42 protein-coding genes (1 of these 42 cut by a window edge) are annotated in these 49,129 nt (G+C 53.9%); 22 read left to right on the forward strand and 20 right to left on the reverse strand.

What is annotated here, in order from left to right; all coding sequences use genetic code 11:
* The 3 genes from gspE to nadC form a co-directional block, all read right to left on the reverse strand.
* On the reverse strand, positions 1-620 hold the beginning of the coding sequence (gene gspE / locus JSN25_RS09095) for a type II secretion system protein GspE (protein WP_204525642.1). 763 nt of this gene lie to the left of the window's left edge; only the first 620 of its 1,383 coding nucleotides appear in the window; its start codon is at positions 618-620; the stop codon falls past the left edge of the window.
* A gap of 9 nt (positions 621-629) precedes the next feature.
* Positions 630-1,067, reverse strand: coding sequence for a prepilin peptidase-dependent pilin (gene ppdD, locus JSN25_RS09100; RefSeq protein WP_038637249.1), 438 nt, complete (start codon positions 1,065-1,067; stop codon positions 630-632).
* Between the two features lie 231 nt (positions 1,068-1,298).
* Entirely contained in the window at positions 1,299-2,192 is an 894-nt protein-coding gene (nadC, locus tag JSN25_RS09105; protein WP_085048304.1) for a carboxylating nicotinate-nucleotide diphosphorylase, read from the reverse strand.
* A gap of 87 nt (positions 2,193-2,279) precedes the next feature.
* On the opposite strand from nadC, the gene ampD reads away from it, so the two are divergent.
* Positions 2,280-2,843 (forward strand): 1,6-anhydro-N-acetylmuramyl-L-alanine amidase AmpD, encoded by a 564-nt coding sequence (gene ampD, locus JSN25_RS09110; RefSeq protein WP_204525643.1) that lies wholly within the window; start codon positions 2,280-2,282, stop codon positions 2,841-2,843.
* Positions 2,840-3,694, forward strand: a complete 855-nt coding sequence (ampE, locus tag JSN25_RS09115) for a beta-lactamase regulator AmpE (RefSeq protein ID WP_087857666.1) — start codon at positions 2,840-2,842, stop codon at positions 3,692-3,694. Before ampD ends, ampE begins: the two co-directional genes overlap by 4 nt.
* 91 nt (positions 3,695-3,785) lie before the next feature.
* Here ampE and JSN25_RS09120 read toward each other — a convergent pair whose 3' ends face one another.
* The 3 genes from JSN25_RS09120 to aroP all read right to left on the reverse strand — a co-directional run bounded on the left by JSN25_RS09120 (position 3,786) and on the right by aroP (position 7,673).
* Positions 3,786-4,736 carry a glycoside hydrolase family 43 protein gene (locus JSN25_RS09120; RefSeq protein ID WP_204525644.1) on the reverse strand — a complete coding sequence of 317 codons (951 nt, stop codon included), beginning with the start codon at positions 4,734-4,736 and terminating at the stop codon, positions 3,786-3,788.
* Positions 4,736-6,142, reverse strand: a complete 1,407-nt coding sequence (locus JSN25_RS09125) for a glycoside-pentoside-hexuronide (GPH):cation symporter (RefSeq protein WP_038637261.1) — start codon at positions 6,140-6,142, stop codon at positions 4,736-4,738. The genes JSN25_RS09120 and JSN25_RS09125 overlap by 1 nt, the downstream gene beginning before the upstream one ends.
* A gap of 157 nt (positions 6,143-6,299) precedes the next feature.
* A complete protein-coding gene (gene aroP, locus JSN25_RS09130) occupies positions 6,300-7,673 on the reverse strand; it encodes an aromatic amino acid transporter AroP (RefSeq protein WP_087857667.1) in 1,374 nt (457 codons plus the stop codon).
* Positions 7,674-8,238: 565 nt separating this feature from the next.
* Between aroP and pdhR the strand changes: the two genes are divergently transcribed.
* The 6 genes from pdhR to traT all read left to right on the forward strand — a co-directional run bounded on the left by pdhR (position 8,239) and on the right by traT (position 16,830).
* Complete coding sequence (gene pdhR, locus JSN25_RS09135) at positions 8,239-9,003, forward strand: pyruvate dehydrogenase complex transcriptional repressor PdhR (protein WP_003018699.1); 765 nt, start codon at positions 8,239-8,241, stop codon at positions 9,001-9,003.
* Between the two features lie 162 nt (positions 9,004-9,165).
* The gene (aceE, locus tag JSN25_RS09140) at positions 9,166-11,829 is read left to right on the forward strand and encodes a pyruvate dehydrogenase (acetyl-transferring), homodimeric type (protein WP_038637266.1); all 2,664 of its coding nucleotides are present in this window, start codon (positions 9,166-9,168) and stop codon (positions 11,827-11,829) included.
* Positions 11,830-11,843: 14 nt separating this feature from the next.
* Positions 11,844-13,736, forward strand: a complete 1,893-nt coding sequence (aceF, locus tag JSN25_RS09145) for a pyruvate dehydrogenase complex dihydrolipoyllysine-residue acetyltransferase (protein ID WP_087857668.1) — start codon at positions 11,844-11,846, stop codon at positions 13,734-13,736.
* Positions 13,737-13,911: 175 nt separating this feature from the next.
* Positions 13,912-15,336 (forward strand): dihydrolipoyl dehydrogenase, encoded by a 1,425-nt coding sequence (lpdA, locus tag JSN25_RS09150; protein WP_003018686.1) that lies wholly within the window; start codon positions 13,912-13,914, stop codon positions 15,334-15,336.
* 269 nt (positions 15,337-15,605) lie between these two features.
* Positions 15,606-15,890, forward strand: a complete 285-nt coding sequence (locus tag JSN25_RS09155) for a hypothetical protein (RefSeq protein WP_087857670.1) — start codon at positions 15,606-15,608, stop codon at positions 15,888-15,890.
* A 208-nt stretch (positions 15,891-16,098) separates the two neighbouring features.
* The gene (gene traT, locus JSN25_RS09160; RefSeq protein ID WP_038637274.1) at positions 16,099-16,830 is read left to right on the forward strand and encodes a conjugal transfer complement resistance protein TraT; all 732 of its coding nucleotides are present in this window, start codon (positions 16,099-16,101) and stop codon (positions 16,828-16,830) included.
* 60 nt (positions 16,831-16,890) lie between these two features.
* On the opposite strand, the gene JSN25_RS09165 is transcribed toward traT, so the two are convergent.
* Together JSN25_RS09165 and JSN25_RS09170 are read right to left on the reverse strand one after the other, a co-directional pair.
* Positions 16,891-17,685, reverse strand: coding sequence for a DUF2950 family protein (locus JSN25_RS09165; RefSeq protein ID WP_085048301.1), 795 nt, complete (start codon positions 17,683-17,685; stop codon positions 16,891-16,893).
* A 10-nt stretch (positions 17,686-17,695) separates the two neighbouring features.
* Positions 17,696-19,297: a DUF3300 domain-containing protein gene (locus tag JSN25_RS09170; RefSeq protein ID WP_160955685.1), complete on the reverse strand. Its 1,602-nt coding sequence runs from the start codon at positions 19,295-19,297 to the stop codon at positions 17,696-17,698.
* Between the two features lie 448 nt (positions 19,298-19,745).
* Here JSN25_RS09170 and acnB point away from each other — a divergent pair, with 448 nt between their 5' ends.
* The 6 genes from acnB (at position 19,746) to JSN25_RS09200 (ending at position 27,033) form a co-directional block, all read left to right on the forward strand.
* Positions 19,746-22,343: a bifunctional aconitate hydratase 2/2-methylisocitrate dehydratase gene (acnB, locus tag JSN25_RS09175; protein WP_069324043.1), complete on the forward strand. Its 2,598-nt coding sequence runs from the start codon at positions 19,746-19,748 to the stop codon at positions 22,341-22,343.
* A gap of 174 nt (positions 22,344-22,517) precedes the next feature.
* Positions 22,518-22,880 carry a protein YacL gene (yacL, locus tag JSN25_RS09180; RefSeq protein WP_204525645.1) on the forward strand — a complete coding sequence of 121 codons (363 nt, stop codon included), beginning with the start codon at positions 22,518-22,520 and terminating at the stop codon, positions 22,878-22,880.
* Between the two features lie 181 nt (positions 22,881-23,061).
* Entirely contained in the window at positions 23,062-24,015 is a 954-nt protein-coding gene (locus JSN25_RS09185; RefSeq protein ID WP_038637287.1) for a 2-keto-3-deoxygluconate permease 1, read from the forward strand.
* Positions 24,012-25,283 (forward strand): D-threonate kinase, encoded by a 1,272-nt coding sequence (gene dtnK, locus JSN25_RS09190; RefSeq protein WP_085048297.1) that lies wholly within the window; start codon positions 24,012-24,014, stop codon positions 25,281-25,283. Before JSN25_RS09185 ends, dtnK begins: the two co-directional genes overlap by 4 nt.
* Positions 25,273-26,256 carry a D-threonate 4-phosphate dehydrogenase gene (locus JSN25_RS09195; RefSeq protein WP_204525646.1) on the forward strand — a complete coding sequence of 328 codons (984 nt, stop codon included), beginning with the start codon at positions 25,273-25,275 and terminating at the stop codon, positions 26,254-26,256. The genes dtnK and JSN25_RS09195 overlap by 11 nt, the downstream gene beginning before the upstream one ends.
* A gap of 9 nt (positions 26,257-26,265) precedes the next feature.
* A complete protein-coding gene (locus JSN25_RS09200) occupies positions 26,266-27,033 on the forward strand; it encodes a DeoR/GlpR family DNA-binding transcription regulator (protein ID WP_038637298.1) in 768 nt (255 codons plus the stop codon).
* A gap of 10 nt (positions 27,034-27,043) precedes the next feature.
* Here the strand turns inward: JSN25_RS09200 and JSN25_RS09205 are convergent, their stop codons facing one another.
* Entirely contained in the window at positions 27,044-27,391 is a 348-nt protein-coding gene (locus tag JSN25_RS09205) for a YacC family pilotin-like protein (RefSeq protein WP_003018667.1), read from the reverse strand.
* A 153-nt stretch (positions 27,392-27,544) separates the two neighbouring features.
* On the opposite strand from JSN25_RS09205, the gene cueO reads away from it, so the two are divergent.
* On the forward strand, positions 27,545-29,155 hold the full coding sequence (cueO, locus tag JSN25_RS09210) for a multicopper oxidase CueO (protein ID WP_087857673.1): 1,611 nt from the start codon (positions 27,545-27,547) through the stop codon (positions 29,153-29,155).
* 85 nt (positions 29,156-29,240) lie between these two features.
* On the opposite strand, the gene JSN25_RS09215 is transcribed toward cueO, so the two are convergent.
* On the reverse strand, positions 29,241-31,631 hold the full coding sequence (locus JSN25_RS09215; RefSeq protein ID WP_204525647.1) for a glucose/quinate/shikimate family membrane-bound PQQ-dependent dehydrogenase: 2,391 nt from the start codon (positions 31,629-31,631) through the stop codon (positions 29,241-29,243).
* A 203-nt stretch (positions 31,632-31,834) separates the two neighbouring features.
* Here JSN25_RS09215 and hpt point away from each other — a divergent pair, with 203 nt between their 5' ends.
* Positions 31,835-32,371 (forward strand): hypoxanthine phosphoribosyltransferase, encoded by a 537-nt coding sequence (gene hpt / locus JSN25_RS09220; RefSeq protein WP_042312274.1) that lies wholly within the window; start codon positions 31,835-31,837, stop codon positions 32,369-32,371.
* Positions 32,372-32,464: 93 nt separating this feature from the next.
* On the opposite strand, the gene can is transcribed toward hpt, so the two are convergent.
* The gene (gene can, locus JSN25_RS09225) at positions 32,465-33,127 is read right to left on the reverse strand and encodes a carbonate dehydratase (RefSeq protein WP_038637306.1); all 663 of its coding nucleotides are present in this window, start codon (positions 33,125-33,127) and stop codon (positions 32,465-32,467) included.
* Positions 33,128-33,235: 108 nt separating this feature from the next.
* Here can and JSN25_RS09230 point away from each other — a divergent pair, with 108 nt between their 5' ends.
* The 4 genes from JSN25_RS09230 (at position 33,236) to JSN25_RS09245 (ending at position 36,769) form a co-directional block, all read left to right on the forward strand.
* Positions 33,236-34,162, forward strand: coding sequence for an ABC transporter ATP-binding protein (locus JSN25_RS09230; RefSeq protein ID WP_038637310.1), 927 nt, complete (start codon positions 33,236-33,238; stop codon positions 34,160-34,162).
* Positions 34,159-34,929 (forward strand): ABC transporter permease, encoded by a 771-nt coding sequence (locus tag JSN25_RS09235; protein WP_038637314.1) that lies wholly within the window; start codon positions 34,159-34,161, stop codon positions 34,927-34,929. Before JSN25_RS09230 ends, JSN25_RS09235 begins: the two co-directional genes overlap by 4 nt.
* 103 nt (positions 34,930-35,032) lie before the next feature.
* On the forward strand, positions 35,033-35,473 hold the full coding sequence (locus JSN25_RS09240; protein WP_038637318.1) for a PTS sugar transporter subunit IIA: 441 nt from the start codon (positions 35,033-35,035) through the stop codon (positions 35,471-35,473).
* A 66-nt stretch (positions 35,474-35,539) separates the two neighbouring features.
* On the forward strand, positions 35,540-36,769 hold the full coding sequence (locus JSN25_RS09245; RefSeq protein ID WP_085048293.1) for a polysaccharide deacetylase family protein: 1,230 nt from the start codon (positions 35,540-35,542) through the stop codon (positions 36,767-36,769).
* A 6-nt stretch (positions 36,770-36,775) separates the two neighbouring features.
* Here JSN25_RS09245 and panD read toward each other — a convergent pair whose 3' ends face one another.
* The 9 genes from panD to thpR all read right to left on the reverse strand — a co-directional run bounded on the left by panD (position 36,776) and on the right by thpR (position 43,947).
* Entirely contained in the window at positions 36,776-37,156 is a 381-nt protein-coding gene (gene panD / locus JSN25_RS09250) for an aspartate 1-decarboxylase (RefSeq protein ID WP_023178331.1), read from the reverse strand.
* 94 nt (positions 37,157-37,250) lie between these two features.
* Positions 37,251-38,105 carry a pantoate--beta-alanine ligase gene (gene panC / locus JSN25_RS09255; RefSeq protein WP_085048292.1) on the reverse strand — a complete coding sequence of 285 codons (855 nt, stop codon included), beginning with the start codon at positions 38,103-38,105 and terminating at the stop codon, positions 37,251-37,253.
* 11 nt (positions 38,106-38,116) lie between these two features.
* The gene (panB, locus tag JSN25_RS09260) at positions 38,117-38,908 is read right to left on the reverse strand and encodes a 3-methyl-2-oxobutanoate hydroxymethyltransferase (RefSeq protein ID WP_204525648.1); all 792 of its coding nucleotides are present in this window, start codon (positions 38,906-38,908) and stop codon (positions 38,117-38,119) included.
* A 120-nt stretch (positions 38,909-39,028) separates the two neighbouring features.
* Complete coding sequence (gene folK, locus JSN25_RS09265; protein ID WP_199979810.1) at positions 39,029-39,520, reverse strand: 2-amino-4-hydroxy-6-hydroxymethyldihydropteridine diphosphokinase; 492 nt, start codon at positions 39,518-39,520, stop codon at positions 39,029-39,031.
* 110 nt (positions 39,521-39,630) lie between these two features.
* Positions 39,631-41,025 (reverse strand): polynucleotide adenylyltransferase PcnB, encoded by a 1,395-nt coding sequence (pcnB, locus tag JSN25_RS09270; protein ID WP_204525718.1) that lies wholly within the window; start codon positions 41,023-41,025, stop codon positions 39,631-39,633.
* Positions 41,026-41,096: 71 nt separating this feature from the next.
* Complete coding sequence (gluQRS, locus tag JSN25_RS09275) at positions 41,097-41,993, reverse strand: tRNA glutamyl-Q(34) synthetase GluQRS (RefSeq protein WP_069324033.1); 897 nt, start codon at positions 41,991-41,993, stop codon at positions 41,097-41,099.
* Positions 41,994-42,063: 70 nt separating this feature from the next.
* Positions 42,064-42,519, reverse strand: a complete 456-nt coding sequence (dksA, locus tag JSN25_RS09280) for an RNA polymerase-binding protein DksA (RefSeq protein WP_003018625.1) — start codon at positions 42,517-42,519, stop codon at positions 42,064-42,066.
* Between the two features lie 177 nt (positions 42,520-42,696).
* Positions 42,697-43,401: a DNA/RNA nuclease SfsA gene (gene sfsA, locus JSN25_RS09285; protein ID WP_038637342.1), complete on the reverse strand. Its 705-nt coding sequence runs from the start codon at positions 43,399-43,401 to the stop codon at positions 42,697-42,699.
* A 15-nt stretch (positions 43,402-43,416) separates the two neighbouring features.
* Entirely contained in the window at positions 43,417-43,947 is a 531-nt protein-coding gene (gene thpR, locus JSN25_RS09290; RefSeq protein WP_038637344.1) for an RNA 2',3'-cyclic phosphodiesterase, read from the reverse strand.
* 73 nt (positions 43,948-44,020) lie between these two features.
* On the opposite strand from thpR, the gene hrpB reads away from it, so the two are divergent.
* Entirely contained in the window at positions 44,021-46,450 is a 2,430-nt protein-coding gene (gene hrpB, locus JSN25_RS09295) for an ATP-dependent helicase HrpB (RefSeq protein ID WP_204525649.1), read from the forward strand.
* 135 nt (positions 46,451-46,585) lie between these two features.
* A complete protein-coding gene (gene mrcB / locus JSN25_RS09300; protein ID WP_085048287.1) occupies positions 46,586-49,126 on the forward strand; it encodes a bifunctional glycosyl transferase/transpeptidase in 2,541 nt (846 codons plus the stop codon).
* The last annotated feature ends 3 nt before the right edge of the window (positions 49,127-49,129 follow it).

The following is a 49,129-nucleotide window of genomic DNA, read 5'->3' on the forward strand; positions in this document are numbered from 1 at the left end:
AATGCTGCCAGCTGCGCGTCCTGCATGCCCAGCGCGGTGATATCCAGTGTCTGATCGACCTGATGAAGTAGCCGTAGTACAACCTTTTCACCCCAGCGACAGGGCAGGGTGGAGATACGAAACGAGATGGGTTGTCCTGAAATCTCAATGGTAAATTGTCCGTCTTGTGGCAGCCGGTGCTCGGCAATATCCAGGCTGCCTAATACTTTTAATCTTGCGGTGATAGCGATGCCCATCTCAGTTGTGACTTCCGGCAAAGCGTGTAATACGCCATCCACGCGTAATCTGATCTGATAGCGATGTTCCGCTGGTTCAAAGTGAATATCAGAAGCCCGTTGCGCCAGGGCGGATTGAAACGTCTGATTCAGCAACCCAGCTGCGGTGGCGCTGCTTTCAGACACTACGACCGGTAACATTTTCTGTGGCGTATGCGTGTGGCCTTCCATTTGCTGGCGAGTCCAGCAAACAATGTCGATGCGTCGGGTGGTGGCAAAATGCAGGGCGTCCAGCAGCTCATGGGACGGTGCATCCACCACGGCGATGTGCACTACTTCATTGTCTGCATCGAGTAATATTCCCTGATAACGTTGGCATAGCGCCGTGAGTTGCGTGGTATTCATCTCTTTTCCTTAGTACGTGTCGAAGCGGAAAACGTCTTCGCAAGCCTGTTGTAGTGCGCTGTCATTTGGAATGGCGCAGTTACGGTTCCAGCCGGTAATACCGTTGGCATTGTCCCAACCCGGCGTCATCGTGATGCTTAGCCCATTCAGGCTTTCCTGGCCTGTGAGGCTGACAACGCCTTTTTCAACCCTCATGCCTGAGACATAACGGGTGGTTGTGGGGGAGGGAATGCCATTGGTCCCGGCATCGCAAGTCTCTGTTCCACCATGCTCCAGCGCACAGAGTTCGACCGCGGTGCGATAGGGGACAAAGGTTTGCAGCATGTCTGTCAGGGCGGCTTTGCGCAGATAGTTTTGATAAGCCGGAATGCCGATGGCGCTAAGAATGGCAATGATGCCAATGACCACCATCAGTTCGATAAGCGTGAAGCCTCGTTGTTTATCCATTGTTGATTCGCTCCTGAGTTAGCTGGCGCTACTTTGGCAAATCGAACGGATCTTAGGCGAGAGACAAAAAACAGAACGGGAAAGCGGGTTCAGAGGATTTTTACGAAATTACAGGATCAGACAATGTATTTGCGAAGGGACTCGAAGAAACTGCCGGATGACGGCGTAAATGCCTTATCCGGCTGGGGGAGGCCCGATAAGCGAAGCGCCATCGGGCCTTGCAATGAGCAATTAACGAAAACGCATGGAGAGATCGAGCGCGCGGACGTGCTTGGTCAGTGCGCCAACGGAGATAAAGTCCACACCGGTTTCGGCAAATTCGCGCAGCGTTTCATGGGTGACGTTACCCGAGACTTCCAGACGCGCCTGGCCGTTGGTGCGTTTTACCGCTTCGCGCATTTGCTCAGTTTCGAAGTTATCGAGCATGATGATGTCCGCCCCGGCTTTCAGTGCGTCGTCCAGTTCTTCCAGGCTTTCAACTTCAACTTCAACGGGCACATCCGGATGCAACCAGAAGGCTTTTTCAACGGCCTTACGTACCGAACCAGAAGCAATAATGTGGTTTTCTTTAATCAGGAAGGCGTCAGAAAGCCCCAGGCGATGATTCGCACCGCCGCCGCATAACACGGCATATTTCAGGGCGGTACGCAGTCCTGGCAGCGTTTTACGTGTATCCAGTAGTTGGGTTTTTGTCCCCGCCAGCAGATCGACGTATTTACGCACCTCGCTCGCCACGCCCGAAAGCGTCTGTACAAAATTAAGCGCGGTACGTTCGCCGGTCAGCAGTACACGGGAGGGGCCGTCCAGCTCAAACAGCGGTTGATTAGCCTTAATGCTGTCGCCATCTTCGACATGCCAGGTGATGTTGACATCATCGCCAGCCAATTGAATAAAGACCTCTTCCACCCAACGTTTCCCGCAAAAAACGCCATTTTCTCGGGTAATCACGGTGGCGTGGGAACGCATATCTTCGGGTAAAAGCTGTGCGGTGATATCGTTATTGGCATCAACTTCTCCGCCTAAATCTTCGCGCAGTGCCTGAGCTACAGCGGCAGGGATATCCAGATTTATGCGTTCCAACAGCGCGTCACGTCGGTAGTCAGGGTTATAGCGGCGAGGCGGCATGATAAAACTCCAAATTGCTAACGAATCATAAGGTAGAAACATGCTACCCTGAACCTGGTATGAGCACCACCAATAAGGAGATTCTGCATGTTGTTAGACGAGGGCTGGCTGGCAGAGGCGCGACGCGTTCCCTCTCCTCATTACGATTGCCGCCCGGATGACGAAACCCCTTCTCTGCTGGTGGTGCATAATATCAGTCTGCCGCCCGGCGAGTTTGGCGGCCCGTGGATAGACGCGTTATTTACCGGCACGATTGATCCCAAGGCCCATCCTTTTTTTGCTGAGATCGCCCATTTGCGCGTCTCAGCCCATTGTTTGATCCGCCGTGATGGTGAGATTGTGCAGTACGTCCCTTTTGATAAACGCGCCTGGCATGCTGGCGTGTCAAATTATCAGGGGCGTGAGCGCTGTAATGATTTTTCAATTGGTATTGAGCTGGAAGGAACGGATACGCTGGCCTATACCGATGCACAGTATAAGCAACTGGCCGCCGTGACGAATGCACTGATTACGCGTTATCCGGCCATTGCCAACAATATGACTGGACACTGTAATATTGCCCCCGAACGTAAGACCGATCCCGGGCCGTCTTTTGACTGGGCAAAATTTCGCGTCCTGGTCACCCCCTCGTCGCACAAGGAGATGACATGACGTTGTTTACAACATTACTGGTGTTGATTGTTGAACGCCTGTTTAAGCTGGGTGAGCACTGGCAGCTTGATCATCGGGTGGAAGCTTTTTTCCGCAGAATTAAGCACTTCTCGATGATGCGTACGGTGGGCATGACCCTGATTGCAATGGGGCTGACATTCCTGCTGCTGCGCGCGGTTCATGGGCTGCTGTTTAACGTTCCGTTGCTGGTGGCGTGGATCTTAATTGGCTTGCTGTGCATCGGCGCAGGCAAGGCGCGTCTCCACTATCATGCCTATTTGCAGGCGGCCGCTCGCGATGACACACATGCTCGTGAGGCGATGGCCAGCGAGCTGACGCTTATACATGGGGTTCCGCCGGATTGCGATGAGCGCGAGTTCTTGCGCGAGCTGCAGAACGCGTTGTTATGGAACAACTTCCGCTTTTATCTGGCGCCGTTATTCTGGTTGATTGTCGGTGGTCCTTGGGGACCGGTGACGCTGGTTGGTTATGCCTTTTTACGCGCCTGGCAGTCCTGGCTGGCGCGCTATCAAACGCCGCATCAGCGTCTGCAATCGGGTATTGATGCGATCCTGCATGTGCTGGACTGGATCCCGGTTCGTTTGGCTGGCGTAGTCTATGCGTTGCTGGGACACGGCGAGAAAGCGTTGCCGGCCTGGTTTGCCTCACTGGCGGATCTGCATACTTCGCAATATCAGGTGTTAACGCGTCTGGCGCAGTTCTCTCTGGCGCGTGAACCGCATACTGATAAAGTCGAAACGCCAAAAGCGGCTGTTTCAATGGCGAAGAAGACCTCTTTTGTGGTGGTGGTGATTATCGCGTTGCTCACCATTTATGGCACATTAGTGTAGCGTTGTGCCGGATGGCGCTAACGCTTATCCGGCCTGGAATGGAAAACGTGTAGGCCCGGTAAGCATTAGCGCCACCGGGCAGTGCAACGGCTTAGATCGTATCAGCAGGCGGGATGCCAAAATCAGGCATCCCGTTTTCGTCCCAGCGCACCAGTTTCAGACGTGTATGGCGGTTTGGATCGTACAACGGATCGCCTTCAATCTCGGTGTAATTTCTCGCGTGGTACACCAGTACATCTTCACCATCCGGCGTTTGCGTAAAACTGTTGTGTCCCGGTCCATACTGGCGATTTTCATAGCTGGTGGTAAAGACCGGGCGCGGTGATTTATGCCAGTTCTGCGGGGTGAGCGGATCATCGTTGAGGCCAATCCACAGTAACCCCATACAGTAATTCTCATCGGTGGCGCTGGCCGAATAGCTGATAAACAGCTTGTCGCCATGCACCATGACTGCCGGACCCTCGTTGACCCAGAAACCCCGGCATTCCCAGTCATACTCAGGATGGCTGAGCATGACCGGCTCGCCTTTAATCGTCCATGGGTTTTCCAGCTCTGCGAGATAAATATTGGAATTTCCGGCGATATCTGGCGATTTCTGTGCCCACAAATACCACTGTTTCCCCTGATGATTAAAGGTGGTGGCGTCCAGGGCGAAGGTATCAAACTGCGTTTTAATCTGGCCTTTCTCTGTCCACTTGCCGGTCAACGGATCGGCGTCTGCGCACTCAAAGGCAAACATGCGGTGCTGGAACATCCCCAGCTTATCAAGCGCCTGAGTATGGGTAGCGGCAAAATAGATGTACCACTTGCCTGCCAGATGATGAAGTTCCGGCGCCCAGATGAGTTGGCTCATAGGACCACTTTCCGGCTTACGCCAGACGACAACGGGAGTGGCGGAGCGCAATCCCTCCAGAGAGTCGGCCCGACGAATCTCCAGTCGGTCATATTCTGGCACTGACGCAATGAAATAGTAGTGGCTACCGTCGCGTAAGATAAACGGATCGGCGCGTTGTTCGATAAAGGGATTTTGCCACTGTTTCATTAGGCTTTCCTTACAGGTTCAGTCGTTTTTATATCGTGGTATTCATTGAGTTCACGGTAGTTGGTACGGCGTTTTTCCAGATCGGTCTGGATTTGCTGCATAAACTCGCGGTCAACTTTTAGCAGGCGAACCACGCCTGCGGTAATCAGATAACCTACGCCAGGTATGATGGTGAACAGCAGCATAATACCGTTAATGGCGGAGTCGCTTTGCGCTTTCGCCCCTGCGTCGTAGCCGTACCAGGAGAGCAGGAAGCCTACCATCGCCCCGGCAATTGCCAGGCCCAGCTTGAGGAAAAACAGGTTACCGGAGAAACTGATCCCGGTGATGCGCTTACCGGTTTTCCACTCACCGTAGTCATCGACATCCGCCATCAACGACCAGTGCAGCGGGGAAGGGATCTGATGCAGGACGTTGAGCAGGAAGTAGAGCACCATAATCATCATGGTGGCTTTGGGGTCGAAGAAATAAAATGCAGCGGAGAAAATCGCCAGGATGATGTTGGTCCAGAAGAACACCTTCAGTTTGCACCAGCGATCGGTTAATACCTTCGCCAGCATGCTGCCGATCATCATGCCGACGACGCCGAGGCTGATAAACAACGTGGCGAACTGCGTGCTTTGTTGCATAACCCACGTAACGTAGTACATGGTGGCGGCCATGCGAATAAAGCCCGGGCAGACGTTGCACAGGGTTAACAGCAGGATTTTTACCCACTGGTCGTTCTTCCACACGTCTTTCAGGTCGGCTTTTAAATCGTCGTTAGTCTGCACGGCGGGGCGAACGCGTTCACGGACTGATGCAAAGCAAAACAGGAACATACACATGCCGATGAAGGCGAGTACCGCCATCGCCATCTGATACCCTTTAGCTTTGTCTTCCCCGCCAAACCAGTCGGCCATCGGCAGCAGGGTAAGGGAGAGCAGCAGGGTTGCGATTCCTACTAATACAAAGCGATATGACTGGCAGGCGACGCGTTCCTTGGGATCGTTGGTGATAACGCTGCCGAGCGAGCAGTAGGGAATGTTGATCGCCGTATAGGTAATAGAGAGCAGGAAGTAGGTGACGAAGGCATAGATAACCTTGCTGTTATACGTCCACTCAGGGGTGGTAAACATAAGCACGCTGAATAATGCGTAAGGGAAAGCCATCCACAAAAGCCATGGACGAAATCGACCATATTTACTGCGTGTGCGGTCGGCCATCGCGCCCATTATAGGGTCGGTAACGGCATCGATAACGCGTACTGAGAGCAGTAATACGCCGACCAGGGCAGGCGCAAGACCAAAAATATCGGTGTAAAAATAGTTAACAAACAACATGATGGCGCCAAAGATGATGTTGCATCCGGCGTCGCCCATTCCATAGCCGATCTTTTCTTTCACCGTGAGCTTACTGGTTTCCATCAACTGCACTCCATTAATGAGATATGGAGAGAATTATTGTCTGGTACCGGTGTTTTTACGTTGCAGGATAACGCCGCTGATATGGACGAAACAGTCGTGAATGGGAAAGTGTGAGGCAGGTAACAACCCCCACCTGGTCCAGGTGGGGGAGGGAGGTTTAATGCGCTTTAACCGCGCGGGCCGTTTTCTGCTTGCACAGATAGCCGATGCCAAGAATACCAATCCATACCGGGATTAAGTACACCGAGATCGCCATGCCCGGCGTCATCAGCATAATCACCAGCACTGCGGCCATGAACAGCAGGCATACCCAGTTACCCAGCGGGTAGAACAGCGCCGGGAAGCGAGTGGTTACGCCCTGCTGCTGTTTGGCTTTGCGGAACTTCATGTGCGCCAGGCTGATCATCGCCCAGTTGATCACCAGGGCGGAAACCACCAATGCCATCAGCAGGCCAAAGGCGGATTCCGGCGCCAGATAGTTGATCAGCACGCACAGAGCCGTTACCAGCGCGGAGACAAGAATAGTGTTCACCGGTACGCCGCGCTTGTCGACGTTCATCAGCGCTTTCGGCGCATTACCCTGCTGCGCCAGACCGAACAGCATACGACTGTTGCAGTATACGCAGCTGTTATAGACAGAAAGGGCGGCGGTCAACACCACGATGTTCAGCGCATTGGCAACAAAGGTGTCGCCCAGCTCGTGGAAAATAAGGACAAACGGGCTGGTATCAGCGGTGACGCGCGTCCACGGCATCAGGGAAAGCAGAACCGCCAGCGAACCGACATAGAAAATCAGGATACGGTAGATAACCTGGTTAGTCGCTTTGGGAATGCTTTGCTCCGGGTTATCGGCTTCAGCCGCGGTGATGCCGACCAGTTCCAGCCCACCAAAGGAGAACATGATAATCGCCATCATCATCACCAGACCGGTGAAGCCGTGCGGCAGGAATCCCCCCTGGCTCCACAAGTTGCTGACGGTGGCCTGTGGGCCGCCGTTGCCGCTAAACAGCAGCCAGCCGCCGAACAGGATCATGGCGACTACGGCGATGACTTTAATAATGGCAAACCAGAACTCCATCTCGCCAAACACCTTCACGTTGGTCAGGTTGATGGCGTTGATCAGCACGAAGAAGGCCGCCGCAGAAACCCAGGTTGGGATCTCCGGATACCAGAACTGAATGTATTTACCTACGGCAGTTAGCTCTGCCATGGCAACCAAAACGTACAGTACCCAATAGTTCCAGCCGGAAGAGAAACCCGCGAAACCGCCCCAGTATTTATAGGCAAAGTGGCTAAAGGAGCCTGCAACCGGCTCTTCAACCACCATTTCACCGAGCTGGCGCATGATCAAAAAGGCGATAAAGCCGGCAATAGCGTAACCCAGGATAATCCCCGGTCCTGCAGACTGGATAACGGATGCGCTACCGAGGAATAACCCGGTACCAATCGCGCCACCCAGCGCGATTAGCTGTATATGGCGGTTTTTAAGGCCGCGCTTGAGCTGATCGCCATGCGGTTGACTTTCCATCATTAAACCTCGTGTGTGGTTTTACTCTTCATAATTTCGAGTACTTATTTTTTGAACTACGCAGCAATGCGTGTGTAAGTTTGCAATTCCGTTTGTTGTATTAATTTGTTTACAGATGCTAATAAGGAAATGTTGCCCAAATACTTTTGTCTTGAACAGAATAATGTTATGCGGGCGCGAATGCACCTGCTTTATGCGAGGGTGTTGACGAGTTGAATAAAAAGAAACCATTTGTAAATGCGAGTTTAACTACCACAAAATTTCCATTATGAATTTTTATTCATAAATTTTGCTTATTAACTCGATAATTAAGTGGGTGAATCGGTTCAGATAATATATTTTTTCGTTTAAATTAGGTTAAATCTACCCCGTGGTGGGTAAATTTAACATTTGTGCATAGTTACATGTTTGAAACGTTATTTCTGTAATGTTGTTAAAATATGCCTCCTTTACTGATTTCAATCAAAACCTGTATGGACAGAAGGTGAATACTTTGTTACTTTAGCGTCAAGAACATGAAATTGGTAAGACCAATTGACTCCGGGCAAATGGCTTAAGACAGGAAATCATGGCCTACAGCAAAATCCGCCAACCAAAACTCTCCGATGTGATTGAGCAGCAGCTGGAGTTTTTAATTCTTGAGGGGACACTTCGCCCCGGAGAAAAACTCCCACCGGAACGCGAGCTGGCAAAACAGTTCGACGTCTCCCGCCCCTCCTTACGCGAGGCGATCCAACGCCTTGAAGCGAAGGGGTTACTGCTTCGTCGTCAGGGCGGCGGCACTTTTGTACAGAGCAGCCTGTGGCAAAGCTTTAGCGACCCACTGGTAGAGCTGCTCTCTGACCATCCTGAATCCCAGTTTGACCTGCTTGAGACGCGCCATGCGTTGGAAGGTATTGCAGCCTATTACGCTGCATTACGTAGCACGGATGAAGACAAAACGCGTATCCGTGAACTCCACCATGCGATCGAGCTTGCGCAACAGTCCGGCGATCTGGACGGCGAATCCGATGCGGTACTCCAGTATCAAATTGCTGTCACCGAAGCCGCACACAATGTGGTGCTGCTCCATCTGCTAAGGTGTATGGAGCCGATGCTGGCCCAGAATGTTCGGCAAAACTTCGAATTGCTGTATGCGCGTCGCGAGATGCTGCCGCTGGTAAGCAGTCATCGTACCCGTATCTTTGAAGCAATCATCGCCGGGAAGCCTGAAGAGGCGCGTGAAGCGTCTCACCGTCACCTGGCGTTTATCGAAGAGATTTTACTGGACAGAAGCCGTGAGGAAAGCCGTCGAGAACGCGCCTTACGCCGTCTGGAGCAACGAAAGAATTAGTGATTTTTCTGGCAGAACGTTAACCAGAAGATGTTGTAAATCAAGCGCGAACTAAAAGCGCGGCAACTAAACGCAGAACCTGTCTTATTACGCTCTCTGGCGAGAACGTAATGGGACAGGTTCCAGATAACTCAACGTATTAGATAGATAAGGAATACCCCCATGTCAGAACGTTTCCCAAATGACGTGGATCCGATCGAAACTCGCGACTGGCTACAGGCGATCGAATCGGTCATCCGTGAAGAAGGTGTTGAGCGTGCTCAGTATCTGATCGACCAACTGCTTTCAGAAGCGCGCAAAGGCGGCGTGAAAGTAGCGGCAGGTGCAGGGGCCAGCAATTATGTCAACACTATTGCCGTTGAAGATGAGCCGGAATACCCGGGTAATCTGGATCTGGAACGTCGTATCCGTTCTGCTATCCGCTGGAACGCCATCATGACCGTACTGCGCGCGTCTAAAAAGGACCTTGAGCTGGGTGGCCACATGGCATCCTTCCAGTCCTCCGCAACGGTATATGATGTTTGCTTCAACCACTTCTTCCGTGCACGCAACGAGCAGGATGGCGGCGACCTGGTATACTTCCAGGGTCACATCTCTCCGGGTATCTACGCACGCGCATTCCTGGAAGGTCGTCTGACCGAAGAGCAGATGAACAACTTCCGCCAGGAAGTTCACGGCAAAGGCCTGTCTTCCTACCCGCACCCGAAACTGATGCCGGAATTCTGGCAGTTCCCGACCGTTTCTATGGGTCTGGGCCCAATCGGTGCTATCTACCAGGCTAAATTCCTGAAATATCTGGAACACCGTGGCCTGAAAGATACCTCTAAACAAACCGTTTACGCCTTCCTCGGCGACGGCGAGATGGATGAGCCAGAATCTAAAGGTGCGATCACTATCGCGACCCGTGAAAAACTGGACAACCTGGTCTTTGTTATCAACTGTAACCTGCAGCGTCTTGACGGCCCGGTCACCGGTAACGGCAAGATTGTTAACGAACTGGAAGGCATCTTTGCAGGTGCTGGCTGGAACGTTATCAAAGTCATGTGGGGCGGTCGTTGGGATGAGCTGCTGCGTAAAGACACCAGCGGTAAACTGATCCAACTGATGAACGAAACCGTTGACGGCGACTACCAGACCTTCAAATCCAAAGATGGCGCATACGTACGTGAGCACTTCTTCGGTAAATACCCGGAAACCGCAGCCCTGGTTGCTGACTGGACCGATGAGCAGATTTGGGCTCTGAACCGTGGTGGTCACGATCCGAAGAAAGTCTACGCTGCACTGAAAAAAGCGCAGGAAACCAAAGGCAAAGCAACTGTAATCCTCGCCCATACCATTAAAGGTTACGGCATGGGTGACACCGCCGAAGGTAAAAACATCGCTCACCAGGTTAAGAAAATGAACATGGACGGCGTGCGTTATATCCGCGACCGTTTCAACGTTCCAGTGACCGATGAGCAGGTTGAAAACCTGTCTTACATCACCTTCCCGGAAGGTTCTGAAGAGCACACTTATCTGCACGCCCAGCGTCAGAAACTGCACGGCTACCTGCCTGCTCGTCAGCCGAACTTCACCGAGAAGCTGGAACTGCCGGCTCTGGAAGACTTCGGTGCGCTGCTGGAAGAGCAGAACAAAGAAATCTCCACCACTATCGCGTTCGTTCGTGCCCTGAACGTGATGCTGAAGAACAAGTCGATCAAAGATCGTCTGGTTCCGATCATCGCTGACGAAGCGCGTACTTTCGGTATGGAAGGTCTGTTCCGTCAGATCGGTATCTACAGCCCGAACGGCCAGCAGTACACCCCGCAGGACCGTGAGCAGGTTGCTTACTATAAAGAAGACGAGAAAGGTCAGATCCTGCAGGAAGGTATCAACGAACTGGGTGCCGGCGCATCCTGGCTGGCTGCTGCGACTTCTTACAGCACCAACGATCTGCCGATGATTCCGTTCTACATCTACTACTCCATGTTCGGGTTCCAGCGTATCGGCGACCTGTGCTGGCAGGCAGGCGACCAGCAGGCTCGCGGCTTCCTGATTGGTGGTACTTCCGGTCGTACTACGCTGAACGGCGAAGGTCTGCAGCACGAAGATGGTCACAGCCATATTCAGTCTCTGACTATCCCGAACTGTATCTCTTACGATCCGTCTTACGCGTACGAAGTTGCGGTCATCATGCACGATGGTCTGGAGCGTATGTACGGTGAGAAACAAGAGAACGTTTACTACTACATCACCACCCTGAACGAAAACTACCACATGCCGGCAATGCCAGCAGGCGCCGAGGAAGGTATCCGTAAAGGTATCTACAAACTCGAAACCCTCGAAGGTAAGAAAGGTAAAGTTCAGCTGCTGGGCTCCGGTTCTATCCTGCGTCACGTGCGTGAAGCTGCCCAGATCCTGGCGAACGATTACGGTGTGGGTTCTGACGTGTACAGCGTAACCTCCTTCACTGAACTGGCGCGTGATGGCCAGGATTGTGAGCGCTGGAACATGCTGCACCCGATGGAAACGCCGCGCGTTCCGTACATCGCTCAGGTAATGAACGACGCACCGGCAGTAGCATCTACTGACTATATGAAACTGTTTGCCGAACAGGTTCGTACTTATGTACCGGCTGATGATTACCGCGTACTGGGTACTGACGGCTTCGGTCGCTCTGACAGCCGTGAAAACCTGCGTCACCACTTCGAAGTTGATGCTTCCTACGTGGTTGTAGCGGCCCTGGGCGAACTGGCTAAACGTGGCGAAATCGATAAGAAAGTGGTTGCTGACGCAATCACCAAATTCAACATCGATGCAGATAAAGTTAACCCGCGTCTGGCGTAAGAGGTAAAAGAATAATGGCTATCGAAATCAATGTACCGGACATCGGGGCTGATGAAGTTGAAATCACCGAGATCCTGGTCAAAGTGGGCGACAAAGTTGAAGCTGAACAGTCGCTGATCACCGTAGAAGGCGACAAAGCCTCTATGGAAGTTCCGTCTCCTCAGGCTGGTATCGTTAAAGAGATCAAAGTCTCTGTTGGCGATAAAACTGAGACCGGCAAACTGATCATGATTTTCGATTCCGCCGACGGTGCAGCAGCTGCTGCACCTGCTCCGGCAGAAGAGAAGAAAGAAGCGGCTCCGGCAGCAGCACCTGCTGCGGCAGCGGCGAAAGAAGTACACGTACCGGACATCGGCGGCGACGAAGTCGAAGTGACCGAAGTGATGGTTAAAGTGGGCGACACCGTTGCGGCTGAGCAGTCTCTGATCACCGTTGAAGGCGACAAAGCCTCTATGGAAGTTCCGGCGCCGTTCGCAGGCACCGTGAAAGAAATCAAAATCAGCACCGGCGACAAAGTGTCTACCGGCTCCCTGATTATGATCTTTGAAGTAGCAGGCGAAGCTGGCGCGGCTGCCCCAGCGAAAGCTGAAGCGGCTCCAGCAGCAGCTCCGGCTCCGGCAGCCACTGGCTCGAAAGAAGTTAACGTGCCGGACATCGGTGGTGATGAAGTTGAAGTCACTGAAGTGATGGTTAAAGTGGGCGATAAAATTGCCGCAGAACAATCACTGATCACCGTTGAAGGCGACAAAGCGTCAATGGAAGTTCCGGCGCCGTTCGCGGGCACCGTGAAAGAAATCAAAATCAGCACCGGCGACAAAGTGAAAACCGGTTCTCTGATTATGGTCTTCGAAGTTGAAGGCGCAGCGCCTGCGGCCGCTCCGGCTAAACAAGAAGCGGCGGCTCCGGCTCCGGCGGCGAAAGCTGAGAAGCCAGCAGCTCCAGCTGCAAAAGCGGAAGGTAAATCTGACTTCGCTGAAAACGACGCTTACGTCCACGCGACTCCGCTGATTCGCCGCCTGGCGCGCGAGTTTGGTGTGAACCTGGCGAAAGTGAAAGGTACCGGTCGTAAAGGTCGTATCCTGCGTGAAGACGTTCAGGCTTACGTGAAAGACGCGGTTAAACGCGCCGAGTCTGCACCGGCAGCATCTGCTGGCGGCGGTATCCCGGGCATGCTGCCCTGGCCGAAAGTGGACTTCAGCAAGTTTGGTGAAATCGAAGAAGTGGAACTGGGCCGTATCCAGAAAATTTCTGGGGCGAACCTGAGCCGTAACTGGGTGATGATCCCGCACGTTACGCACTTTGATAAGACCGATATCACCGATCTGGAAGCGTTCCGTAAACAGCAGAACGCCGAAGCTGAAAAACGTAAACTGGACGTGAAATTCACCCCAGTGGTCTTCATCATGAAAGCCGTTGCCGCCGCTCTGGAACAGATGCCGCGCTTCAACAGCTCTCTGTCCGAAGATGGTCAGCGTCTGACCCTGAAGAAATACATCAACATCGGTGTTGCGGTTGATACGCCGAATGGTCTGGTTGTTCCGGTCTTCAAAGACGTGAACAAGAAGAGCATTACCGAGCTGTCTCGTGAGCTGACCACCATCTCCAAAAAAGCGCGTGATGGCAAGCTGACTGCTGGCGAAATGCAGGGCGGTTGCTTCACCATCTCCAGCATCGGTGGCCTGGGTACTACCCACTTCGCGCCGATTGTTAACGCGCCGGAAGTGGCGATCCTCGGTGTCTCCAAGTCCGCAATGGAGCCAGTGTGGAACGGTAAAGAGTTTATGCCGCGTCTGATGATGCCGATTTCGCTCTCCTTTGACCACCGCGTAATCGACGGTGCGGATGGTGCGCGCTTTATCACCATCATCAACAACATGCTGTCTGACATTCGCCGCCTGGTGATGTAAGCGAAAAAGCCGGCCCGACGGCCGGCTTTTTTCTGGTAATCTCATGAAGTCAGTGAGGTTATTGTGCGAAAGACAAATCGGTTGCCGTTTGTTGTTTCAAAATTGTTAACAATTTTGTAAAATACGGGCGGATAGAACGACCCGGTGGACGACGGGTATAAATTAAGAGGTCATGATGAGCACTGAAATCAAAACTCAGGTCGTGGTACTTGGGGCAGGCCCTGCAGGTTACTCTGCTGCCTTCCGTTGCGCAGATTTAGGTCTGGAGACCGTCATCGTAGAACGTTACAGCACCCTCGGCGGTGTTTGTCTGAACGTCGGCTGTATCCCTTCTAAAGCGCTGCTGCACGTAGCTAAAGTTATCGAAGAAGCCAAAGCGTTGGCTGAACACGGTATCGTTTTTGGCGAGCCGAAAACCGATATCGACAAGATTCGTACCTGGAAAGAAAAAGTTATCACTCAACTGACCGGCGGTCTGGCTGGTATGGCTAAAGGCCGTAAAGTGAAAGTGGTTAACGGTCTGGGTAAATTTACCGGGGCGAACACCCTGGAAGTTGAAGGCGAAAACGGCAAAACCGTGATCAACTTTGACAACGCGATCATCGCGGCGGGTTCCCGTCCGATCGAACTGCCGTTCATTCCGCATGAAGATCCGCGCGTGTGGGACTCCACTGACGCGCTGGAACTGAAAACGGTTCCTAAGCGCCTGCTGGTTATGGGCGGCGGTATCATCGGTCTGGAAATGGGTACCGTGTACCATGCGCTGGGTTCAGAGATCGACGTAGTTGAAATGTTCGATCAGGTTATCCCGGCTGCCGATAAAGACGTGGTTAAAGTCTTCACCAAGCGCATCAGCAAGAAATTCAACCTGATGCTGGAAACCAAAGTGACCGCCGTTGAAGCGAAAGAAGACGGTATCTACGTTTCCATGGAAGGCAAAAAAGCGCCTGCTGAAGCACAGCGTTACGATGCCGTGCTGGTGGCTATCGGTCGTGTACCGAACGGCAAAAACCTCGATGCGGGCAAAGCTGGCGTGGAAGTTGACGACCGTGGCTTCATCCGCGTTGACAAACAGCTGCGCACCAACGTGCCGCACATCTTTGCTATCGGCGATATCGTCGGTCAGCCGATGCTGGCGCATAAAGGTGTTCACGAAGGTCACGTTGCCGCTGAAGTTATCGCCGGTAAGAAACACTACTTCGATCCGAAAGTTATCCCATCCATCGCGTACACTGAACCAGAAGTTGCATGGGTTGGCCTGACTGAGAAAGAAGCGAAAGAAAAAGGCATTAGCTACGAAACCGCCACCTTCCCGTGGGCTGCCTCGGGCCGTGCTATCGCTTCTGACTGCGCAGACGGTATGACCAAACTGATTTTCGACAAAGAATCTCACCGTGTGATCGGTGGGGCGATTGTCGGTACCAACGGCGGCGAGCTGCTGGGTGAAATCGGTCTGGCGATCGAAATGGGTTGTGACGCTGAAGACATCGCGCTGACCATCCACGCGCACCCGACGCTGCACGAGTCCGTCGGTCTGGCTGCCGAAGTGTTCGAAGGTAGCATCACCGACTTGCCGAACCCGAAAGCGAAGAAAAAGTAATTTTTCCGAAATGATAAAAAGCGGCTGAATAGCCGCTTTTTTTATGTGTTTGTTACAAAATAGTGTCAAAATTTGGCAAAAATTAAGGTGAATAGCCGAATTGCCAGAAAATGTTTTTTCCCGTACTGCACGATGCGCCCGAACCGCATGAAATCGGCATTCCAAATCAACTTCCTGTTTCACAAGAAATAAATCACCTTATCTTGTCATTAGATGAAACTAATAACCCTCTAAACTAATAGCGTGATAACAAATTGAGAGGGGAAATGATGAAACGTTTTTTCAAAGCAGCAGTAATGACTACCGTGTTTATTTCCGGCATGGCGCTGGCGCAGGATGCCGTCATCCCATGGGCTACCAACAGCGGTGGTACCGAAAGCACGCATATTGCGGCAATGGGACAAAATTTGAATGCGCTACATCAGCAGATTAGCCAGACACAGGAAGGTGTATGGGCAACAAACTCTGGCAGCATTCGGGCTGATGAAGTAGCACTTACCAGCACTAAGCCAGCGTTTAAAGGTTATCCTGAATTAATGCCGCATCAGAATTAACGCTCCCGCTCACGTCAGACACATCTTCGCTGACGTGAGCGTCTGGGCAGTGACGCCAATCCCAAACTACCAGTTCTGGTAGTCATCTTATTGATATTTCCGCTAAAAAAAATTGCGCAACTGCCGATACTTTTTTCGCCATTGTGTGGCTACTGGCCGCGCGCTTAAGAGGCTCTGGACTCTTTATTACACGAAAAAAGGAAAAAACATGTCTTTAAAAAAAATCGCGGTTGTTGGCATGGTTGTCGCGACAATGACCCTGACCGGGTGTGGCGCCATGACCACCGCCGTTAAAAAACGTAATCTTGAAGTGAAAACGCAGATGAGTGAGACCATCTGGCTGGAGCCTTCCAGCGAGAAGACCGTCTACATTCAGGTGAAAAACACTTCCGATAAAGACATGAGCAATCTGCAAACCCTGCTGGCAAATGACCTGTCGGCTAAGGGCTATAAAGTGACCAGTTCGCCGGATAACGCTTACTACTGGGTGCAGGCGAACGTACTGAAAGCGGACAAAATGGATCTGCGCGAAGCTCAGGGCTTCCTGAAGACCGGTTATGAAGGGGCGGCGATGGGGGCAGCTTTAGGCGCGGGGATTACCGCCTATAACAGTAACTCCTCCGGCGCGGCGTTGGGCGTTGGCCTGGCAGCGGGACTGATCGGTATGGCTGCTGATGCGATGGTGGAAGACGTAAACTACACCATGGTCACTGACCTGCAAATCTCCGAGCGCAGCAAAGCGAAAGTGACAACAGATAACGTTGCCGCGCTGCGTCAGGGGACGTCTGGCATCAAGCTGCAAACCAGCACTGCGCAAGGCGATCGCGCAAAATACCAGACTCGTGTTGTTTCAAATGCGAATAAGGTAAACCTGAAGTTCGAAGAAGCGAAGCCGGTTCTGGAAGCGCAACTGGCGAAATCTGTCGCTAACATCCTGTAATTTGTTGCGAGTTGCCGGGGGCTACGCTTACCCGGCAACTCATCCTTCGACTCTGGGGATTCAGGGCGCGACAGGCTGCCAGGTTTTATCCAGGTGGTAGGCGGTTAACGCCTGTGCTTTTTGCTGCGACTCCTCGCCAAGATCCGCCTGATAGACCTTGTCATCACCGTTAACCATAAAGCTCATCACGCCAGTATGATCGTAGCTAACGGGCCAGGCAACCATCGCAAAGCCGCTGGTTTTGTCGGGAAGAATACGGAAATGATAACCGTGATAGCCTGTACCGGGTTCCTGCGGACTGAAGGCTGGTCCAAGCGGGCTAGGCGCTTCACCGGGTGAAACGGGCCAGTACAGACCATCTTTTTTCCCTTCAGAGCTGACAATCTTTTGTGCGTACGTCTGGTTCATCGCAAAGTAGCTTTGCTGAGCATCGACGTAGGCATGTAACGCCTCGATGGCAGCGAGTTCGTTGCGCCCAATCTCTCGGGTCAGGATCTCTTCGGCCGCTTCCTTAATATCAAATTGCCAGCCAGAGGTGGTTTTAACCACCGGGATCGGCAGTTGCCAGTCGCTGTCCCCGACCACCAGGTGCGCGGTATTACCGTCGACAACGGTGTTATGGCGAACCTTCCAGTCGCGCAGGAAGCGGTCTACCGCATCAGGATCGACGCCTTCCGGCGGCAGAAACTCGCGCCAGTTTTCCCCGAGCAGGTTGTTCATCGCACTTTCATTTTGCTCACTAATAGCGTTTGCCAGCGCATCGGTAGCCTGGTCTGGCGTGCTGAAGGATTGCTGCGCCATCGCGGTGGCCGAAACCATGAACAACACCATTCCACTGAGTAGTTTATTTTTCATGTCGGTTCCCTTAACGATGACGGAATTCACGGTGTTCAGCACGACCGCCGGATAGCTGGCGAGATGGCTGGTTGCGGGCGAACTGCCTGCTTTGGGCCCCTCGCTGCTGCTGCGCCTGCCAGCTGGCGGAGCGACTGTCATTGCCGCTCAGCGCATTGGCGCGCGGCTGGCTGGTCCGTTGTTGAAAATTATGTTGCTGTATATTGCGTTGCTGCGCCGGTTGCGTGATCCGTTTCTCCTGGCGCTGGGCGGCAGCCTGGCGATTTTCACGCTGCTGAGTGTTTGCCCGTTGCGCCGTTTGCGGTTTGGTATCGTAACCGCGGTAGTTATTACGCTGAGAAATTTGCTTCAGTTGTTGACTGGATGCCTGACGCTGGGCGTCTCTCGTGCCCGTACGCGCCGTTTGCGGGAATGTTTTCCCCGTTGATTTTTCCATCTGGCTCAGGGCTGCCTGACGCTGGCTATCACGGTTGACCGGTCGTTGCTGGGTTGAGCTTAAGCCCGTTGCCGTATTAGTGGAGTGAAAGCGGTTATTGAGCTGGCTATTAGGGTACGGCACACCCTCGCGGTAGGCCGGGTTGTGCTGCCAGTTACGGTTGGCGTCGGTTAGCCGTTGTCCGCTGATTTTATTGAAGTTATCAACGTTGATATTGATGTTGTTATCGCCGTTGCGGTTATACCCGCCATGGTTATCCCAGTCATCGTGATGATGGTGGTCCCAGTCATCGTCATCATCCCAGTCGATGTTGCTGAAGATGGCATAGGTTGTGGCAACACCGAGGCTGAAGCCTAAACCGTTCACGAAGCTGTTGCCAAACTGCTCGCCGGGCGTTGGCGGCAGATAGGTTGGCGGATAGGCGGTATTGGGCCAGGTGCCGTAAACCGTGTTCGGGTTATAGGTGGGGACGTACACCACCTGTGGATCGGCGGATTCAATTTTGATAATCGTTGGGCTTGTCGTGGCGGTCGTGGTAGTAGAACTGGTTGTTGACTCGCTGGTGACGGTTTTAGCCGGTGCCGCTTTTGTCACAGTAGTGACGGTCTGTTGCGGTGTCGATTGCAACGCCCCGGTTTGTTGCGCCAGTGCGCGCAGGCGTTGTACGGAGTCCATGACGTCTTTCGGTTGCGCGAGGAAAGCGTCACCCAGGCTTTGTACCCACGGCGGATTTTCACCCATCAGTGACATCAACTGTGGAAAGGCAACCAGCGATTTCACGCTGGGATCCCAGGGTTGACCAGCAACGGCCTGAATGGCGGCATCGCCCTGCATTTTGGGATTATCTTTTGACCACTGCGCAGCCTGGATGACGTTAGCCGGATAGGTTGAGGCCATCAAAATTTGTGACAGCAGTGAATCCGGATAGAGTGCGATAGGCGCCACCCACTGATCGATTTGCGCAGCCGAGTATGTCGGCGCGGCAGCAGGCGCAGGTTGCTCAACGGGAGCAGGGGCCGCTACGGGAGCTGGAGCTGGCGTTGAAGGTTGTTGTGTGACGGGGGCCGGCGCAGCGGGTTCCGTTACGCGACTTTTAACGAACATCACGCCAGAGGCGGCAAACAACCCGGCACTGCACAGAAGAACAAGCAGATGTGGCTTTAATGGCAACTTCATAAAATGACTCCAACGAGACAAGCGCTGTGCCGTGAGGCGTTCCTGTTGCCGCGAGTATCATGCACCCGTGTTTGACAGTTTTGACTTTTATTGGGGATTCAGCCGGCAGGTCCGGAAAAAGAGTGTGAGTATTTATTACACAATTATATCTGATGGCTAAAAAAACGCTGGAAAATTCAGCATGTCACGCTTGAAAATCAACCGCTTTAAGGCGCCCTTTATCCCTCTGAAATGCGTCCCGCCTCGCCGCTACACCATTCTTAACGATTCAGCCAATTTTTTATGTTGCTTTTTTGTAAACAGATTAACACTTAAAGAAAATCCTGTTATTGTGCCTTATGCGGTACCGGGCATTTACCCTACTAACTACTGTCTCACAGGAGCGTGAAGAGAATCGCCCATCAACAAAAGCGCCGCATTATGACAATGAGAGCGAGGAGATATCGTCGTGCTAGAAGAATACCGTAAGCACGTAGCTGAGCGTGCTGCCCAGGGGATTGTGCCCAAACCTTTAGACGCAACCCAAATGGCCGCACTTGTCGAGCTGCTGAAGACCCCGCCTGTGGGCGAAGAAGAATTCCTGTTAGACCTGTTGATCAACCGCGTTCCTCCTGGCGTAGATGAAGCCGCATATGTTAAAGCCGGTTTTCTCGCTGCTGTCGCGAAAGGCGACACCACCTCCCCACTGGTCACGCCAGAAAAAGCCATTGAACTGCTGGGCACCATGCAGGGTGGTTACAACATTCATCCGCTGATCGATGCGCTGGACGACGCAAAACTGGCGCCGATTGCTGCCAAAGCGCTCTCTTCAACGCTGCTGATGTTCGATAACTTCTACGATGTAGAAGAAAAAGCCAAAGCGGGCAACGAATATGCGAAGCAGGTAATGCAGTCCTGGGCTGATGCCGAATGGTTCCTGAACCGTCCTCAGCTTGCTGAAAAAATCACCGTTACCGTCTTTAAAGTGACGGGTGAAACCAACACCGATGACCTCTCTCCGGCCCCGGATGCCTGGTCCCGCCCGGATATCCCTCTGCACGCCCTGGCGATGCTGAAAAACGCCCGTGAAGGCATTGACCCGGATCAGCCGGGCGTCGTTGGCCCGATCAAACAAATCGAAGCATTACAGAAAAAAGGCTACCCGCTGGCCTACGTCGGTGATGTTGTCGGCACCGGTTCCTCCCGTAAATCGGCGACCAACTCCGTACTGTGGTTCATGGGCGATGATATCCCGCATGTGCCGAACAAGCGCGGCGGCGGTCTGTGCCTCGGCGGCAAAATTGCGCCTATCTTCTTCAACACCATGGAAGATGCGGGCGCGCTGCCGATTGAAGTCGACGTGTCGAACATGAACATGGGCGACGTGATTGACGTTTACCCTTACAGCGGTGAAGTGCGCAACCACGAAACCGGTGAGCTGCTGGCGACATTTGAACTGAAAACCGACGTGCTGATCGACGAAGTCCGCGCCGGCGGCCGTATCCCGCTGATTATCGGTCGTGGCCTGACCACCAAAGCGCGTGAAGCGCTGGGTCTGCCGCACTCAGACGTTTTCCGTCAGGCGAAAGACGTGGCGGAAAGCAGCCGCGGCTTCTCTCTGGCGCAGAAAATGGTTGGCCGCGCCTGCGGCGTGAAAGGTATCCGTCCGGGCGCGTACTGCGAACCGAAGATGACTTCCGTGGGTTCCCAGGATACCACTGGCCCGATGACCCGTGATGAACTAAAAGACCTGGCGTGTCTGGGCTTCTCTTCTGACCTGGTGATGCAGTCCTTCTGTCACACTGCGGCGTATCCGAAGCCGGTGGACGTGAACACGCACCACACGCTGCCAGACTTCATCATGAACCGCGGCGGTGTGTCGCTGCGTCCGGGCGACGGCGTTATCCACTCCTGGCTGAACCGCATGCTGCTGCCGGATACCGTCGGTACTGGCGGTGACTCCCATACCCGTTTCCCGATTGGTATTTCCTTCCCGGCGGGCTCTGGTCTGGTGGCGTTTGCTGCCGCGACCGGCGTGATGCCGCTGGATATGCCGGAATCCGTTCTGGTGCGCTTCAAAGGCAAAATGCAACCAGGCATCACTCTGCGCGATCTGGTACACGCCATCCCGCTGTATGCAATTAAACAGGGCCTGCTGACCGTGGAGAAGAAAGGGAAGAAAAACATCTTCTCTGGCCGCATCCTGGAAATTGAAGGTCTGCCGGATCTGAAAGTCGAGCAGGCGTTTGAACTGACCGACGCGTCCGCCGAGCGTTCCGCTGCCGGTTGTACCATCAAGCTGAACAAAGAACCGATTATCGAGTACCTGACCTCCAACATCGTGCTGCTGAAGTGGATGATTGCAGAAGGCTACGGCGATCGTCGTACGCTGGAACGTCGCGTGCAGGGCATGGAAAAATGGTTGGCGGATCCGCAGTTGCTGGAAGCCGATGCTGACGCGGAATACGCGGCGGTGATCGACATTGATCTGGCGGATATCAAAGAGCCGATCCTGTGTGCGCCGAACGATCCGGACGATGCGCGTTTGCTGTCCGACGTGCAGGGCGAGAAGATCGACGAAGTGTTCATCGGTTCCTGCATGACCAACATCGGCCACTTCCGCGCCGCTGGTAAGCTGCTGGATGCGCACAAAGGCCAACTGCCGACGCGCCTGTGGGTGGCTCCGCCGACCCGTATGGACGCGGCGCAACTGACCGAAGAAGGCTACTACAGCGTGTTTGGTAAGAGCGGCGCGCGTATTGAGATCCCTGGCTGTTCCCTGTGTATGGGTAACCAGGCGCGTGTGGCTGACGGCGCAACGGTGGTATCGACCTCTACCCGTAACTTCCCGAACCGTTTAGGTACCGGGGCAAACGTCTATCTGGCTTCTGCTGAGCTGGCGGCGGTTGCGGCGCTGATTGGCAAACTGCCTACCGCGGAAGAGTATCAGACCTATGTGGCGCAGGTGGATAAGACGGCGGTGGATACCTACCGTTATCTGAACTTCGACCAGCTTTCTCAGTACACCGAGAAAGCGGACGGCGTTATTTTCCAGACCGCAGTCTAATGCGCTAACGCGTTTTGTGTAAAAACGCATCAATGCCCGGAGGCGTCTGCTTCTCCGGGCATTTTTATTTCTATTCCTTATACCCGCTACGCTTTTTTTCTGCCGCGCTGCTGCGATAATTACAGCAAGGCGCAATGCGGTATTGGCGCATTGCCGGGAGCAGAGGAAGACATTATGGATTACGAATTTCTGCGCGATATTACCGGAGTGGTAAAAGTGCGTATGTCCATGGGCCACGAGGTGGTGGGGCACTGGTTTAATGAAGAAGTGAAAGAGAACCTGGCCTTACTTGATGAAGTGGAACAGGCGGCGCGTGCGGTTAAGGGCAGTGAGCGCTCCTGGCTGCGAGCAGGGCATGAATACACGCTCTGGCTGGATGGCGAAGAGGTGATGATTCGCGCCAATCAGCTTGAGTTCTCAGGCGATGAAATGGAAGAGGGGATGAGCTACTACGACGAAGAGAGCTTTTCGCTCTGCGGCGTAGAGGATTTTCTGCAAGTGGTCGCGGCGTACCGTGAATTTGTCCATCAATCCTGAGAAATTTCAGATATCAATCAAGCCGGGTGAGACGAACCCGGCTTTTTTTTTCACAAAAATGATTATTTGATTTTTATTGATCATTATTAAACTGTGATCTGCCGCGTTTGCGCTTTTATTTTGATTGAATATAATCGTTATGATTTTATTTAATCACAACATAACAACAGGCGGGAAGACCATGAACATCAAGAAGGCAATAGAACGTGTACCCGGCGGCATGATGGTTGTGCCGTTGGTTATCGGTGCCATTATCAACACTTTTGCCCCGCAGGCGTTGCAGATTGGTGGATTCACCACTGCTTTATTTAAAAATGGTGCAGCTCCCCTAATCGGCGCGTTCCTGCTCTGCATGGGCGCAGGGATTAGCGTAAAGGCGGCGCCACAAGCTTTGTTACAAGGTGGTACGATTACGCTGACAAAATTACTTGTCGCCATCGCGATTGGTCTCGGGGTTGAACATCTGTTTGGCGCGGAAGGTATCTTTGGCTTAAGCGGTGTCGCCATTATTGCGGCAATGAGTAACTCCAATGGCGGGCTTTATGCGGCGCTGGTGGGGGAGTTTGGCAACGAACGTGATGTCGGTGCGATCTCTATCTTGTCGCTGAATGATGGGCCTTTCTTTACCATGATCGCATTGGGCGCGGCGGGTATGGCAAATATTCCTATCATGGCGCTGGTGGCGGTTTTGGTACCGCTGGTGGTAGGTATGATCCTCGGTAACCTCGATGCCAATATGCGTGACTTCCTGACCAAAGGCGGTCCGTTGCTCATTCCTTTCTTTGCCTTTGCGCTTGGGGCCGGTATTAACCTGGAAATGCTGCTGCAGGGCGGTCTGGCGGGCATTCTGTTGGGGGTGCTGACCACCTTTGTTGGCGGCTTCTTTAACATTCGCGCCGACCGTCTCGTCGGAGGGAGTGGTATTGCTGGCGCTGCTGCATCCAGTACTGCAGGGAACGCGGTAGCGACGCCGTTGGCGATAGCACAAGCCGATCCATCGCTGGCAGAGGTTGCTGCTGCGGCTGCGCCGTTGATCGCAGCGTCAGTCATCACGACCGCTATTCTGACGCCAATTCTTACCTCGTGGGTGGCGAAAAAGCAGGCGCGCCAGGCAGTTCAGGAGAACAAAGCATGAAAATGATCGTTATCGCCGATGATTTTACGGGGTCTAACGATACCGGCGTACAGTTGGCGAAAAAAGGCGCACGTACGGAGGTCATGCTCACACCTGCGCAGAAACCCTCTCGTCGCGCCGATGTTCTGGTCATCAACACCGAAAGTCGGGCGATGCCTGCAATGCAGGCCGCTGCAGCTGTACAACAGGCGTTAGCGCCATGGTGTGAAGAAGCAGTAACACCGCTGGTATACAAAAAAATCGACTCTACTTTCCGGGGCAATGTCGGGGCCGAAGTCACCTCAGCGATGCGTGCTGCTGGTCGGACGCTGGCCGTGATTGCGGCAGCGATCCCTGCAGCCGGGCGTACCACGCAGGATGGATTATGTCTGGTACATGGCGTGCCGCTGTTGGAGACGGAATTTGCCAGCGATCCAAAAACGCCCATTCACTCTTCTCGTATTGCTGAGCTGATCGCGTTGCAAAGCGATATCCCGGTACATGAGGTGTCGCTATCGGATGTGCGTCGGGGAAGCTTAAGTGCGCTGCTTCGCGCTTTTGCGACAGAAGGCGAATGCATGGTGGTTGTGGATGCAGTGGAAGAGCGAGATCTGTCGCTAATCGCGCACGCAGTCTGCGAACAAAAACAGATGCCGTTATTGGTTGGGGCGGCAGGGCTTGCCAATGCCTTACCTGCCGGAACGTTTATGCAAGAAAAGCAGGCATTACCGGTGCTGGTCGTGGCGGGCTCAATGAGCGAAGCAACGCGACGTCAGGTGGAAAAAGCGTTGTGCCAGGGCCGGGCAACGGTGGTTGAAATCGATGCCGCGCGATTGTCTGCATCGTCATTTGAGCAGGAAATGGCCTCTGTTGTTGAACAGGCTTGCGCGCAGTTGAGCCAGCAACAGCACACGATCTTGCGGACCAGTCGGCGTGCAGAAGACCGGAATATGATCGACTCGCTGTGCGCCAACCTGGGGATGAGCCGGCAACAGTTGGGAGAGCTGCTGAGTCGGCGTCTTGGAGAGATAACATTGCGGATTATTGAGCGGGCGCGTATCGGCGGTTTGTTCCTGACCGGAGGCGATATTGCTACGGCGGTCGCCAGTGCGCTGGGGGCAGAAGGGTATCGCATTCAAAGTGAGGTTGCCCCCTGTATTCCGTGTGGAACATTTGTGAACAGCGAGATTGATGACTTGCCAGTAATCACCAAAGCGGGTGGATTCGGTTCCGACACGACCCTTTGTGATGCGCTTTATTTTATTGAGGAGATGTACCGTGGTAACTAAAACTATTGCGATTACGATGGGAGATCCGGCGGGGATTGGTCCGGAAATTATTGTTAAAGCACTGCGTGAAGATGACCTTAATGGCGCCCCGCTGGTGGTGGTTGGGTGCCTGCAAACTCTGCAGCGATTACAGGCCCAGGGGCTGGCTGAAGGGGTGACATTCCGTGCAATCGAAAAGGTTGCTGATGCCCGATTCGAAACGGGTACGATTCATGTGATTGATGAACCGTTGGCGCAACCCGACGAACTGGTCCCGGGAACAGTGCAGGCGCAGGCAGGCGATCTGGCCTATCGCTGTGTAAAACGGGCGACGGAACTGGCGATGAAGGGCGATGTGCACGCCATTGCGACCGCGCCGTTGAATAAAGAAGCATTACATCTTGGCGGACACAATTATCCCGGACATACGGAACTACTGGCAACGTTGACGGAAAGTCGTGATTACGCCATGGTGCTCTACACCGACAAGCTGAAAGTCATCCATGTTTCCACGCATATTGCTTTGCGCAAATTTCTCGATACGCTCAATGGGCAACGTGTTGAAACGGTGATTGGCATTGCCGATACCTTCCTGAAGCGCGTCGGTTTTGCGCATCCGCGTATTGCCGTCGCGGGGGTGAATCCACATGCCGGTGAGAATGGCCTGTTTGGTGATGAGGAAATCCGCATTGTCGGGCCTGCGATTGAGAATATGAAAGCGAAGGGGATGAATGTATACGGACCGTGCCCGCCGGATACTGTGTTTTTGCAGGCTTATGAAGGCCAGTACGACATGGTGGTGGCGATGTATCACGATCAGGGTCATATCCCGCTTAAGTTGCTTGGTTTTTATGATGGGGTAAATATCACAGCAGGTTTGCCGTTTATTCGTACCTCAGCCGATCACGGTACGGCATTTGATATCGCCTGGACGGGAAAAGCAAAATCTGAGAGCATGGCCGTATCGATCAAACTGGCAATGCAACTGGCGTAATTTACTGTTATGAAAGGCCAACACCGTCTGGATAAGATTGTGGCGTATTTGAAAAATCATACGCTGGTTACCGTGGAGCAACTGGTTGAGGCGGTTGACGCCTCTCCAGCAACAATCAGACGCGACCTCATCAAGCTGGATGAACAGGGCGTGATCAGCCGTAGCCACGGCGGTGTTGCCCTGCGACGTTTTGAAGCGGCGCAGCCGACCACCAATGAAAAGCAACTGCGATCGCCCGCTGAGAAACGGGCGATTGCGCGTTTTGCCGCCTCAATGGTGCATGCTGGCGATGCCGTGGTGCTTGATGCCGGTACCACAATGCTGGAGCTGGCAAAATGTCTGACCCATTTGCCGCTGCGCGTCATTACTGTTGATCTGCATATTGCCCTGTTTTTGTCAGAATTCCGCCAGATAGAAGTGACGATTGTTGGTGGGCGCATTGATGACAGCAGTCAGTCCTGCATTGGTGAGTTTGGACGGAAAATGTTGCGTAGCGTCTATCCCGATATCGCCTTTATGAGCTGTAACACCTGGAGCATGGACAAGGGGGTGACCACGCCAACGGAAGACAAAGCGGGACTGAAGCAAGAAATTATTGCCAATGCGCAACGGAAGGTATTACTGGCGGATAGCAGTAAGTATGGCGCGCATTCGTTATTTAACGTCGCGCCGCTTAGCCGCTTTACTGATATTGTTACCGATGTGAATTTACCGCAAGGCGCAAAGGCTGAATTAAAAGCGCAATCCGTGGCCCTGACGCTGGTACAGCCAGAGTAACGGCGGTGGATTATTTAACGTAAGCCAACAGGCTCAGGGAATCACGCGCCAGCGCTTTGCATTTTTTTGCCGTTGGGATGCCGATACCGCTGAGATCGCGATAGCTGTCCTCACCCAGCGCCTTCATGTTGAAGGTGTCGTAATTACTCAGATCCCACTGGTTTTGCTGGGCAAAAAAGACCAGTGCGCGACGGATCTGCCCATTTGGCAAATTCTGGTATCCACAGTCATTTTTCAGAAAAACAAAAACTGCCGTTAAATCGGCCATATCTTCGGCTTCGGACTCGCTCAGCGCGTAGCTATTTGCGCATACGGCCATCAGGCTGCCGAACAAAACTGTTCTGAAAAACGTCTTCATTGCTTCTACCACTGCATCACGGAATTTAAACGTTAGCACACTGCGAGCGAAGCGACGACCTTTATTATTAGCCGTTTACTTGACCTTCCCGTAAGGGGAAGGCTTATGCTTAAAAGATAGCCTGCTTAAGCTGCTGAATATAAGGAAGTGATTATGCAACGTCGTGACTTTTTAAAGTACTCCGTGGCGCTGGGCGTCGCGTCAGCATTACCTCTATGGAGCCGTAGCGTATTTGCCGCCGACCGTCCGGCATTGCCCATTCCAGACCTGTTAACCGCCGATGCTTCTAATCGCATTCAGTTGATTGCACAAGTCGGGCAGTCGAGCTTTGCAGGTAAAACCGCCACGACGTGGGGATATAACGGCAATTTGCTCGGACCGGCGCTAAAGCTGAACAAAGGGCAATCGGTGACGGTGGATATCCACAACCAGCTTGCCGAAGAGACGACGTTGCACTGGCACGGACTGGAAATTCCTGGTGAAGTTGACGGTGGGCCGCAAGGTATTATCCCGGCAGGCGGGAAACGCTCTGTCACTTTCACCCCGGATCAACGGGCAGCAACCTGTTGGTTCCACCCGCATCAGCATGGCAAAACCGGTCGTCAGGTGGCGATGGGGCTGGCCGGACTGGTGCTGATTGAAGATGAAGAGATTCACAAACTACTACTGCCGAAGCAGTGGGGCATAGATGATGTGCCGGTGATTATTCAGGATAAGCAGTTTTCCGCCGATGGACAGATCAACTATCAACTGGACATGATGACCGCTGCCGTCGGCTGGTTTGGCGATACGCTGCTGACCAACGGCGCGATTTATCCTCAGCATGCCGCGCCGCGCGGTTGGCTGCGTTTGCGCCTGCTGAACGGGTGTAACGCTCGCTCGCTGAATATTGCCGCCAGCGACAATCGTCCTCTGTACGTTATTGCCAGCGATGGTGGACTGTTGGCTGAACCGGTCAAAGTAACTGAACTTCCCATGCTGATGGGCGAGCGCTTTGAAGTGCTGGTGGATGTGAGCGACGGTAAGGCGTTTGATCTGGTCACTCTTCCTGTCAGCCAGATGGGGATGGCGGTTGCGCCATTTGATAAGCCGCACCCGGTGATGCGCGTTCAGCCGCTGCTGATTACCGCTTCCGCAACGCTGCCTGATTCGCTGACATCCATGCCGTCATTGCCGTCACTGGATGGCCTGACGGTGCGCAAACTACAGCTGTCTATGGATCCGATGCTCGACATGATGGGCATGCAAATGCTGATGAAGAAATACGGCGGTCAGGCGATGGCGGGTATGGATCATGGGAAGATGATGGACCATATGAATAATGACAATATGGGCCACGGGAAGATGAATCATGGCAATATGAACCATGGCAACATGGGGAATATGCAGCATGGCAACATGAAGCAGACGGGATCATTTGATTTCCATAATGCCAACCGGATTAACGGTCTGGCGTTTGATATGAATAAACCCATGTTCGCCGCGGCGAAAGGTCAGCATGAGCGCTGGGTGATTTCTGGTCAGGGCGACATGATGCTGCATCCGTTCCATATTCACGGCACCCAGTTCCGCATTTTGTCTGAGAATGGCAAAGCGCCTGCCGCGCACCGCGCGGGATGGAAGGACACGGTACGGGTAGAAGGCGGCGTCAGCGAGGTGCTGGTGAAGTTTGACCACAATGCGCCGAAAGAGCATGCCTATATGGCGCATTGCCATTTGTTAGAGCATGAAGATACCGGCATGATGCTCGGATTCACGGTATAAAAAAAGCCGGGTGGCGGCTTCGCCTTACCCGGCCTGTATGTCGCATCCGTAGGCCCGGTAAGCATAGCGCCGCCGGGCTTTTCAGTTATTTAGCCTCGTCCGGCAACGCGTACGCCACGATATAATCGCCCATCTTCGTGCCAAACGACCCGTGGCCTCCGGCGGAGATCACCACATACTGTTTGCCATTCACTTCATAGGTCATCGGTGTCGCCTGTCCACCTGCCGGTAGACGACCTTGCCACAATTTCTCACCGTTACTCATGTTGTAGGCGCGCAGATAGTTGTCGGCGGTCGCGGCAATGAACAGCACGTTACCGGCGGTGGAAATAGGCCCCCCCAGCATTGGCATTCCCATATTGAACGGCAGCTGAACCGGCATTGGGAACGGCATGCTGTCCTGCGGTGTGCCAATACGTTTTTTCCACACCACTTCATTGGTCTTCAGATCCACGGCGGAGATGTAGCCCCAGGCTGGCTGCTTACACGGCAGGCCAAATGGCGACAGGAACGGATTCAGCGTGACGCCGAACGGCACGCCGTACTGTGGCTGAATCCCTGATTCTGTGCCGGTGCCTTTGGCATCTTTCGGCGGCTCCATCGGATTGCCTGGGCCGCGTGGGATCAGCTTCGATACAAACGGCAAGGCCATCGGGTTGGCAATCGCCACCTGACGGTTAGGATCAACGGAGATGCCGCCCCATTCAAACATCCCCAGGTTGCCAGGGAACACCAGCGTACCCTGCTCTGAAGGCGGGGTGAAGATGCCCTCATAACGCAGTTGGTGGAACATCACGCGACACACCAACTGGTCGAACATGGTGGCGCCCCACATATCCGCACCGCTCAAATCTTTCTGCGGACGGAAGGTGAGATCGGAGAACGGCTGGGTTTTGCTGACGTAATCACCTTTGGCTGCGCCCTGAGGCACCGGTTTTTCCGGGGCAGGTACCACCAGTTCACCATTACGGCGGTCGAGCACGAAGATGTTACCGGTTTTCGCCGGGGCGTAAATGACCGGGACTTTCTGCCCTTTAACGGTGATATCCGCCAGCGTCGGCTGCGCCGGTAAGTCCATATCCCATAGATCGTGATGAACGGTTTGATAGCTCCAGGCCAATTTCCCGGTCGTGGCATTTAACGCCAGGATGGCGCTGGCATAACGTTCCTGTTCCGGCGTGCGGTTACCGCCCCAGATGTCCGGAGTGGTGACGCCCATGGGCAGATACACCAGATCCAGCTTCGCGTCATAGGCCGCAGGGGCCCAGGAGTTGGGTGAGTTAAAGGTGAACGTATGTTCATCTGACGGGATGAAATTGGGATCTTTGGCGCCTGGATCGAACGCCCACAGCAGCTTACCGGTATTCACATCGAAACCACGGATAACGCCGGAGGTTTCGCGGGTGGAGAAGTTATCGGTCACCGACCCGGCAATCACGATGGTTTTATCAGTAATGATGGGCGGCGACGTCGGCTCATACAGACCCGGCGTGGTATCCGGCATGTTGGTCTGTAAGTTAAGGATGCCTTTATTGGCGAAGGTTGCGCACAGCTTGCCGGTTTCCGCGTTCAGGGCAAACAGACGGCCATCGTTCACCGGCAGGATGATGCGGCGCGGACAGTCAGCAACCACTTCCGGGCTGGCGTTATCGGCCCGTGCTTCATGATAAGAAACGCCGCGACAGGTCACGTGCTGGAAAGAGGTGTTGGTATTGAGTTGCGGATCGAAATGCCACTTCTCTTTACCACTCGCCGCATCAAGTGCAAACAGACGCTGGTGGGCGGTACACAGATAGAGCGTATCACCAACTTTGATCGGCGTGACTTCATTGGTGATTTCACCCGGATCGTTCGGCTGTTTTAAATCACCGGTACGAAATACCCAGGCTTCTTTCAATTGATGTACGTTGTCGGCGTTAATTTGTTTTAACGGTGAGTAGCGTTGACCTTCCTGATTGCGTCCGTAAGCGGGCCAGTCCTCGTCGGCCACGGGTGAAATTGCTTCGGCCGGGGTGGTATCCGCGCTCAGCGTGCCGTGTATTTCCTGCGGATCGTTGAAACCCGCCCAGGTCAGGATCCCGCCGCTAATCAGTAGTGCGACGACCAGCGCTGTTACCGCCCCGCTGGAAGGTACGATCAGATGGCGCCAGACGAACGGCAGAATCAGCCAGATACCGAAGAAGACCAGGATATCGCTACGCGGTGTTAATGCCCAGAAATCAAACCCGACTTCCCATACGCCCCAAATCATAGTGGCGAGAAGCAGGACGGCATACAGCCAAAGCGCGGAGCGTTGACTACGCCATAGCAGGAAGGCCACGCCGAGCATGGCCAGACCCGCAATAGGGTAATACCAGGAGCCACCGATGGCGACCAGCCAGCCTCCGCCAATCAGGAGATAGAGTCCACAAAGTGCGGCGAACAGAGCACTCAGTGTCACGATAAGTCGTTGGGATCGTACGTTGTTATTTGCCATAAAAAATACCATCACAGGTGTTATTTCTTTAATAGCAGTTAATTATAGGAGTTAAAACGCGTGATGATTGTCACACAATGAACTTTATCAACAGATGCCGCGGATGAATGCTTTTGCTGGTATACTGCGTGCCTTGCGCTTAGATGCTCGCTTATTAAAAGTAAGCATTGAGTGATTTGTTTTTAAATCATATGGTTAGAGATATGAAACATACTGTTGAAGTCATGATCCCGGAAGCGGAGATCAAAGCGCGTATTGCTGAACTGGGACGTCAGATTAACGAACGTTATAAGGACAGCGGCAGCGATATGGTGCTGGTTGGTCTGTTACGCGGCTCATTTATGTTTATGGCGGACCTGTGCCGTGAAGTGCATGTCTCCCACGAAGTCGATTTCATGACTGCATCCAGTTATGGCAGCGGAATGTCTACCACGCGTGATGTTAAAATCCTGAAAGACCTGGATGAAGACATTCGTGGCAAAGACGTGCTGATTGTTGAAGACATCATCGACTCCGGCAACACGCTGTCTAAAGTGCGTGAGATTCTGAGCCTGCGCGAGCCGAAATCCCTGGCTATCTGTACGCTGCTGGATAAACCTTCCCGTCGTGAAGTGGATGTCCCGGTTGAGTTTATCGGATTCTCTATTCCAGATGAGTTTGTGGTCGGCTACGGCATTGACTATGCCCAGCGTTATCGCCATCTGCCGTACGTTGGCAAAGTAGTGCTGCTGGACGAGTAATTGGCTGGAGTGCCTGATGGCGCTTCGCTTGTCAGGCCTACGGCGCAGGTTTGTAGGCCGGGTAAGGCATAGCCGCCTCCCGGCAATGTCACATTATTTATGGTTGCAGTGTTTCTGGCTGAGGTTAGATAAGCCCTGGCGATAGCGCTGCTCCAGCGTTTCGCGGCTGGTGGCGGTGACGTCGAGATCGCGCAGCAGGCCATCATGAATACCGTAGGCCCAGCCGTGAATCGTGACTTTCTGACCGCGCTTCCAGGCGGATCGCATAATCGTTGAATGACCCAGGTTATAGACCTGCTCCATGACATTCAGTTCGCACAGCGTGTCCATGCGGCGTTCCTGCGGCATTTCGCCCAGCAGTGAGCTGTGTTTAAACCAGATATCGCGAATATGCAGTAACCAGTTATCAATCAGCCCCTGTTCTTTATTTTCAATAGCCGCCTGGACGCCGCCGCATCCGTAGTGGCCGCAAATAATAATATGTTCCACTTCCAGCACATCCACCGCATACTGAACCACTGAGAGGCAGTTCAGGTCGGTGTGAATAACCAGATTGGCAACATTACGGTGGACGAATAATTCGCCCGGTTCCAGACCGGTCAATCGTTCAGCGGGAACGCGGCTATCGGAACATCCAATCCATAGAAAACGTGGATTCTGCGCATGTGTCAGCGTTTCAAAAAATCCGGGATCCTCTTCTACCAGCATCTTTGACCATAGTGCATTGTTGCTGATGAGTGTATCTATGTCTTTCATGGAGTTGTACGACCCGAAACCAGATAAATTCGATGGGCTAATATAGGGTAACTCCAGCATTAATTAAACTATATATGAAATGTCAGAACGTAAGGTAAGTAAAAAACCATGACCATTGCTCTGGAACTTCAAGAACTTAAGAAAACCTATCCCGGTGGCGTGCAGGCGCTACGCGGCATAGATTTGCAAGTCGAAGCGGGTGATTTTTATGCGCTTTTGGGACCGAATGGCGCAGGTAAATCCACCACCATCGGCATTATCAGTTCGCTGGTGAATAAAACTTCCGGACGGGTAAGCGTCTTCGGATACGATCTCGATAAAGATACGGTTAACGCTAAACGTCAGCTTGGTCTGGTGCCGCAGGAGTTTAACTTTAACCCGTTTGAAACCGTGCAGCAGATCGTGGTCAACCAGGCAGGTTACTACGGCGTTGAGCATAAAGAAGCCGTTAAGCGTAGCGAAATATATCTAAAACAGCTCGACTTGTGGGAAAAGCGTAACGAACGTGCGCGTATGCTTTCCGGCGGGATGAAACGTCGTCTGATGATCGCTCGTGCGCTGATGCATGAGCCAAAGCTGTTGATTCTCGACGAACCGACGGCGGGCGTCGACATTGAGCTACGTCGTTCAATGTGGGGCTTTTTAAAAGATTTAAATGACAAAGGCACCACAATTATTCTGACCACCCACTATCTCGAAGAAGCGGAAATGCTGTGTCGCAATATCGGTATTATTCAGCACGGCGAGCTGGTGGAAAATACCTCCATGAAGAGCCTGCTCTCTAAACTGAAATCAGAAACCTTTATTCTCGATCTGGCGCCGAAAAGCCCGCTGCCAAAACTGGAAGGGTATCAGTATCGTCTGGTTGATACCTCGACGCTGGAAGTGGAAGTTCTGCGTGAGCAAGGGGTTAACAGCGTGTTCTCACAACTGAGCGCCCAGGGTATTCAGGTATTAAGTATGCGTAACAAAGCGAACCGACTGGAAGAACTGTTTGTTTCTCTGGTGCATGAAAAACAAGGAGATCGCGCATGATGCAGCTGTATTGGGTTGCGCTGAAAAGCATCTGGGCGAAAGAGATCCACCGCTTTATGCGTATCTGGGTCCAGACTCTGGTTCCTCCCGTCATCACCATGACGCTCTATTTTATTATTTTTGGTAATTTGATTGGCTCGCGTATCGGCGAAATGCATGGTTTTAGCTACATGCAGTTTATTGTGCCGGGGCTGATTATGATGGCTGTAATCACCAACTCGTACGCTAACGTGGCATCGTCATTCTTTAGCGCCAAGTTTCAACGCAATATTGAAGAACTGCTGGTCGCTCCGGTACCGACGCACGTCATTATCGCTGGTTTTGTCGGCGGCGGCGTGGCTCGCGGGCTGTGCGTGGGCATTCTGGTTACCGCGGTATCGCTGTTCTTTGTGCCGTTCCAGGTACATTCGTGGGTGTTTGTAGCGCTCACATTGGTGCTGACCGCGATACTGTTCTCGCTGGCGGGCTTACTGAATGCAGTCTTCGCCAAAACCTTTGACGATATCAGCCTGATCCCAACCTTCGTACTAACACCACTGACCTACCTGGGGGGCGTATTCTATTCGTTAACGCTGCTGCCGCCGTTCTGGCAGGGGCTGTCGCACCTGAACCCAATTGTCTACATGATCAGCGGATTCCGCTACGGCTTCCTGGGTATCCATGATGTTCCGCTGGTCACCACGTTTGGCGTGCTGGTGGTGTTCATCGCGGTGTTTTATTTGCTGTGCTGGTACCTGATCCAGCGTGGACGCGGTTTGCGCAGTTAATTCTTTCTTCCTCTCTCTGCTCGGGAGAGGAAGACTTTTGACGCTTATCACCATTATGGATTTATCACATTGATAAACTACTTGCCTGCTAAGGAGGAAGGCAATGTTAGGTTGGGTAATTACTTGTCATGACGATAAGGCACAGGATATGCTGCATCGTCTGGAGCAGAAGCACGGCCCGTTGGCCCAATGCCAGGCGGTAAGTTTTTGGCGTGGGCTCAGCTCAAATATGCTGAGCCGCATGATGTGTCACGCCCTGCATGCTACTGACTCAGGCGAGGGCGTGATCTTCCTGACGGATACCGCGGGGGCCGCACCGTACCGCGTGGCCTCGTTAATGAGCCACAAACACCCCCAGTGTGAAGTGATTTCAGGTATCAGCTATTCATTGCTTGAGCGAATGCTTTCGTCGCGGGAATCAATGAGCAGCTCTGCGTTTCGCGATTGCATTGTTACGCTTGGCGGGCCGGAAGTCTCAAGCCTCTGGCATCAACAACAAAAAAATCCCCCCTTCGTGTTGAAGCATGATTTGTACGAGTATTAATCGTTGGTATTGATGGCGCTTTTGCTACAATAGCCGAGGTTTCTCGCCTCGGTTCGGTTATCTCATATGGTTATGCGCGTTGTGCTTATTTTGTTGCTCCTGTCTTCTGGCAGCGTAGCTGCGGCTTTGCCTGCTCGCTACATGCAAACTACCGAAGCGGCTGCCGTGTGGGCGCAGATAGGTGACAAAATGGTGACGGTGGGGAATGTTCGCGCCGGGCAGATCCTTGCCGTAGAGCCGATAGCGGCTGACTATTACGAATTCACCTTTGGCTTTGGTACCGGATTTATTGATAAGGGGCATCTGGAGCCTGTTCAGGGGCGGCAGAAGGTTGACGATGGTTTGGGCGATCTCAATAAACCCCTCAGCAATCAAAGCCTGATTACCTGGAAAGATACACCGGTTTATAATGCCCCGGATGTCGGTAGCGCCCCGTTTGGCGTGCTGGCGGATAATCTGCGCTATCCCATAATCAGTAAGCTTAAAGACCGACTCAACCAGACGTGGTACCAGATCCGCATTGGCGGCAGACTGGCCTATATCAGTGCTCTGGATGCGCAGGAAGACAACGGCATCCCGGTGTTAACCTATCATCATATTCTGCGTGATGAAGAGAATACCCGCTTTCGTCACACCTCCACCACAACCTCCGTACGCGCTTTTAGCAACCAGATGGCCTGGCTACACGATCGCGGCTACACGACGCTGACGATGTATCAACTGGAAGGCTATGTACGCAACAATATGAACCTCCCGGCGCGGGCGGTGGTGCTGACTTTCGACGATGGTCTGAAGTCGGTGAGTCGTTATGCTTATCCGGTGTTGAAACAGAACGGCATGAAGGCGACGGCGTTTATCATCTCGTCACGCATTAAGCGCCATCCGCAGAAGTGGGATCCGAAATCGCTACAGTTTATGAGCGTCTCTGAACTGAATGGGATCAGGGATGTGTTTGACTTCCAGTCGCATACCCATTTTTTACATCGAGTGGACGCTTATCATCGGCCGATCCTGCTGAGCCGCAACTATCACAACATTCTGTTCGATTTTGCCCGTTCGCGGCGGGCGCTGTCCCAGTTCAATCCTCACGTCCTGTATCTTTCATATCCGTTTGGCGGTTATAACGCCACGGCGGTAAAAGCGGCGGGCGATGCGGGATTTCACATGGCGGTAACTACGGTGAGAGGGAAGGTGAAGCCGGGCGATAATCCGATGCTGCTCAAAAGGCTGTATATTTTACGCACGGATTCGCTGGAAACGATGTCGCGGCTGATCGTCAATCAGCCGCAGGGGTAAGGACTATCAGGCAACCTGGACCGGAATAGCTTTCGCGGTGCGCTTCATTTCGTTGTCGCCTTCAAAGTAGGCCACTTTCGGCCGCCATGTCCGGGCTTCTTCATCAGACATGGTGACGAAGCTGGCGATAATCACAATGTCGCCAACCTCAGCGCAATGCGCCGCCGCACCGTTCACCGAGATGATTTTGGAGCCGCGTTCAGCCGCAATCGCATAGGTTGAGAAACGTTTCCCATTGGTCACGTTCCAGATATCAATCGCTTCGTTTTCCAGAATACCGGAGGCATCGAGGAAATCCTGGTCAATGGCACAGGAACCTTCGTAGTGCAGGTCCGCCTGCGTGACTTTTACGCGGTGGAGCTTGCCTTGCAGCATGGTGCGAATCATAACTTCTATACCCTGTCGTTTATCTTGACTAAGCAGGCGCTTGAAGCCTGCTTTGGAAATTCTCAGGCAGTATTGCCCGATTTTTAACCCCTGTCTACTGGGCTAATGTAACGCTTTGATTATCGATCAAACGCGCCTGTCCCAGCCATGCGGCGACCAGAATGACCGCACGTTTGCTGTTTTCGGTGAGTTCAAGCAGCGTGTCGGCATCGCGGATCTGAATGTCGTCGGCGCGGAAGCCTTTTTCATTCAGTTCTTGCGCTGCAATGGCAATCATCTCGTCCAGGTCACGCTCACCGGCCTGTAACTTTTCGCCGATGCCGCTCATCACTTTGTATAATCCTGGGGCGATTTTACGCTGCTCTGCCGTCAGATACCCGTTACGCGAGCTGAGCGCCAGACCATCTTTGGCGCGGATAATCGGCACGCCGACTATCTCAATGTCGTAGCCCAGATCGGCGACCATTTTGCGAATCAGCGCCAGTTGCTGGAAATCCTTCTCGCCAAAGCAGGCGATATCCGGCTGGATCAGGTTGAACAGCTTGCTGACGATAGTTGAGACGCCGCGGAAGTGGCCCGGACGGCTGGCGCCTTCCAGCATGGTAGAGAGGCCGGGAACATCAACGTACGTCTGGCCTTCCAGCCCCTGCGGGTAGATTTCCTCAACGGCTGGAGCAAAGACATAATCGACTTTGCGCTTGTTCAGTTTTTCGCAGTCTTCCTGCAGCGTGCGCGGATAGCGCACCAAATCTTCCGGTCTGTCGAATTGCATCGGATTGACGAAAATGCTGACGATGACCACATCAGCTCGGGCTTTTGCCTCATCGACCAGTTTCATGTGGCCGTCGTGCAGATTGCCCATAGAGGGAACCAATGCGACACGTTTGCCTTCCTGGCGCAGACGACGGATATGCTGACGCAGCAGCGGCAGGGTTTCGATAATTAACACACCTGGACTCCTTAATGGAAACTGTGTTCTTCGCCCGGATAAACGCCGGACTCCACTTCTGCCATATACTGCCGTACGGCGGCGCGCATGTCGCCCGCTTCGGCAAGGAAATTTTTCGCGAATTTTGGAATATGACCGCCGGTGATGCCAAACGCATCGTGCATTACCAGGATCTGACCATCGGTGACGTTGCCCGCGCCGATGCCGATCACCGGAATCGACAGCGCTTCAGTAACGCGCTTCGCCAGTTCAACCGGCACGCATTCCAGCACCAACAGTTGAGCGCCTGCCGCTTCTAAGGCCAGCGCGTCATCCAGCAGTACCTGCCCGGCGTCGCCGCGGCCCTGAATTTTATAGCCGCCGAAGATATTCACCGATTGCGGCGTCAGCCCCAGATGACCACAAACCGGGACGGCGCGTTCGGTGAGCATTTTCACCGTATCAACCAACCATGCGCCGCCTTCAATCTTGACCATATTGGCCCCCGCACGCATCACGATGGCCGCGTTTTCAAACGTCTGTTCCGGCGTGGCATAAGCCATAAACGGCAGGTCGGAGAGCAGCAGGCAGTTCGGCGCGCCACGGCGAACGGCGCGGGTGTGGTAGGCGATATCTTCCACGTTGACCGGCAGGGTGGAGTCGTGCCCCTGAATTGTCATGCCCAGTGAGTCGCCCACCAGCATCACGTTGATGCCTTCATCGGCGAATAATTTGGCGAAGCTGTAATCGTACGCGGTAATGGTGGCGAAGCGTTTCTTTTCCTGTTTGCATTTCTGTAACAGCGAAATGGTGGTCGGTTTCATAACATTTCCTGATGATGAAAGTCATATTTACCGGCATTCTAACAGTCACATTCAGGGGGGCAATTGATTTAAGCAATCGTTTGGCGCTAAAGCAGTAAACGCTAAAGGGGAGGCTATGTTTTACCAGTGGGCGGGTTTTGCCGCACCAAGATGGGTGAGATGCTGATGCAGGCTGATACCATCCGGAAAGATCAGATCAGGGGCGATCTCAAACAGCGGCCACAGCATAAAGCCCCGCTTTTTCATGTCGTAGTGCGGCACGGTCAGACGGTCGGTGTTAATCACTTCATCGCCAAACAGCATAATGTCGAGATCCAGCGTACGCGGACCCCAGCGTTCGGCCTTGCGCACACGCCCCTGTTGCAGCTCAATGCGCTGGGTATGGTTAAGCAATTCTTCTGGGGCGAGAGCGGTATCCAGCGCCACGGCGGCGTTCAGGTAATCGGGCTGATCCTGTGGGCCTAATGGCGGTGTGCGGTAAAATGAAGAGACGGCCACAATGCGGCTGTCGGGAATTTCACCGATCGCCTGTACGGCAGCATTCACCTGTTCCAGCGGGGAGGCGAGGTTGCTGCCAATAGCGATATATACCCGTCGTCTTTCAAGCTGCATCTGTGTTGGCTTTCCTCGCTCATCCCAGTCACGTACTGATGTACGCTCCCGGGAGTTCGCTGTGTCGCCGCCTTGATGCAACCCGAAATCCATTGGGTATTCGCGATTGGTCACGCGGAGCCCTCGCGGCGTGGCGCGCGTTTACGTGGGCGACGATGACGACGACGTTCAGGCTCTTCATCCAGCTCGTTCAGCATGCCTTTTTGCTCCGGCGGCGCTGAAACCTGGAATTCACCCCACCATTGAGCCAGACGCTGCAGCTCGGCGTTGTTTTCCACTTCTGCACGCAGGGCCAGCAGGTCGTAGGCGGCGCGGAACTTCGGATGTTCCATCAGCTTCCAGGCGCGTTTGCCCTGACGACGGGACATGCGTAACTGCAACTGCCAGATATCGCGGGTCAGCGAGGTTAATCGTTTCGGGATTGCCAGCGAGCGACAGGCTTCGTCGAGTACGTCATTCATTGCCAGTGCGAAAGCGTCGTAATAGGCCAGGCCGCTTTCTTGCGCGATTTTCTGCGCGGCTTCCAGTAACGGATACCAGAACATGGCGGCGAACAAGAACGCCGGGTTAACGCGCATATCATTGTTAATGCGGTTATCGGTATTCTTCAGCACCTGGGCGATAATGCGTTCCATCGGGCTGTCACCGTCTTCGGTGAAGTAGCGCGTAATGGTTGGGAACAGCGGCTGGAACAGGCTGTACTCACGCAGTTTTTTATAGGTTTCATACCCATAGCCCGCCTGTAACAGCTTGAGTGCTTCTTCAAACAGGCGTGCGGGAGGAATGTCGTTCAACAGCGTTGCCAGACGCGGGATCGGCTCTGCGGTTTCCGGGCTGATACGCATGTCGAGCTTGGCGGCAAAGCGCACGGCGCGCAGCATACGTACGGGATCTTCGCGATAGCGCGTTTCCGGATTACCGATCAGGCGAATGATGCCTTCTTCGAGATCCTGCATGCCACCGACGTAATCACGCACGGTGAAATCGGCCACGCTGTAATACAGGCTGTTGATCGTGAAATCGCGACGCTGGGCATCTTCTTCAATGGAGCCAAAGATGTTATCGCGCAGCAGCATACCGTTTTGCCCGCGTTGCGACGTGGTGCGATCGGCTTCGCTGCCTTCATGATGGCCGCGAAAGGTCGCCACTTCGATAATTTCCGGGCCAAACATCACATGCGCAAGGCGGAAACGGCGACCGACCAGACGACAGTTGCGAAACAGTTTTCGCACCTGATCCGGCGTTGCGTTAGTGGTGACATCAAAATCTTTTGGCTTTTTGCCCAGCAAAAGATCGCGCACGCCCCCGCCAACCAGCCATGCCTCGTATCCGGCCTTATTGAGCCTGTACATTACCTTCAGGGCATTTTCACTGATATCTTTGCGGGAGATTGAGTGCTGCTCACGCGGGATTACCGTCATATGTGGACGGGCGACGGCAAGCTCGGCCTCGCGCTCCTCGCGGCTTAGCACCTTGCGGCAAAAATTAGCGACTCGGGTAAAAATAGTGCACCTCGGTAGTGTCAAACTTCAATCAGAACAAGTGTTGCTGTGTAAAAATAGCGGCTAATCATAGCTCAGCGTGGCGCATTTGAGAATGGCGTATTTACGATCGCTGATTCTGGCACCGTTGTCAGACTCCAGTTTTTGACGGCAAACTGAAGGATCTGATCGACCTGCATTTCCTGCCACGCGATATCCGCACGCTGGCCGAGAAAGCGCAGCGCGGCAATAATCACCGGACGTGGATCGCCTTGCGGCAGGGCAGGTGCATGATTTTGTTTGGAAAGTTTAGCGCCTTGTTCGTTAAGCGCCAGCGGCAGATGAATATAGTCTGGCGCCTGCCAGCCAAACTGCTGATACAACGAAATTTGCCGCACCGTCGGTTCTATGAGATCGGCGCCGCGCACAATTTCCGTCACGCCCTGGAAATGGTCATCTACCACTACCGCGAGGTTATAGGCAAACAGCCCGTCGCGGCGGTGAATAATAAAATCTTCGCCAGCAAGTTGCGGGTCAGCCTGAATTACACCGCGTAGCCGGTCAGTAAACTGCAGCACGGGGCGACGTTGCTTGATGCGGACAGCCGCCTGCTCTGGCCCGAGGCGTAACTCACGGCAGTGGCCGTCGTAAATACCGCCGACGCTTTGAATACGCGCCCGTGTACAGGTGCAGTAATAGCTCAGATCCTGCTGATGCAGCCAGCTAAGCGCCTCTCGGTAGGCTTCATGACGCTGGGATTGCCATAAAATTTCGCCATCCCAGTGCAGGCCGTAATGTTCCAGCTGACGCAGAATCGTCTCTGCAGCACCGGGAACTTCACGAGGGGGGTCAATGTCTTCAATACGTACTCGCCAGATGCCGCGCCGGGCACGGGCCTGCAGGTAGCTCCCGAGGGCGGCAATGAGTGAACCGAAGTGCAGTTCGCCGGAAGGGGAGGGGGCGAAGCGGCCAATATAGTGTGAATCGCTCATTTTGCGGACTAACAAATAATAAGGCGGGAGAAACTCCCGCCTGTAGTAAACGTGGTAAAAATGACCGGAATTAACCTGCCATTTGTTTTTCGCGGATTTCTGCCAGCGTTTTGCAGTCGATACACAGATCGGCTGTCGGACGCGCTTCCAGACGGCGAATACCAATTTCTACGCCGCATGATTCGCAGTAGCCGAAATCTTCGTCTTCTACCTTCTTCAGCGTCTTCTCGATCTTTTTGATCAGTTTGCGCTCACGGTCACGGTTACGCAGCTCAAGGCTGAATTCTTCTTCCTGCGCGGCGCGGTCCACCGGATCAGGGAAGTTAGCCGCTTCGTCTTGCATATGAGATACGGTGCGATCGACTTCATCCCTAAGTTGATTACGCCATGCCTCAAGAATACGCCTGAAGTGCGACAGCTGGGCTTCGTTCATATACTCTTCGCCCGGTTTCTCCTGGTACGGCTCCACCCCAGCGATGGCGAGAATACTCAGGGACGATGTTTTACGGTTTTGCCCTTCTTGCATGTTGCTTCTCCTTAACACGCACTATCGATCCCCATGTTCGGGGGAAAAATCAGGTCGCTATAAATAGCAGATGCTTTTCCGGATAGCAATTATCTAAACGTAACACTTGACAACCCTGTGAGGAAAAGCGTATTTGCACACGCGCCCAGAATATTAATTAACCAGATGTTTACACCATTACAAGGTAATGGGCAACGGCTCTTTAAGAGTCATACCATGGGCAGAAAGTTCCGCTTTATAAACCAGAATTTCGACCCCCTTTTGCCGAGCTTCGACCAATAATTGCGCATATTTCGTATCAATATGGCGCGCGGGTGAAAACCGTGTAATGGCTGAATGTAGCACAGCGAAAAATATCACCGCCCGCTTACCTTCAGCCGCTACGCTCATCAATTCCCGAAGATGTTTCTGACCTCGTTCAGTGATGGCATCGGGAAAATAACCCTGATCTTTTTCCGCCAACGTGACTGATTTCACTTCAATATAGCAGTCAGGTCGGGAATCCGCCTGTAACAAAAAGTCTATACGACTCCCTTCGGCGCCGTATTTTACTTCACTTTTCAATATGCTATAGCCTGAAACTTCTGAAATTAGCGACTGCTGAATCGCCTCTTTCGCTAATCTGTTCGCCCACAGCGTATTAACACAAATAAATGCCCCGGATTGCGTTTGCGTTAATTCCCAGGTATGCGGGTATTTCCGTTTGGTATTTTCTGATGTTGAATACCAGACGGTATCACCTGGCGTTGCGCATCCGGTCATCGCGCCGGTATTTGGGCAGTGTAACGTTAACGTTGTGCCATCCGGTGTGATCACATCCGCTAAAAAACGCTTGTAGCGCTGGATGAGCGTAGCCGGTTGTAAAGGTGGAGAAAATTGCATGAACAGTCCCTTTGATTATTCAGTCAGCATCCAGCGTTGCAACTGCGTGTAACGCGTACGCCCCCGCGTGAATGTGGAGGAATAGAGCGCAAACCCGGTGACCGGGAACGACCAGCCAAAGCCGGGGGGCGGAATGGGAACCGCGTGTCCGGCATCGCGCAGCAGCGTGATATGCGGGTGAAACGGCTGTGGGCTTTGATAGCACCCGCTGCGTGAGGCCTGCGCCCGCAGCATATTCGCCAGTTGTAACAGTCCGCGCGGCGGCTGACGCATCCCCAGCCATACTACTCGCGAACGCAGCCATTGCCCGGCATCATCCAGTTTGAGCGTAAAACCGGGCTGGCGAATGCGTCCGGCTAGCTGCGACAACGCCTGTTGCTTCTCTGCGCTGACATCACCTAAAAAGGCCAACGTCAGATGCAGATTCTCGGCGGCGACGGGACGGCCTGCTTCAGGAGGGAATTGCGCGGCTCGCCAGTGGATTAACTGCTCCCGAACCTCGGCAGGCAATTCAATCGCAAAGAACAGCCTTTTTGGCTCAGACATGATGGATACTCGGTTATGAATTAACGCGATGCTACAATGCAGCGCGAAGAATGTTAACCCTCTGGAGCCATTTGTGACGTCGTTGCCCGTTGCCGCCGTAGTGCCTGCACTGCTTACCGCCCTTGATGCCTCGCCGCAGGTGCTGCTGACCGCGCCGACCGGTGCCGGGAAATCGACCTGGCTACCGTTGCGACTGCTTGAGCATGGTGGCATCAAGGGGCGGATAATTTTGCTGGAGCCGCGCCGTCTGGCGGCACGCAATGTGGCGCAGCGGTTGTCGGAGTTGCTGAACGAAAAGCCCGGCGAGACCGTGGGGTATCGCATGCGCGCGCAAAGCTGCGTGGGGCCGCAGACCCGGCTGGAAGTGGTTACGGAAGGCGTCCTGACGCGCATGATCCAACGCGACCCCGAACTCACGGACGTCGGGTTAGTGATCCTCGATGAATTTCACGAACGGAGTCTGCAGGCCGACCTGGCGCTGGCGCTGCTGCTGGATGTACAGCAAGGTCTGCGTGACGATCTGAAACTGTTGATCATGTCCGCAACGCTCGATAACGGGCGCTTGCAGCAGTTATTGCCCGATGCGCCCATGATTATCTCTGAAGGCCGCACATTTCCGGTCGAGCGACGGTATCAACCGCTGGCGGCACATCTGCGTTTTGACGAAGCGGTGGCGATAGCCACGGCGGAGCTACTGCGCTATGAAAGCGGGTCGCTGCTGCTGTTTTTACCGGGCGTTGGGGAAATCCAGCGCGTGCAGGAGCATCTGGCAACGCGTGTGGGCAGCGATGTTGTGCTGTGCCCACTGTATGGCGCGCTGACGCTTGCCGAGCAGCGTCAGGCGATTTTGCCCGCGCCGCAAGGCCAGCGCAAAGTGGTGCTGGCCACCAACATTGCTGAAACCAGCTTAACGATTGAAGGTATTCGGCTGGTGGTAGACTGCGCTCAGGAGCGCGTGGCGCGCTATGACGCGCGCACTGGACTGACGCGACTGATTACCCAGCGCATCAGTCAGGCCTCGATGACGCAGCGAGCGGGACGCGCAGGGCGTCTGGAACCCGGAATTTGTCTGCATCTGCTGGCCAAAGAGCAGGCGGAAAGAGCGGCTTCGCAAGGGGAGCCGGAGATATTACAGAGCGATCTGTCCGGGCTGCTAATGGAGTTGCTGCAATGGGGATGCACCGATCCCGCGCAACTAAACTGGCTGGATACGCCGCCTGCTATCAACCTGCAGGCGGCAAAACAACTGTTGCAGATGCTGGGTGCGCTTGCGGGTGACAGGCTCAGCGCTCGCGGGCAGAAAATGGCGATGTTGGGGAACGATCCTCGCCTGGCGGCGATGCTGGTCAGCGCCAGCAATGATACCGAAGCGGCAACGGCGGCAAAACTGGCAGCGATTCTGGAGGAGCCGCCGCGTGGTGGCTGTACCGATCTGGCTGCGGCGTTTTCACGCAATCACCCCGCCTGGCAGCAGCGCAGCCAGCAATTGCTGAAACGGCTCAATGTTCGCAGCGGACAGCCCGACAGTACGCTGCTTTCCCCGTTGCTGGCGCAGGCGTTTGCCGACCGGATCGCGCGTCGACGCGGGCAGGAAGGGCGTTATCAACTGGCTAATGGTATGGGCGCAATGTTGGATGCTGATGACGCTTCCGGACGCCATGAATGGCTGATAGCGCCGTTGTTGCTACAGGGCAGCGCTTCGCCGGATGCGCGTATTCTGCTGGCCCTGCCGCTGGAGATTGACGTGCTGATGCAGACGTGTCCTGAACTGCTCCAGCAGTCCGACACTATCGAGTGGGATGAAACCCAGGGCACATTAAAAGCCTTACGCCGCTCGCGCATTGGTCAGCTCACGGTAAAAGTCCAGCCGCTGGCTAAACCCTCGGAAGAGGAGTTGCACCAGGCGATGTTGAATGGCATTCGCGATAAAGGGCTAAGTATGCTCAACTGGACGCCGGAGGCCGAGCAGTTTCGGCTGCGTTTGCACTGTGCGGCGACCTGGTTGCCAGAATATGACTGGCCCGCGGTAGATGAAGATTCTCTGCTGGCGACGCTGGAGACCTGGCTGTTGCCGCACATGAGCGGTGTGCACTCTTTACGCGCGTTAAAAGCATTAAATGTGGGTCAGGCATTGCGCGGTTTGCTGGACTGGTCAATGCTGCAACGTCTGGATAGTGAACTGCCGGCGCATTACACTGTGCCGACGGGGAGTCGGATTGCCATTCGCTATCATGAAGATAATCCTCCTGCGCTGGCGGTGCGGATGCAGGAAATGTTTGGCGAAGCGAGGACTCCAACCATCGCTCAGGGCCGCGTTCCGCTGGTGCTGGAGCTGCTGTCTCCGGCCCAACGACCGCTACAGGTGACCAGCGATCTGAGCGCGTTCTGGCAGGGATCGTACCGCGAGGTGCAAAAAGAGATGAAAGGGCGTTATCCGAAACACGTCTGGCCGGACGATCCGGCGAATACCGCGCCAACGCGGCGCACCAAAAAGTATTCGTAATGTAGCTGTAGGCCGGATAAGGCGTTATGCCGCATCCGGCGAAAGAGCGGTAATAATTGAGAGATTTCTTCTTCTGTCGCAGGACGGAAGAACAGAGAATCGGGCCCTTGCGCCTGAATGTTGCGGAGAAAAAGCATGGCGGGGAATGACCGCGAGCCAATTGGACGTAAAGGGAAACCATCGCGTCCGGTAAAACAAAAGGTGAGCCGTCGTCAACTCAGAGATGAAGAGTATGACGACGATTATGATGATGATGACTATGAGGATGAAGAACCGATGCCGCGTAAGGGTAAGGGCAAAGGGCGTAAGCCTCGTGGTAAGCGCGGCTGGTTCTGGCTGCTGGTAAAACTGTCGATTGTCTTTTTGGTGCTGATCGCCATTTACGGCGTGTATCTGGACCAAAAAATTCGTAGCCGTATTGATGGCAAAGTCTGGCAACTTCCGGCGGCGGTATATGGCCGCATGGTTAACCTTGAGCCAGAAATGCCCATCGGCAAGAACGAGATGGTGAAGCTGCTGGAGGCCACGCAGTATCGTCAGGTGACGAAGATGACGCGTCCGGGCGAATTCACCGTACAGGCGAAGAGCATTGAGATGATTCGTCGCCCGTTTGACTTCCCGGACAGCAAAGAAGGGCAGGTGCGCGCGCGTCTGACCTTTGACGGCGATCATCTGGACACCATCGAGAATATGGATAACAACCGCCAGTTCGGTTTCTTCCGTCTCGATCCGCGTCTGATCACCATGCTCTCTTCACCAAACGGCGAGCAGCGCCTGTTTGTCCCGCGTAGCGGCTTCCCGGATCTGCTGGTGGACACGCTATTGGCGACAGAAGACCGTCACTTCTATGAGCACGACGGGATCAGTCTCTATTCCATTGGCCGTGCGGTGCTGGCGAACCTGACGGCAGGTCGTACTGTACAGGGGGCCAGTACGCTGACCCAGCAGTTGGTGAAGAACCTGTTCCTCTCCAGCGAGCGCTCCTACTGGCGTAAAGCCAACGAAGCCTATATGGCGCTGATCATGGATGCGCGTTACAGCAAAGACCGCATTCTTGAGCTGTACATGAACGAAGTCTATCTCGGCCAGAGCGGTGACAACGAGATCCGTGGCTTCCCGCTGGCGAGCTTGTATTACTTCGGACGTCCGGTGGAAGAGTTAAGCCTCGACCAACAGGCACTGCTGGTTGGGATGGTGAAAGGGGCGTCGATTTATAACCCGTGGCGTAACCCGAAGCTGGCGCTGGAGCGTCGTAACCTGGTGCTGCGTCTGCTGCAACAGCAGCAGATTATCGACCAGGATCTGTATGACATGCTGAGCGCGCGTCCGTTAGGCGTGCAACCGCGCGGCGGGGTGATCTCCCCACAGCCAGCGTTTATGCAGATGGTGCGCCAGGAGCTACAGGCGAAGCTGGGCGATAAAGTTAAAGATCTCTCCGGCGTGAAAATTTTCACCACCTTTGATTCCGTGGCGCAGGACGCTGCAGAAAAAGCGGCGGTGGAAGGCATTCCGGTGCTGAAGAAACAACGTAAGCTGAGCGATCTGGAAACGGCGATTGTGGTGGTTGATCGCTTTAGCGGCGAAGTTCGCGCCATGGTCGGTGGGGCAGAGCCGCAGTTCGCGGGCTATAACCGTGCGATGCAGGCGCGTCGTTCAATTGGTTCTCTGGCGAAGCCGGCGACCTATCTGACGGCGCTCAGCCAGCCGAAGCTGTACCGCCTGAATACCTGGATTGCCGATGCGCCAATTGCGCTGCGTCAGCCGAACGGCCAGGTGTGGTCGCCGCAGAACGATGACCGTCGCTATAGCGAAAGCGGTAAAGTGATGCTGGTGGACGCGTTAACGCGCTCGATGAACGTACCCACGGTGAATCTGGGGATGGCGCTGGGCTTGCCTGCCGTGACCGATACCTGGCTGAAGCTGGGCGCGCCGAAAGATCAGCTTAACCCGGTTCCGGCTATGTTGCTGGGGGCGCTGAACCTGACGCCAATCGAAGTGGCGCAGGCGTTCCAGACTATTGCCAGCGGTGGGAACCGCGCGCCGCTGTCGGCGCTGCGTTCGGTAATTGCCGAAGATGGCACGGTGTTATACCAGAGCTTCCCGCAGGCTGAGCGTGCCGTTCCGGCGCAGGCGGCGTATATGACGCTGTGGACCATGCAGCAGGTGGTTCAGCGTGGTACAGGCCGCCAGCTTGGCGCGAAGTATCCTGGGCTGCATCTGGCGGGTAAAACCGGGACCACCAACAACAACGTCGATACCTGGTTCGCCGGGATTGACGGCAGCCAGGTGACCATCACCTGGGTGGGCCGTGATAACAACCAGCCAACCAAGCTGTACGGTGCCAGCGGCGCGATGTCGATTTATCAGCGTTATCTGGCTAACCAGACTCCAACCCCGCTGGTGCTGACGCCACCGGAGGATGTGGTGGATATGGGCGTGGACTATGACGGCAACTTCGTGTGTAGTGGTGGGATGCGCACGCTGCCAGTATGGACCACCGATCCTGACTCACTGTGTCAGCAGGGGGAAATGCTGCAGCAGTCGGGTAATCCGTTCGATCAATCTTCTCAACAGCCGCAGCAACAGCAGCCTCAACAGCAGCAACCGGCGCAGCAAGAGAAGAAAGACAGCGACGGCGTAGCGGGTTGGATTAAGGATATGTTCGGCGGAAACTAATCC

The organism is Citrobacter cronae, from assembly GCF_016893685.1.
Lineage (GTDB): Bacteria > Pseudomonadota > Gammaproteobacteria > Enterobacterales > Enterobacteriaceae > Citrobacter > Citrobacter werkmanii.

Coding starts and splice junctions, on each gene's coding strand:
- ppdD (WP_038637249.1), bottom strand. CDS start 1,067: ATGGATAAACAACGAGGCTTCACGCTTATCGAACTGATGGTGGTCATT.
- nadC (WP_085048304.1), bottom strand. CDS start 2,192: ATGCCGCCTCGCCGCTATAACCCTGACTACCGACGTGACGCGCTGTTG.
- ampD (WP_204525643.1), top strand. CDS start 2,280: ATGTTGTTAGACGAGGGCTGGCTGGCAGAGGCGCGACGCGTTCCCTCT.
- ampE (WP_087857666.1), top strand. CDS start 2,840: ATGACGTTGTTTACAACATTACTGGTGTTGATTGTTGAACGCCTGTTT.
- JSN25_RS09120 (WP_204525644.1), bottom strand. CDS start 4,736: ATGAAACAGTGGCAAAATCCCTTTATCGAACAACGCGCCGATCCGTTT.
- JSN25_RS09125 (WP_038637261.1), bottom strand. CDS start 6,142: ATGGAAACCAGTAAGCTCACGGTGAAAGAAAAGATCGGCTATGGAATG.
- aroP (WP_087857667.1), bottom strand. CDS start 7,673: ATGATGGAAAGTCAACCGCATGGCGATCAGCTCAAGCGCGGCCTTAAA.
- pdhR (WP_003018699.1), top strand. CDS start 8,239: ATGGCCTACAGCAAAATCCGCCAACCAAAACTCTCCGATGTGATTGAG.
- aceE (WP_038637266.1), top strand. CDS start 9,166: ATGTCAGAACGTTTCCCAAATGACGTGGATCCGATCGAAACTCGCGAC.
- aceF (WP_087857668.1), top strand. CDS start 11,844: ATGGCTATCGAAATCAATGTACCGGACATCGGGGCTGATGAAGTTGAA.
- lpdA (WP_003018686.1), top strand. CDS start 13,912: ATGAGCACTGAAATCAAAACTCAGGTCGTGGTACTTGGGGCAGGCCCT.
- JSN25_RS09155 (WP_087857670.1), top strand. CDS start 15,606: ATGAAACGTTTTTTCAAAGCAGCAGTAATGACTACCGTGTTTATTTCC.
- traT (WP_038637274.1), top strand. CDS start 16,099: ATGTCTTTAAAAAAAATCGCGGTTGTTGGCATGGTTGTCGCGACAATG.
- JSN25_RS09165 (WP_085048301.1), bottom strand. CDS start 17,685: ATGAAAAATAAACTACTCAGTGGAATGGTGTTGTTCATGGTTTCGGCC.
- JSN25_RS09170 (WP_160955685.1), bottom strand. CDS start 19,297: ATGAAGTTGCCATTAAAGCCACATCTGCTTGTTCTTCTGTGCAGTGCC.
- yacL (WP_204525645.1), top strand. CDS start 22,518: ATGGATTACGAATTTCTGCGCGATATTACCGGAGTGGTAAAAGTGCGT.
- JSN25_RS09185 (WP_038637287.1), top strand. CDS start 23,062: ATGAACATCAAGAAGGCAATAGAACGTGTACCCGGCGGCATGATGGTT.
- dtnK (WP_085048297.1), top strand. CDS start 24,012: ATGAAAATGATCGTTATCGCCGATGATTTTACGGGGTCTAACGATACC.
- JSN25_RS09200 (WP_038637298.1), top strand. CDS start 26,266: ATGAAAGGCCAACACCGTCTGGATAAGATTGTGGCGTATTTGAAAAAT.
- JSN25_RS09205 (WP_003018667.1), bottom strand. CDS start 27,391: ATGAAGACGTTTTTCAGAACAGTTTTGTTCGGCAGCCTGATGGCCGTA.
- cueO (WP_087857673.1), top strand. CDS start 27,545: ATGCAACGTCGTGACTTTTTAAAGTACTCCGTGGCGCTGGGCGTCGCG.
- JSN25_RS09215 (WP_204525647.1), bottom strand. CDS start 31,631: ATGGCAAATAACAACGTACGATCCCAACGACTTATCGTGACACTGAGT.
- hpt (WP_042312274.1), top strand. CDS start 31,835: ATGAAACATACTGTTGAAGTCATGATCCCGGAAGCGGAGATCAAAGCG.
- can (WP_038637306.1), bottom strand. CDS start 33,127: ATGAAAGACATAGATACACTCATCAGCAACAATGCACTATGGTCAAAG.
- JSN25_RS09230 (WP_038637310.1), top strand. CDS start 33,236: ATGACCATTGCTCTGGAACTTCAAGAACTTAAGAAAACCTATCCCGGT.
- JSN25_RS09235 (WP_038637314.1), top strand. CDS start 34,159: ATGATGCAGCTGTATTGGGTTGCGCTGAAAAGCATCTGGGCGAAAGAG.
- JSN25_RS09240 (WP_038637318.1), top strand. CDS start 35,033: ATGTTAGGTTGGGTAATTACTTGTCATGACGATAAGGCACAGGATATG.
- JSN25_RS09245 (WP_085048293.1), top strand. CDS start 35,540: ATGGTTATGCGCGTTGTGCTTATTTTGTTGCTCCTGTCTTCTGGCAGC.
- panD (WP_023178331.1), bottom strand. CDS start 37,156: ATGATTCGCACCATGCTGCAAGGCAAGCTCCACCGCGTAAAAGTCACG.
- panB (WP_204525648.1), bottom strand. CDS start 38,908: ATGAAACCGACCACCATTTCGCTGTTACAGAAATGCAAACAGGAAAAG.
- folK (WP_199979810.1), bottom strand. CDS start 39,520: ATGCAGCTTGAAAGACGACGGGTATATATCGCTATTGGCAGCAACCTC.
- gluQRS (WP_069324033.1), bottom strand. CDS start 41,993: ATGAGCGATTCACACTATATTGGCCGCTTCGCCCCCTCCCCTTCCGGC.
- dksA (WP_003018625.1), bottom strand. CDS start 42,519: ATGCAAGAAGGGCAAAACCGTAAAACATCGTCCCTGAGTATTCTCGCC.
- sfsA (WP_038637342.1), bottom strand. CDS start 43,401: ATGCAATTTTCTCCACCTTTACAACCGGCTACGCTCATCCAGCGCTAC.
- thpR (WP_038637344.1), bottom strand. CDS start 43,947: ATGTCTGAGCCAAAAAGGCTGTTCTTTGCGATTGAATTGCCTGCCGAG.
- mrcB (WP_085048287.1), top strand. CDS start 46,586: ATGGCGGGGAATGACCGCGAGCCAATTGGACGTAAAGGGAAACCATCG.